The 57,671-nt window shown below is 73.0% G+C and carries 50 protein-coding genes (2 of these 50 only partly in view); 31 read left to right on the top strand and 19 right to left on the bottom strand.

Annotation, left to right across the window (positions count from 1 at the left end):
• The 4 genes in view from ACFQ46_RS15440 to ACFQ46_RS15425 are tightly spaced (at most 5 nt apart) and all read left to right on the top strand, a layout consistent with a single transcriptional unit that may run on beyond the window.
• A protein-coding gene (locus tag ACFQ46_RS15440; protein WP_380260265.1) for an ABC transporter permease crosses the window boundary here: on the top strand, positions 1-225 show its 3' end. The gene continues 669 nt to the left of window position 1, outside the view; the window shows 225 of its 894 coding nt (coding positions 670-894); its start codon lies beyond the left edge, outside the window; its stop codon occupies positions 223-225.
• 5 nt (positions 226-230) lie between these two features.
• Positions 231-1,889, top strand: coding sequence for a dipeptide ABC transporter ATP-binding protein (locus ACFQ46_RS15435; protein WP_380260264.1), 1,659 nt, complete (start codon positions 231-233; stop codon positions 1,887-1,889).
• A complete protein-coding gene (locus ACFQ46_RS15430) occupies positions 1,886-3,349 on the top strand; it encodes an amidohydrolase (RefSeq protein WP_380260263.1) in 1,464 nt (487 codons plus the stop codon). Before ACFQ46_RS15435 ends, ACFQ46_RS15430 begins: the two co-directional genes overlap by 4 nt.
• On the top strand, positions 3,349-3,984 hold the full coding sequence (locus tag ACFQ46_RS15425) for an FMN-binding negative transcriptional regulator (RefSeq protein WP_380260262.1): 636 nt from the start codon (positions 3,349-3,351) through the stop codon (positions 3,982-3,984). The genes ACFQ46_RS15430 and ACFQ46_RS15425 overlap by 1 nt, the downstream gene beginning before the upstream one ends.
• Here ACFQ46_RS15425 and ACFQ46_RS15420 read toward each other — a convergent pair whose 3' ends face one another.
• Together ACFQ46_RS15420 and ACFQ46_RS15415 are read right to left on the bottom strand one after the other, a co-directional pair.
• Positions 3,985-4,863 (bottom strand): NAD(P)-dependent oxidoreductase, encoded by an 879-nt coding sequence (locus tag ACFQ46_RS15420; RefSeq protein ID WP_380260261.1) that lies wholly within the window; start codon positions 4,861-4,863, stop codon positions 3,985-3,987.
• Complete coding sequence (locus tag ACFQ46_RS15415; RefSeq protein WP_380260260.1) at positions 4,860-6,452, bottom strand: LGFP repeat-containing protein; 1,593 nt, start codon at positions 6,450-6,452, stop codon at positions 4,860-4,862. The genes ACFQ46_RS15420 and ACFQ46_RS15415 overlap by 4 nt, the downstream gene beginning before the upstream one ends.
• 99 nt (positions 6,453-6,551) lie before the next feature.
• Here ACFQ46_RS15415 and holA point away from each other — a divergent pair, with 99 nt between their 5' ends.
• Positions 6,552-7,577 (top strand): DNA polymerase III subunit delta, encoded by a 1,026-nt coding sequence (gene holA / locus ACFQ46_RS15410; RefSeq protein ID WP_380260259.1) that lies wholly within the window; start codon positions 6,552-6,554, stop codon positions 7,575-7,577.
• 73 nt (positions 7,578-7,650) lie between these two features.
• Here holA and rpsT read toward each other — a convergent pair whose 3' ends face one another.
• Positions 7,651-7,911 (bottom strand): 30S ribosomal protein S20, encoded by a 261-nt coding sequence (gene rpsT, locus ACFQ46_RS15405; RefSeq protein WP_328295426.1) that lies wholly within the window; start codon positions 7,909-7,911, stop codon positions 7,651-7,653.
• A gap of 229 nt (positions 7,912-8,140) precedes the next feature.
• On the opposite strand from rpsT, the gene ACFQ46_RS15400 reads away from it, so the two are divergent.
• The 4 genes from ACFQ46_RS15400 to ACFQ46_RS15385 all read left to right on the top strand — a co-directional run bounded on the left by ACFQ46_RS15400 (position 8,141) and on the right by ACFQ46_RS15385 (position 13,171).
• Positions 8,141-9,769, top strand: a complete 1,629-nt coding sequence (locus ACFQ46_RS15400) for a circularly permuted type 2 ATP-grasp protein (protein WP_380260258.1) — start codon at positions 8,141-8,143, stop codon at positions 9,767-9,769.
• Positions 9,763-10,701, top strand: a complete 939-nt coding sequence (locus ACFQ46_RS15395; RefSeq protein ID WP_328295428.1) for an alpha-E domain-containing protein — start codon at positions 9,763-9,765, stop codon at positions 10,699-10,701. The genes ACFQ46_RS15400 and ACFQ46_RS15395 overlap by 7 nt, the downstream gene beginning before the upstream one ends.
• Complete coding sequence (locus tag ACFQ46_RS15390) at positions 10,701-11,543, top strand: transglutaminase domain-containing protein (protein WP_380260257.1); 843 nt, start codon at positions 10,701-10,703, stop codon at positions 11,541-11,543. The genes ACFQ46_RS15395 and ACFQ46_RS15390 overlap by 1 nt, the downstream gene beginning before the upstream one ends.
• Positions 11,544-11,635: 92 nt before the next feature.
• On the top strand, positions 11,636-13,171 hold the full coding sequence (locus ACFQ46_RS15385; RefSeq protein ID WP_380260256.1) for a diguanylate cyclase: 1,536 nt from the start codon (positions 11,636-11,638) through the stop codon (positions 13,169-13,171).
• A gap of 39 nt (positions 13,172-13,210) precedes the next feature.
• On the opposite strand, the gene ACFQ46_RS15380 is transcribed toward ACFQ46_RS15385, so the two are convergent.
• Positions 13,211-14,140 (bottom strand): DUF4349 domain-containing protein, encoded by a 930-nt coding sequence (locus ACFQ46_RS15380; RefSeq protein WP_380260255.1) that lies wholly within the window; start codon positions 14,138-14,140, stop codon positions 13,211-13,213.
• Positions 14,141-14,323: 183 nt separating this feature from the next.
• Between ACFQ46_RS15380 and lepA the strand changes: the two genes are divergently transcribed.
• Positions 14,324-16,171: a translation elongation factor 4 gene (gene lepA, locus ACFQ46_RS15375; protein WP_380260447.1), complete on the top strand. Its 1,848-nt coding sequence runs from the start codon at positions 14,324-14,326 to the stop codon at positions 16,169-16,171.
• Between the two features lie 49 nt (positions 16,172-16,220).
• Here lepA and ACFQ46_RS15370 read toward each other — a convergent pair whose 3' ends face one another.
• From ACFQ46_RS15370 to ACFQ46_RS15350, 5 genes are all read right to left on the bottom strand, one after another.
• A complete protein-coding gene (locus ACFQ46_RS15370; RefSeq protein ID WP_380260254.1) occupies positions 16,221-17,234 on the bottom strand; it encodes an LLM class flavin-dependent oxidoreductase in 1,014 nt (337 codons plus the stop codon).
• A gap of 1 nt (position 17,235) precedes the next feature.
• A complete protein-coding gene (locus ACFQ46_RS15365) occupies positions 17,236-17,901 on the bottom strand; it encodes a hypothetical protein (RefSeq protein WP_380260253.1) in 666 nt (221 codons plus the stop codon).
• Positions 17,898-18,899 carry an acetylxylan esterase gene (locus tag ACFQ46_RS15360; RefSeq protein WP_380260252.1) on the bottom strand — a complete coding sequence of 334 codons (1,002 nt, stop codon included), beginning with the start codon at positions 18,897-18,899 and terminating at the stop codon, positions 17,898-17,900. The genes ACFQ46_RS15365 and ACFQ46_RS15360 overlap by 4 nt, the downstream gene beginning before the upstream one ends.
• 16 nt (positions 18,900-18,915) lie before the next feature.
• The gene (locus tag ACFQ46_RS15355) at positions 18,916-19,791 is read right to left on the bottom strand and encodes a GTP-binding protein LepA (RefSeq protein WP_380260251.1); all 876 of its coding nucleotides are present in this window, start codon (positions 19,789-19,791) and stop codon (positions 18,916-18,918) included.
• 172 nt (positions 19,792-19,963) lie between these two features.
• Positions 19,964-20,773 carry a DUF1206 domain-containing protein gene (locus ACFQ46_RS15350; protein WP_380260250.1) on the bottom strand — a complete coding sequence of 270 codons (810 nt, stop codon included), beginning with the start codon at positions 20,771-20,773 and terminating at the stop codon, positions 19,964-19,966.
• Positions 20,774-20,919: 146 nt separating this feature from the next.
• On the opposite strand from ACFQ46_RS15350, the gene ACFQ46_RS15345 reads away from it, so the two are divergent.
• The 7 genes from ACFQ46_RS15345 to ACFQ46_RS15315 all read left to right on the top strand — a co-directional run bounded on the left by ACFQ46_RS15345 (position 20,920) and on the right by ACFQ46_RS15315 (position 30,467).
• Positions 20,920-22,068, top strand: coding sequence for a LacI family DNA-binding transcriptional regulator (locus tag ACFQ46_RS15345; protein ID WP_380260249.1), 1,149 nt, complete (start codon positions 20,920-20,922; stop codon positions 22,066-22,068).
• 182 nt (positions 22,069-22,250) lie between these two features.
• A complete protein-coding gene (locus tag ACFQ46_RS15340) occupies positions 22,251-23,828 on the top strand; it encodes an ABC transporter substrate-binding protein (RefSeq protein WP_380260248.1) in 1,578 nt (525 codons plus the stop codon).
• A complete protein-coding gene (locus ACFQ46_RS15335; RefSeq protein ID WP_328295443.1) occupies positions 23,825-24,868 on the top strand; it encodes an ABC transporter permease in 1,044 nt (347 codons plus the stop codon). The genes ACFQ46_RS15340 and ACFQ46_RS15335 overlap by 4 nt, the downstream gene beginning before the upstream one ends.
• A 5-nt stretch (positions 24,869-24,873) precedes the next feature.
• Positions 24,874-25,803: an ABC transporter permease gene (locus ACFQ46_RS15330; RefSeq protein ID WP_380260247.1), complete on the top strand. Its 930-nt coding sequence runs from the start codon at positions 24,874-24,876 to the stop codon at positions 25,801-25,803.
• The gene (locus ACFQ46_RS15325) at positions 25,803-27,503 is read left to right on the top strand and encodes an ABC transporter ATP-binding protein (RefSeq protein WP_380260246.1); all 1,701 of its coding nucleotides are present in this window, start codon (positions 25,803-25,805) and stop codon (positions 27,501-27,503) included. The genes ACFQ46_RS15330 and ACFQ46_RS15325 overlap by 1 nt, the downstream gene beginning before the upstream one ends.
• A 35-nt stretch (positions 27,504-27,538) precedes the next feature.
• Entirely contained in the window at positions 27,539-28,723 is a 1,185-nt protein-coding gene (locus tag ACFQ46_RS15320) for a glycoside hydrolase family 1 protein (RefSeq protein WP_380260245.1), read from the top strand.
• A 139-nt stretch (positions 28,724-28,862) separates the two neighbouring features.
• Complete coding sequence (locus tag ACFQ46_RS15315; protein ID WP_380260244.1) at positions 28,863-30,467, top strand: methyl-accepting chemotaxis protein; 1,605 nt, start codon at positions 28,863-28,865, stop codon at positions 30,465-30,467.
• A 4-nt stretch (positions 30,468-30,471) separates the two neighbouring features.
• Here the strand turns inward: ACFQ46_RS15315 and ACFQ46_RS15310 are convergent, their stop codons facing one another.
• The 3 genes from ACFQ46_RS15310 to ACFQ46_RS15300 are packed head-to-tail and all read right to left on the bottom strand — an operon-like array spanning position 30,472 to position 33,195.
• Positions 30,472-32,634, bottom strand: coding sequence for a heavy metal translocating P-type ATPase (locus ACFQ46_RS15310; RefSeq protein ID WP_380260446.1), 2,163 nt, complete (start codon positions 32,632-32,634; stop codon positions 30,472-30,474).
• Between the two features lie 37 nt (positions 32,635-32,671).
• Positions 32,672-32,881: a heavy-metal-associated domain-containing protein gene (locus ACFQ46_RS15305; protein ID WP_380260243.1), complete on the bottom strand. Its 210-nt coding sequence runs from the start codon at positions 32,879-32,881 to the stop codon at positions 32,672-32,674.
• Between the two features lie 23 nt (positions 32,882-32,904).
• Entirely contained in the window at positions 32,905-33,195 is a 291-nt protein-coding gene (locus ACFQ46_RS15300) for a metal-sensitive transcriptional regulator (RefSeq protein WP_380260242.1), read from the bottom strand.
• 89 nt (positions 33,196-33,284) lie between these two features.
• Here ACFQ46_RS15300 and hemW point away from each other — a divergent pair, with 89 nt between their 5' ends.
• Genes hemW through ACFQ46_RS15285 form a run of 3 tightly spaced genes read left to right on the top strand, consistent with a single transcriptional unit; the run spans position 33,285 to position 36,071 of the window.
• On the top strand, positions 33,285-34,490 hold the full coding sequence (hemW, locus tag ACFQ46_RS15295; RefSeq protein WP_380260241.1) for a radical SAM family heme chaperone HemW: 1,206 nt from the start codon (positions 33,285-33,287) through the stop codon (positions 34,488-34,490).
• Positions 34,491-34,532: 42 nt separating this feature from the next.
• Positions 34,533-34,982 (top strand): EVE domain-containing protein, encoded by a 450-nt coding sequence (locus ACFQ46_RS15290; protein WP_380260240.1) that lies wholly within the window; start codon positions 34,533-34,535, stop codon positions 34,980-34,982.
• 48 nt (positions 34,983-35,030) lie between these two features.
• Positions 35,031-36,071 (top strand): LLM class F420-dependent oxidoreductase, encoded by a 1,041-nt coding sequence (locus tag ACFQ46_RS15285; RefSeq protein ID WP_380260239.1) that lies wholly within the window; start codon positions 35,031-35,033, stop codon positions 36,069-36,071.
• A gap of 25 nt (positions 36,072-36,096) precedes the next feature.
• Here ACFQ46_RS15285 and ACFQ46_RS15280 read toward each other — a convergent pair whose 3' ends face one another.
• Both ACFQ46_RS15280 and ACFQ46_RS15275 read right to left on the bottom strand, forming a co-directional pair.
• Complete coding sequence (locus ACFQ46_RS15280) at positions 36,097-36,510, bottom strand: DUF4870 domain-containing protein (RefSeq protein ID WP_380260238.1); 414 nt, start codon at positions 36,508-36,510, stop codon at positions 36,097-36,099.
• 21 nt (positions 36,511-36,531) lie between these two features.
• Positions 36,532-37,398 (bottom strand): DUF3097 domain-containing protein, encoded by an 867-nt coding sequence (locus ACFQ46_RS15275; RefSeq protein ID WP_380260237.1) that lies wholly within the window; start codon positions 37,396-37,398, stop codon positions 36,532-36,534.
• 111 nt (positions 37,399-37,509) lie between these two features.
• Here ACFQ46_RS15275 and hrcA point away from each other — a divergent pair, with 111 nt between their 5' ends.
• On the top strand, positions 37,510-38,550 hold the full coding sequence (gene hrcA / locus ACFQ46_RS15270; RefSeq protein WP_380260236.1) for a heat-inducible transcriptional repressor HrcA: 1,041 nt from the start codon (positions 37,510-37,512) through the stop codon (positions 38,548-38,550).
• 43 nt (positions 38,551-38,593) lie between these two features.
• Entirely contained in the window at positions 38,594-39,715 is a 1,122-nt protein-coding gene (dnaJ, locus tag ACFQ46_RS15265; protein ID WP_380260235.1) for a molecular chaperone DnaJ, read from the top strand.
• A gap of 54 nt (positions 39,716-39,769) precedes the next feature.
• Here the strand turns inward: dnaJ and ACFQ46_RS15260 are convergent, their stop codons facing one another.
• Positions 39,770-40,924, bottom strand: coding sequence for a Gmad2 immunoglobulin-like domain-containing protein (locus ACFQ46_RS15260; protein WP_380260234.1), 1,155 nt, complete (start codon positions 40,922-40,924; stop codon positions 39,770-39,772).
• The gene (locus ACFQ46_RS15255) at positions 40,921-41,463 is read right to left on the bottom strand and encodes a SigE family RNA polymerase sigma factor (RefSeq protein ID WP_380260233.1); all 543 of its coding nucleotides are present in this window, start codon (positions 41,461-41,463) and stop codon (positions 40,921-40,923) included. Before ACFQ46_RS15255 ends, ACFQ46_RS15260 begins: the two co-directional genes overlap by 4 nt.
• 174 nt (positions 41,464-41,637) lie before the next feature.
• Between ACFQ46_RS15255 and ACFQ46_RS15250 the strand changes: the two genes are divergently transcribed.
• The 4 genes from ACFQ46_RS15250 (at position 41,638) to ACFQ46_RS15235 (ending at position 45,241) form a co-directional block, all read left to right on the top strand.
• Positions 41,638-42,003 carry a histidine triad nucleotide-binding protein gene (locus ACFQ46_RS15250; RefSeq protein WP_380260232.1) on the top strand — a complete coding sequence of 122 codons (366 nt, stop codon included), beginning with the start codon at positions 41,638-41,640 and terminating at the stop codon, positions 42,001-42,003.
• A 22-nt stretch (positions 42,004-42,025) separates the two neighbouring features.
• Positions 42,026-43,810 (top strand): N-acetylglutaminylglutamine amidotransferase, encoded by a 1,785-nt coding sequence (locus tag ACFQ46_RS15245; protein ID WP_380260231.1) that lies wholly within the window; start codon positions 42,026-42,028, stop codon positions 43,808-43,810.
• Positions 43,811-44,080: 270 nt separating this feature from the next.
• The gene (locus ACFQ46_RS15240; protein ID WP_380260230.1) at positions 44,081-44,335 is read left to right on the top strand and encodes a hypothetical protein; all 255 of its coding nucleotides are present in this window, start codon (positions 44,081-44,083) and stop codon (positions 44,333-44,335) included.
• A gap of 162 nt (positions 44,336-44,497) precedes the next feature.
• Positions 44,498-45,241 (top strand): formamidopyrimidine-DNA glycolase, encoded by a 744-nt coding sequence (locus tag ACFQ46_RS15235; RefSeq protein ID WP_380260229.1) that lies wholly within the window; start codon positions 44,498-44,500, stop codon positions 45,239-45,241.
• A gap of 42 nt (positions 45,242-45,283) precedes the next feature.
• On the opposite strand, the gene ACFQ46_RS15230 is transcribed toward ACFQ46_RS15235, so the two are convergent.
• Entirely contained in the window at positions 45,284-46,219 is a 936-nt protein-coding gene (locus ACFQ46_RS15230; RefSeq protein ID WP_380260228.1) for a hypothetical protein, read from the bottom strand.
• 146 nt (positions 46,220-46,365) lie between these two features.
• On the opposite strand from ACFQ46_RS15230, the gene ACFQ46_RS15225 reads away from it, so the two are divergent.
• The 4 genes from ACFQ46_RS15225 (at position 46,366) to ACFQ46_RS15210 (ending at position 54,747) form a co-directional block, all read left to right on the top strand.
• Positions 46,366-48,933: a glutamate--cysteine ligase gene (locus tag ACFQ46_RS15225; protein WP_380260227.1), complete on the top strand. Its 2,568-nt coding sequence runs from the start codon at positions 46,366-46,368 to the stop codon at positions 48,931-48,933.
• Positions 48,914-50,698, top strand: a complete 1,785-nt coding sequence (locus ACFQ46_RS15220; protein WP_380260226.1) for an N-acetylglutaminylglutamine amidotransferase — start codon at positions 48,914-48,916, stop codon at positions 50,696-50,698. Before ACFQ46_RS15225 ends, ACFQ46_RS15220 begins: the two co-directional genes overlap by 20 nt.
• Before the next feature lie 71 nt (positions 50,699-50,769).
• Positions 50,770-52,644 carry a prolyl oligopeptidase family serine peptidase gene (locus ACFQ46_RS15215; protein ID WP_380260225.1) on the top strand — a complete coding sequence of 625 codons (1,875 nt, stop codon included), beginning with the start codon at positions 50,770-50,772 and terminating at the stop codon, positions 52,642-52,644.
• A gap of 195 nt (positions 52,645-52,839) precedes the next feature.
• The gene (locus ACFQ46_RS15210; protein ID WP_380260224.1) at positions 52,840-54,747 is read left to right on the top strand and encodes a chorismate-binding protein; all 1,908 of its coding nucleotides are present in this window, start codon (positions 52,840-52,842) and stop codon (positions 54,745-54,747) included.
• A gap of 32 nt (positions 54,748-54,779) precedes the next feature.
• Here ACFQ46_RS15210 and ACFQ46_RS15205 read toward each other — a convergent pair whose 3' ends face one another.
• Both ACFQ46_RS15205 and ACFQ46_RS15200 read right to left on the bottom strand, forming a co-directional pair.
• Positions 54,780-56,351, bottom strand: a complete 1,572-nt coding sequence (locus ACFQ46_RS15205) for an alkaline phosphatase D family protein (protein ID WP_380260223.1) — start codon at positions 56,349-56,351, stop codon at positions 54,780-54,782.
• Positions 56,352-56,374: 23 nt separating this feature from the next.
• Positions 56,375-57,190 (bottom strand): aminotransferase class IV, encoded by an 816-nt coding sequence (locus ACFQ46_RS15200; protein WP_380260222.1) that lies wholly within the window; start codon positions 57,188-57,190, stop codon positions 56,375-56,377.
• 31 nt (positions 57,191-57,221) lie between these two features.
• On the opposite strand from ACFQ46_RS15200, the gene ACFQ46_RS15195 reads away from it, so the two are divergent.
• Positions 57,222-57,671, top strand: the start of a protein-coding gene (locus tag ACFQ46_RS15195; RefSeq protein WP_380260221.1) for a GMC oxidoreductase. It continues 1,566 nt past the right edge of the window; 450 of the gene's 2,016 nt are visible here — the first part of the coding sequence; the start codon lies at positions 57,222-57,224; its stop codon lies off the right edge, out of view.

Raw genomic sequence — 57,671 nt, 5'->3', positions numbered from 1 at the left:
GCCGTCGGACAGATCATCGTCGCGGAGTCGACCCTGACCTACCTCGGCGTCGGCCTGCAGGCGCCCGCGATCTCCTGGGGCCGCCAGCTCGCCGAGGCCCAGCAGCAGTTGTCCTCCGCACCGCACCTGCTGATCTGGCCCGGGTCGTTCCTGGCCGTCACGGTGCTCTCCCTCATCTGGCTCGGCGACGTGCTGCGCGACGCCCTCGACCCCCGGCAGCGGTGACCCACGTGTCCGACCAGACCAGAGAAACCGTGCTGAGCGTCCGCGACGTGAGCATCTCCTTCACCGTCGACGGCCGCGACGTCGTCGCCGTGCCCTCGGCGAGCTGGGAACTGCGCCGCGGGGAGGTTCTCGCCATCGTCGGCGAGTCCGGGTCCGGCAAGAGCGCGACGGCCCTGGCCGTCGTCGGGTTGCTACCGGCGGGGGCGAAGGCGAGCGGGACGGTCGAGTTCGACGGCCGGAACCTCCTCGACCTGCCCGAGTCGCAGCTGCGGGAACTGCGGGGCACGCGCATCGCGATGGTGTTCCAGGACCCGTTGAACTCCCTCGACCCGGTCTTCACGGTGGGTTTCCAGCTCACCGAACTGCTGCGCGTCCACGACCACCGGATGTCCGCGGCGCAGGCGAAGACCCGGGCGTTGGAACTCCTCCGCTCCGTCGACCTGCCCGACCCGGAGCTCAAGTTCGCCCAGTACCCGCACCAGCTCTCCGGCGGGCAGTGCCAGCGGGTGATGATCGCGATGGCCCTGGCCGGCGAACCGGACGTGCTGCTCGCCGACGAACCCACGACGGCGCTCGACGTCACCGTGCAGCAGGAGGTCCTCGACCTGCTGCGCGACGTCGCCGTCCGCACCAGCACCTCGATCGTCCTCATCACCCACGACATGGGGGTCGTCGCCGACCTGGCCGACCGCGTCGTCGTCATGCGGGCGGGACGCGTCGTCGAGAGCGCACCGGTCGCGGAACTCTTCGACGCTCCGCGCGAGCAGTACACGAAGGACCTGCTCGCCGCCGTCCCCGGCCGCGGGAACGCCCCGGAACTCCCCGCCGTCGACACCACCGCCCGGCCGTTCCTGCACGTCGAGGACCTGGTCGTCGAGTTCGGTGGGTCGGGTCTCCGGAAGCGTGTCGTCCGCGCCGTCGACGGGGTGTCGTTCTCGGTGCACAGCGGCGAGGTGCTCGGCCTGGTGGGGGAGTCCGGTTCCGGGAAGTCGACCATCGGCCGGGCCCTCGTCGGCCTGGCCCCGGTCGCGGCCGGGTCCGTCCACGTCGGTGACGTGCGGATCGGCCGCTCGACCCGACGTGCGCTGCAGCAGGCCCGTCGCCGGATCGGCGTGGTGTTCCAGAACCCCACGGCGTCGCTGGACCCCCGGCGCACGGTGGGCGACGCGCTGGCCGAACCGCTGACCGTCCTCGCCGGTCTGCGGGGCTCCGCGGTGCGGCAGCGCTCCAGCGAACTGCTCGAGTCGGTGGAACTCCCGGCCGACTGGGCCGGTCGCTACCCGCACGAACTCTCCGGCGGGCAACGTCAGCGGGTGGCGATCGCCCGGGCGCTGAGCTTGCGTCCCGACCTGCTCATCGCCGACGAACCCACCTCGGCGCTCGACGTGTCGGTGCAGGCCACCGTCCTGCGGGTGCTGCGCCAGCTGCAGGTAGAACTCGGGTTCGCCTGCGTGTTCATCTCCCACGACCTCGCCGTCGTCGAACAGCTGTGCCACCGGGTCGCAGTCCTGAAGTCCGGCAAGCTCGTCGAGGTGGGACCCCGTGACCAGGTCCTCACCGCACCGCGAGACCCTTTCACCGCACGGCTGCTGGCGGCGGCGCCGGTGCCCGACCCCGCCGAACAGGCCCGCCGCCGGGCCGCCCGACTCGAGGTCAGTCGATGAGTTCGTTCCTGCTGGAGGAGGTCCGCCGCGACGGGCGGATCTGCGACGTCCTGGTCCTCGACGGACGGGTCGCCGCCATCGGCGACGACCTCCGCGCGGCGAGCACCGGTCTCGACGCGCTCGGCGGCGTGCAGGTCGTCGGGGCCGGCGGCGCCGTCCTGCTGCCGGGTCTCGTCGACTCCCACGTCCACCTCACGCAGTGGGCCAGCGCCCGCCGGCGGATCGACGTGACGAGCGCGACGTCGCCCGCCGAGGTCGCCGACGTCCTGCTCGCGCAGGCGGGTGCGGGGTCCGACCTCGTGCTGGGGCACGGGTACCGGGACGGGTTGTGGGACGAACCCGCGCACCGCGACGTGCTGGACGCCCGGTTCCCGGACCGGCCGGTCCTCGTGGTCAGCATGGACCTGCACGCCACCTGGGTGAACTCCGCCGCCGCCCGCCGGTTCGGCGTCGACGAGCCGACCGGAGTGCTGCGCGAGGGCCCGGCCATGGCGTTGCTCGCCGCCGCCGGCACCGTCGGGGACGCGACGCTCGACCTGTGGGTGGCGGAGGCCACGGCCGCCGCAGCCGCCCGCGGGGTCACCGGGATCGTCGACCTCGAGTACGCGCCGATCGACGTCTGGGCCCGGCGGGAGAACCCCGCCGTCCGGGTGTCCGCGGGGATCTGGCCGGACTGGCTGGACGCCGCGATCGCTGCCGGCCTGCGGACCGGGGACGCCGTTCCCGGTGCCCCCGAACGGGTCACCGTCGGACCGGTGAAGCACGTCGTCGACGGGTCGCTCGGGACCCGGACGGCGTTCTGCCACGAGGAGTACCCCTCGGGTGGGCACGGGATGCTGCGCATCCCGCTCGCCGACCTCGGACCCGCGCTGCGCCGCGCGACCTCGCACGGGTTGACCGTGGCCGTGCACGCCATCGGCGACGACGCGGTCCGGGTCGCGCTGGACGGTTTCGAGGCCACCGGTTGCGTGGGAACGCTGGAGCACGCCCAGCAGGTCCACCCCGCCGACGTGCCGCGGTTCGCCGGGCTCGGGATCACCGCGAGCATCCAGCCGCGGCACGCCGTCGACGACCGCGACGCCGTGGACCTGCACTGGGCCAAGGGGTCTGAGCGCGCCTACCCCTACGCCTCGTTGCACGCCGCCGGGGCCCGACTGCTGCTCGGTTCCGACGCCCCGGTGGCACCGCTCGACCCGTGGGACGCGCTGGCGAGCGCCGTCCACCGCAGCATCGACGAGCGTGCACCGTGGCGCCCCGAACAGCAGCTGTCCCTCGACGTCGCGCTGGCCGCGAGCAGCGGCGGCCGCGACGGCGTCCACGTGGGCGACGTCGCCGACCTCACCCTCGTCGCGGTCGACCCCGCCCAGGCCTTCGCCGCCGGCGGGGCTGCGGCGCTGCGCGGAACCGAGGTCCTCGCCACGGTCCTGGGCGGCGAGTTCACCCACCGGGCGGGGATCTGATGCACGTCCCCGCGGAGTACCGCGCGCCGTCCGCGGCCGCCGTCGCGGACCTGCTGGACCGCAACCCCTTCGCCCTGCTCGTCGGGGTGTCGGGGGAGGGTCCTGACGCCGCGCCGGTGGCGACCCACGTCCCCGTGGTGCGACCCGCCGACGCCGGACCCGCCGTGCGGGTCGGTGACGTCCTGTGGGGACACCTGGCCACAGTGAACCCGCAGTGGCGGGAGTTCACCGGCCACCCGCGAGGGCTGCTGGTGTTCTCCGGGGCCTCCGGGTACGTCTCGCCGACGACGTACCGCGTCGAACCTGCGGCGCCGACGTGGAACTACGCCGCCGTCCACGTCACGGCCCGGATCGAGGTGCTGCCGGCCGGGGAGGAGACGTTGAGCGTGATCCTCGAGACGGTCCGCGCGCTGGAGCGGCGGCAGAACTCGCCGTGGGACGTGACCCCGTCGATGGACTACGTGCGCCGCATCCTGCCCGGGGTGATCGCCTTCGCCGCCCACGTCGAGGACGTGCGCGCCGAGTTCAAGATGAGCCAGGACAAACCCCCCGAGGTCCGGGAACGAGTCCGGGAACGGTTCGCCGCCGACGGCCGGGACGACCTCGTCGAGGCGATGGACCAGGCTGCACCCTGATCAGGACCCCTCGTGCAGGGGTCCCCCGCCGCGTTCCTCCAGCAACCTCGCGGCGAGGAGTTCACCGTCCACGGGACCGAACCGTTCCAGGGTCTCGTGGTGCAGGCGGGTCACCAGCCGGCCCACGTCGTAGGGGGTCCCCGCCTCCCGGGCGACCTCCGCGAGGACGTCGAGTTCCTCGACCACCCGGTCCACCCCGAAGTGGCGCAGGTAGTCACCGCGGAGCAGGTGGTCGACGTGGCGGCGCAGGAACTCGCTGTCGCCGGCGGAACCGGCCAGGGCCTCCCGCACCCCCCGCACGTCCAACCCGGCGGCGCGGGCCAGCAGCAGGGACTCGGTGACGGCCAGCGACTGGTTGAACCACAGGAGGTTCGCCAGCAGCTTCACCAGTTGTCCCGCCCCGGGTTGCGCCCCCACGTGACGCATCGAGCCGCCGTTCCCGCTCAGGTCCCGCAGCAGGGGGAGGACCTGCTGCACGTCCGGTTCCGGGCCGCCCACGAACAGGTCGAGGGAACCCTCGCGTGCGTCGGCGGGGCCGCCGCCCATCGCCGCCCCGACCACGCCCGCGTCCAACCGGCCGGCGATCGCGTTCGTGGTGCGCGGGTCCGCGCTGGTGAGGTCCAGCCAGACCGAACCCGGCCGGAGGTGCTCCAGCGTCGGCGTGACCGCGGGAACCTCGTCCGCACCGGGCAGCACGGTGACGAGGACGTCGACCTGCCCGGCGACGGCGTCCGGGGTGGAACGGCGCGCTCCGGCGGCGACGGCGAGCCCGACCCGGACCGGATCCGGGTCGACGGCCAGGACGTCCCGTCCGGCCGCGAGGAACCGCCGCGCGACCGGCAGCCCCATCCGCCCGACCCCGAGGACCCCGACGGTCATCGGGTGACGGTCACGGCGCCGGTGGCGGCGTTCGCGGTGAGGGCGCCGCCCTGGAACGTCTGGCGCACCCCGCCCACGACGGGGAACTCCTCCGACAGCGGGTACCCGAGCGCCGAGTTCTCCCAGCCCATCGCGCTCCACGTCTGCGCGATCGCCCCGCGGACGGTCGCGGTCACGTTCCCGGCCACCGTGGAGTCCTGGTGCGAGTACGCCGTCCCGCCGGTGAAGCGTTGCAGCGCACCGACGGATCCGAACGGGTTCTGCGACCCGAGGGTCTCGCGCTCCCCGGTGGGGTAGCCCAGGGGTGACGCCTCCCACCCGCGGGAGGCCCAGTAGCTGCGGAAGGGGTAGCCGACGTCGTCGACGGCGTGCGCGCCGGAGGTGGGGGACCAGTAGACGCTGGCCCCGCCCGCGAAGTGGGCGTAGCGGCCGACGCCGTCCGGGGTGGTGAGTTCGTCGGTGAGCGGGTAGCCCATGCTCACGACCCGGCCGAAGTCCGAGGGACCCCGGTTCCCCTCGTAGTAGGCGGCGATCGCGCCGTAGAGGACCCGGGCGGGAACGGTTCCGTTCAGCGGCGCGTAGATGGCCCCGTGCTCGAAGCGCTGACGCAGGCTGTCCCGGTCGTTCGGGGCGTGGAAGCCGTAGGCGAACGTTTCCGGGCTGCTGATCAGCCAGCCGAGTCGGCCGTTCTCGTACGCCGTCGCGGCGTAGACGTCCCGGATGGGACCGTCGAAGACGTACCCCGTGCCCAGCATCCACTGGTAGCCGACGCCGTGCTCGAAGTGCTGCCAGGAACCGACCAGGGAACCGTCGCCCCGGTGGACCGACCCGCCCTCGTCGGTGGGGTACCCGGGACGCGGGTCGTCGGTCGTGCCGTCGAGGCCGACGCCGTAGGGGTAGCCGACGGCCAGGGTGCGTGCACCGGTCGCCGGGCTCCAGAAGACGGTCCCACCCGTGAACGTCGTCGAGTACCCCGACCCGTCCTCGGTCCGGGCCTCGCTGCCGGTGGGGAGCCCGAGCCGGCCGGTGGGTCCGCCGTGGGCCCACCAGTAGTCGTCGATGGCACCGCGGACGACGTGGGCGGTGCCGTCGGCGGCCACGGCGAGGTGGCCGTCCCGGGCGGTCTCGACCACGGCGCCGCCGACGACCGTCGTCTCCCCGGTGAACGGGCCGATGGCCAGCGGTGCGTCGCCGGCGGCCTGACCGGACTGCTCGTACCCGGCCCGGCCCTGCCAGCCGTCGCACGCCAGGACGGTGACCGTCCGTCGGGCGACGACCTCCTCACCGGCCAGCAGGCTGACCGTGACGGGCCCGACGCCCGCGGCCGCCAGCCGGACGTGCTCGGCCTGCCAGCCTGGACCGTCGGCCTGCGGGGCCCAGGTGTTCACGAGGTCGGTCCGGACGCGGTGGTAGGCCGTCGGGTCGTCGGCGCGCCAGGCGATGTCGAGGCGCTGGTCGTTGCGCCCGCAGACGACCTGCACCCGCAGGGGTGACTCCTGCCGGCTTCCCGGAGCCGCCTCGGCGGTCGCCGCCGGGGCCAGCAGGAGTGCGGCGACCGCACCGCCGGCGACCTTCGAACTCACCTTCACGGCAACTCCCTCGTGTCTCAGGAGTCGCAAAAGTAACAGCGGAGCGTGCCCGTTCGCAGGCGGGGAGTCACTGTCGGGGTCGCGTGCGACAGTGGCCCCGTGCCCGCCAAGACCGCCAGCAAGAGCCCCGCGAAGAAGGCCTCCGCGGCGGCCACGACCGCCCCGCAGGACCTCGGCCCGGCTCCCGTCGTCCTGCTCGTCGGGTCCGAGGAACACCTCGCCGACCGGGCGTTCAGCACCCTGAACGCGCGGATGCGCGAGCTCGACCCCACCTTCGAGCGCACCGACGTCTCCGCGGCGGGCTACCAGAAGGGGCAGCTCTCGACGTGGACGTCACCGTCCCTCTTCGACGAGCGCTCCCTCGTCCTGGTCGACGGGGTGGACGCGGCCGGCGAAGCCTTCGTGGACGACGTCCTGGAGTACCTGACCGCCCCGGTCGAGACGGTCGTCCTCGTGCTGCGCCACCGCGGGGGCAACCGGGCGAAGAAGGTCCTCGACGCGGCCCGGGCCGTCGCCGGCGTCGCCGAGGTGTCCTGCCAGCCGCTGAAGCGCGACCAGGAGAAGGTCGACTTCGTCCTCGCCGACGTCCGACGCGCCCGGCGGCGCATCGACGTCGAGGCGGCCCGCGCCCTCGTCGCGGCCCTCGGCAGCGACCTGGGCGAGCTCGCCGCGGCGGTCGACCAGCTCCTGACCGACACCGACGGGACGGTCACCGAGGACGCCGTGCACCGCTACCACGGGGGTCGGCGCGAGGCGAGCGGCTTCGAGGTCGCCGACGCGGCCATCGAGGGCCGCACGGGACAGGCGTTGATGCTGGTCCGCCACGCCGCGGCCACCGGCGTCCCCGGGGTCGTGGTGGTCGCGGCGCTGGCCGCGCGGCTGCGCCAGCTCGCCAAGGTCGCGGCGGCCGGGCGCGGCCGGTCGGCTGACGTCGCCCACGACCTCGGGATGGCGCCGTGGCTCATCGACCGCGCCCGTCGAGACCTCCAGCACCTCTCACCGGAGGGCCTCTCCGACGCGATCCTCGCCGTCGCCGCTGCGGACCAAGCGGTCAAGGGCGGGGGAGGCGACGCCCAGCACGCGCTGGAGAAGGCCGTCCGCACCGTCGGCGAGGCGCGCACCTGAGCCCCCGGACGGGCCCGGACGCACGAAGGGCCGGCTCCCCGTGGGGAGCCGGCCCTTCGCAGGGATCCGGAGATCAGACCTTGGCCGCAGCCTTGGCGATGGCCGACTTGCGGTTGGCGGCCTGGTTCTTGTGGATGACGCCCTTGCTCACGGCCTTGTCGAGCTTCTTGCTCGCCAGGGCCAGAGCGGCCTGAGCCTTCTCGGCGTCACCGGAGGCGAGAGCCTCCTTGAAGCCACGCACGACGGTGCGCAGCTCCGACTTGACGGCCTTGTTGCGCAGGCGCGCCTTCTCGTTGGTGAGGATGCGCTTCTTCTGCGACTTGATGTTCGCCACGTGTTCCGTCTTCCTGTCGATCGCTGATCGTGTCAGAGGGCGGTCGCTCCACCGGGGACTTCCGGCGTGGGGACACCGGGAGGGACGGCGGGAGACCGTGACCTCCGCACTCAGGCGAAGGCGCGTTCAAGACTAGCAGCGGACGGAACCGGTCACCGACACGTCCACGACACGCGCCGCAACGTCCGCGTAACGCGCCGGAAACGTCATCTTCCCTAGGGTGCGCCCCATGGGTGACGTGTTCGAGGGCTACCGCGACGCACCGGCGGGAGCAGCGGCCGGTCGGGCCGTCGACGAGATGCTCGACGTCGACGGGAGACCACGACCGGAGTGGGCGGCGCTGTACGACACGCTGCAGGAGCTCCCGGTCACCGAGCTGCGGGCCCGGGCCGACCAGCTCGCCAGCACCTTCCTCGACCGGGGGGTGACGTTCGACTACGCGGGCGAGGAACGACCCTTCCCCCTCGACGTCGTCCCGCGCATCATCGAGGCCCGCCAGTGGGCCCGGGTCGAGCGCGGCGTCGCGCAGCGCGTGCGGGTCCTGGAGGCGTTCCTGGCCGACGTCTACGGCCCCATGCGGGCCGTCAAGGACGGGGTCATCCCGCGGAAGGTGATCACCTCCTCCAGCCACTTCCACCGCGCCGCCGTCGGGATCGAGCCGCCGGGTGGCGTCCGCATCCACGTGGCCGGCATCGACCTGGTGCGCGACGAGGCCGGCGACTTCCGCGTCCTGGAGGACAACGTCCGCGTCCCCTCCGGCGTCAGCTACGTGCTGGAGAACCGGCAGGCCATCACCCAGGTCCTGCCCGAAGCGCTGCAGGCCCACCGGGTGCAGCCCGTCGCGGACTACCCGCAGCACCTGCTGGCCGCGCTGCGCGCCTCGGCGCCGGCCGGGGTGGACGACCCGACCGTCGTCGTGCTGACCCCCGGGGTCTACAACTCCGCCTACTTCGAGCACTCGCTGCTGGCCCGGGCGATGGGCGTCGAGCTCGTCGAGGGCCGCGACCTCGTCTGCCGCGGGAACCGGCTCTTCATGCGGACCACCGCCGGCGACCGCCGCGTCGACGTCGTCTACCGCCGCGTCGACGACGAGTACCTCGACCCGTTGCACTTCCGCCGCAGCTCCGTGCTCGGCGCCGCGGGCATCCTCAACGCGGCCCGCGCCGGCGGGGTGAGCATCGCCAACGCCGTCGGCAACGGGGTGGCCGACGACAAGCTCGTCTACACCTACGTCCCCGAGCTGACCCGGTACTACCTGGGCGAGGACCTCGTCCTCGGCAACGTCCCGACCTACCGCCTCGAGATCCCCGCCGAGCGGGAGGAGGCGCTGGACCGCCTCGAGGAGCTCGTGGTGAAACCGGTCGACGGGTCCGGCGGCAAGGGCCTCGTGGTCTGCCCCGACGCCAGCCCCCAGGAGATCGAGGACCTGCGCGCCCGGGTGCTGGCCGACCCGCGGGGCTGGATCGCGCAGCCCGTCATCGCGCTCTCGACGGTCCCCACCCTCGCCCAGGCGCACCTGCGTCCCCGTCACGTCGACCTGCGTCCCTTCGCCGTCAACGACGGCCGGCAGGTGCGGGTCCTCAAGGGCGGCCTGACCCGCGTCGCCCTGCGCGAGGGGTCCCTCGTCGTGAACTCCAGCCAGGGCGGGGGGTCCAAGGACACCTGGGTCCTGGCCGGGGACGACGAGGCCGTCGCGGAGCTCCTCCCACCGGTCGCGGTCGAGGTCGCGGCCCCCGTCGAGGAACCCGTGCCGCCGACCGAGCAGCACCACCTGGCCGACCCGGGTCCCGGGTCGGGCAGTGACCAGGCCCAGCAGCAGCAACAGCAGAAACTCGGGGAAGAGGGTCGATCGTGCTGAGCCGCATCGCGGAGTCGCTGTTCTGGATCGGCCGCTACGTCGAACGCGCCGACTCCACCGCCCGCATCCTCGACGTCCACGTCGAACGCACCCTGGCCGACCCGTGGATCGACGAGGCCGCGGTCTCGCGCTCGCTGCTGAGCGTCATGGGTGCGCCCGTCGACCACGACGTCCGCACCGGTCGCCGGGAACTGCTGGAGACCCTGGCCTACGACACCGTCAGCCCCAGCTCGATCACGGGAGCGCTCGGCGCCGCGCGGGAGAACGCCCGGCGCGCGCGGGAGACGGTGTCCAGCGACATGTGGGAGTCGCTGAACACGACGTGGAACGCGCTCGCCTCCGGACGCTGGCGCGCCGCGAGCCCCCATCGGTTCTTCTCCTGGATCCGGGAACGGACCGCCGTCGTCTCCGGTCTCGTCGACGCGACGATGAGCCGCGACGACTCCTGGCAGTTCTTCGTGCTCGGCCGCTCCCTGGAACGGGCCGACATGACGGCCCGGCTCGTCGCGACGCGGGTCGTGTCCGGGGGGACCCAGTGGCCCCTGCTGCTGCGTTCCACCGGGGCCTACGAGGCGTTCCTGCGCACCTACCACGGCTCCAGCACGGGAGCCGCGGGTGAGGCCGACGCGGCCGAGTTCCTCCTCCTCGACCGGCTGTTCCCGCGCTCGGTCGTCGCGGCGCTCGAGGTCGCCGAGGGGTGCCTGCAGGCCATCGACCCGCAACTGCGCCGGGTCGGCTACGCCCAGGACGCCCGGCGGGTGATCGGACAGGCTCGCACGCAACTGGAGTTCCAGAGCCCGGAGGAACTCCTGGCCGACCTGCACGACCAGATGCGACAGGTGCAGCAAGCGTGTTCCGCGGCGTCCTCCGCGGTGGCGGAACGGTTCTTCCCGATGGCCGGGGCCGTGTCCTGGACGGCCGGGAGGTCCTGATGAGACTGCGCATCGAGCACACCAGCACCCACACCTACGGGGGTCCGGTCCGGGTCTCCTTCAACGAGGCGCGCCTGACCCCGTTGACGCTGCCCGACCAGACCGCCCTGGACACCCGGGTCCAGGTCAGCCCCACGGCGACGCTGACCCGCTACTGGGACTACTGGGGGACCCACGTCACGGCGTTCGACCTGCACACCCGCCACGACGTCCTCGTCACCCGCGGCATCAGCCTCGTCGAGACGGACCGCCGCGCGGAACTCGTCGTCCCCGACCCGCTGACGTGGGAGGAACTGGGCTCCGACGCCCTCCTCGACGACTTCGCGGAGTTCCTCACCCCCACCCCGCGCACCCTGCCGCCGCCGGAGGGCTTCCGCGAGGCGGTGCGGGACCTGGCGGGCGGTTCGGACCCGCGCGAGGCCGCGCACCGCATCTGCGGCTGGATCCACCACGAGGTCTCCTACGTCCCGGGGGCGACCGGCGTGCACGCCACGGCGCAGGAGTCCTGGGACCAGCGCAGCGGGGTCTGCCAGGACCTCGCCCACCTGGCGCTCGCGGGCCTGCGGGAACTCGGCATCCCGGCCCGCTACGTCTCGGGCTACCTGCACCCGCGTCGTGACCCCGAGCTGGGGGAGGAGGTCGCGGGCGAGAGCCACGCGTGGATCGAGTTCTTCGACGGCGCCTGGACCGGCTGGGACCCCACGAACGACATCGCCATCGGCGACCGCCACGTCGTCGTCGCCCGGGCCCGCGACTACTCCGACGTCTCACCGCTGCAGGGCGTCTACTCCGGCCCCAAGTCCACGGTCACGGCCCAGGTCCTCGTCGCCCGCGTCGCCTGACCGCTCCGGCGGGGCGCACCGGACGCCCGAGGACGTTCGTGAGGGTGCTCACACCGCTACAGGTGGGGGTGTGGACGCCCGACACCAGAGCCATGGCTCTTCCCACGCCCGTGCGCGACGTGCTGCTCACGCTCCTGCGCGCCCAGGAGGGGACGGCCGACCAACGCATCACCGGTGCCCTGACCGCCCTCGCGGAGGACCTGCAGCTCGAGGTCGCCTTCCTCGGGGAGTTCCGCGACGGCCAGCGCGTCATCACCCACGTCGGGTCCCGGGACGGGGTCGGCGAGGTCCTCCTCGGACTCTCGCACCCCGCGTCGGAGACGCTCTGCCACCTGATCGCGACGGGTGAGCTCGCCCCCCTGGTGCCCGACGCGGCCAGCTCCACCATCAGTGCCCACCCCCACCGCGTCCTGTACGACCTCGGCGCCCACGCCGGGGTCCCGCTGACCCGGGACGGGCGCGTCACGGGCACCGTGTGCGCTGCGTCCAGGACGGCGACCCCGAGCCTGAGCGAACGCGACCTCGTCACCCTGAACACCGTCGCCGCCTACGTCGAGGAGGTCTCCCGCGAGGAGGCCCAGGAGGTCCCCGGGCCGCTCGCGCCGCGCGGGAACCGTGGGGCGCTGCCCGCGGTGGCCGCCGCCGTCAGCGGGGGCCACGACCTCGAGCACCTGACCCGGCCCCTGCTCGAACTCCTGCACGACGTCGTGGGCCTGGAGTCGACGTACCTCACGATGATCGACTGGGCCGGCAACCAGCAGCGGATCGTGCACTCCTCCAACACGGGCGGTCTGGAGATCCCCGAGGGCCTGACGGTCGACTGGTCCGACACGCTGTGCCGCCGTTCCCTGGAGGAGGGACGTCAGGTCACCGACGACGTCCCCGCCGTCTGGGGGGACAGCGTGGCCGCCCGCCAGCTGGGCATCACCACCTACGTCAGCGTCCCCCTCCTCGGTGCGAGCCAGGAGGTCCTCGGGACGCTGTGCGCGGCGAGCCGCGAGAGCGTCGTGGTGGAGCCGCAGGACCTCGCGACCATGGACGTCTTCGCCCGTCTCATCTCCGACCAGCTCAGCCGGGAGGCCGGTCACGCCGCCGCCCGCGCCCGCGCCGTCGCCCTGGAGGACCTGACGACCCAGCTGCGTGACGCCGCGACCCGCGACCCGCTGACCGGACTGCTCAACCGCAGCGGCATCGACGCCTGGTTCGAGGCGGTCCTGCCCGTCCTGGACCCCGCCCACGAGCAGCTCGGCGTCGCCTACGTCGACGTCGACCGGTTCAAGGAGATCAACGACGTCCACGGGCACTCGGCCGGCGACCGCGTCCTGCAGGCCCTCGCCGCCTCCCTCACCGCAGTGGGACGCAGTGGCGACCTGCACGGTCGTCTCGGCGGCGACGAGTTCCTGGTCGCCGCGGTCCTGCCCGCGGGGGCGGCGACCTTCGGCGGCTGGGCGGTGCGCCTGCGCCGCGCCGCTCGGCTGGAGGGCCCGGTCCCCGCCACGGCCAGCGTCGGGGTCGCCACGGTGGACGCCGGTGCCACGCCCTGGCCCGACGTCCTCGCGGCCGCCGACCGCGACATGTACGCCGTCAAGCGCCGACGTCAGGACGCCGCCGCGCAGAGCCTGGTCTGAGCTCTCGGCCGCACGGGTCCGGAGGGCGGCGTCCCGGCCTCACTCCGCCGGTGCGGTCCCGCGCGTCCGACGTCGGCGCAGCACCAGGACCGGAACGGCCACGACCGCCACCGGCACCACGAACGGCAGCACCGCCCCGAGCACGAGGGACGCCACCCGCAGGAACTCACCGAGCGCGTGCCACCCCGCCCCCAGCCCGCCCCGGAACCCGGGGTCGCTCGCCGCGACGATCGACGTCGGAGCGCCCTGGGTCAGCGTCACGTCCAGCGTCGCCAGCGACACCTGGTCCGCCAGCACCCGTTGCCGGGCCTGCAGCGCCTCCAGGTCCGCCTGCCGGGTGGCGATCTCGCCCTCGATGGCCAGGACGTCCGGGATCGTCCTCGCCTGCGGCAACCGCTCGCGGAAGGTCACGAGGACGGCCTGCGCCGACGCGACCCGGCTGTCCACGTCGGCGACCTCCGCCGTCACGTCCGCGGACGTCGTCGAGCGGTCGGTCTGCTGACCGAGCTCCGCGACGCCCGCCTGCACGTCCTCGAAGGACGCCGACGGGACCCGCAGGGTGAGGTGGGCCTGCTGGTCCTCGCCCGCGGCGCCCACCTGGCTGGACGCGACCGACCCGCCCGCCCCGGTCGTCAACGCCTCGACGGCGGTGGTCGCGCTCGGGAGGTCCTCCACCCGGACCGCGATCGTCCCGGTCGAGACGACCGCGCGCTGGGCGTCCCCGACGGCCGCGACGGCTGCGGGTTCCGCACCCTCAGCCGGGGCTGCGACGCTGCCCCCGTCCGCCGTGCCGGCGGTGTCCCCGCCGCTGTCGGCCATGCCCTGGGAGGACCCGGAGCCGTCCGAGCCGGCGCCGGACCCGCTGCAGGCGGCGGCCCCCAGCACCAGGACCAGGGCCACGGCGGGCGCGGCCAGGAGCCGGCCCCGGGACGGGGTGGGACGGGTGGGCGGGGGAGTCGGCTCAGGCATCGGCTCGGGCATCGGGCACCTCCAGCGGGTTCGGTCGCCGTGACCGTGGAGCTGGGACGCCGCTGTGCACCCGCCGGTTCCCGCCCAGGGGGACGTGCAGACGGACGGGAGAGGGGGCGGACGTGCGACGATGGGGGTTCGTCTGCCCGCCCGATCGAGAGGTGCTCCCCGCCCGTGTCCCCGATGGCCGCCGCCTCACCGGCACCCGCCTCGACGCCGCCGGAGCTGCTGCGCAACTTCTGCATCATCGCCCACATCGACCACGGCAAGTCGACGCTGGCGGACCGCATGCTGCAGCTGACCGGCATCGTCGACTCGCGGGCCATGCGCGCGCAGTACCTCGACCGCATGGACATCGAGCGCGAGCGCGGCATCACGATCAAGTCGCAGGCGGTGCGCATGCCGTGGGGTCACGAGGGCACCGACTACGCGCTGAACATGATCGACACCCCGGGGCACGTCGACTTCACCTACGAGGTCTCCCGCTCGCTGGCCGCCTGCGAGGGCGCCGTGCTGCTCGTCGACGCGGCGCAGGGGATCGAGGCGCAGACGCTGGCGAACCTCTACCTCGCCATGGAGAACGAGCTCACGATCATCCCGGTGCTCAACAAGATCGACCTCCCCGCCGCGCAGCCCGAGAAGTTCGCCGAGGAACTGGCCAAGCTCATCGGCTGCGAACCCGAGGACTGCCTGCGGGTGTCGGGCAAGACCGGCGTCGGGGTCGAACCGCTGCTGGACCAGATCGTGCAGCAGATCCCGTCCCCGGTCGGCGACCCGGACGGTCCGGCCCGCGCGATGATCTTCGACTCCGTCTACGACACCTACCGCGGGGTCGTCACCTACGTCCGCGTCATCGACGGCAGCCTCTCCCCGCGGGAGAAGATCGTCATGATGTCGACGAGGGCGACGCACGAGCTCCTCGAGATCGGGGTCAGCTCGCCCGAGCCCACGCCGTCGAAGGGCCTCGGGGTCGGTGAGGTCGGGTACCTCATCACCGGGGTGAAGGACGTCCGCCAGTCCAAGGTCGGTGACACCGTCACCAACGCGGCGAAACCCTCGACGAAGGCGCTGGGCGGCTACCGCGACCCGAAGCCGATGGTGTTCTCCGGTCTGTACCCCATCGACGGGTCCGACTACCCGCTGCTGCGCGACGCCCTCGACAAGCTGAAGCTGAACGACGCGGCGCTGAGCTACGAACCGGAGACCTCGGTCGCCCTGGGGTTCGGGTTCCGCATCGGGTTCCTCGGGCTGCTGCACCTCGAGATCGTCCGCGAGCGCCTCGAGCGCGAGTTCAACCTCGACCTGATCTCCACCGCCCCCAGCGTTCCGTACCAGGTCACGCTGGAGGACAAGGGGGTCGTCGAGGTGACCAACCCCTCGGAGTTCCCCGAGGGCAAGATCGCCGAGGTCCGGGAACCGGTCGTGCGGGCCACCGTCCTGTGTCCCGCCGAGTTCATCGGCGCGGTCATGGAGCTGTGCCAGCAGCGTCGCGGGGACCTGCAGGGCATGGACTACCTCTCCGAGGACCGCGTCGAGATGCGCTACCGGCTGCCGCTGGCCGAGATCGTCTTCGACTTCTTCGACCAGCTGAAGTCGCGCACCCGCGGGTACGCCTCCCTCGACTACGACGTGGACGGCGAGCAGGCCGCGGACCTGGTGAAGGTCGACGTGCTGCTGCAGGGCGAGCAGGTCGACGCGTTCAGCCAGATCGTGCACCGGGACAAGGCCTACGGCTACGGGGTGATGATGGCCGGCAAGCTCAAGGACCTCATCCCCCGTCAGCAGTTCGAGGTGCCGATCCAGGCCGCCATCGGGGCCCGGGTCATCGCCCGGGAGAACGTCCGCGCCATCCGCAAGGACGTCCTCGCGAAGTGCTACGGCGGGGACATCACCCGCAAGCGGAAGCTGCTCGAGAAGCAGAAGGAGGGGAAGAAGCGCATGAAGATGGTCGGCCGGGTCGAGGTGCCCCAGGAGGCCTTCATCGCCGCGCTCTCCTCCGACGCGGCGGATCCCAAGAACGCCAAGAAGTAACCCCCCGATCCGTGGTCCCGCTGGGTCTCCCCGCGGGACCACGGTCGGTTCAGGGGGCGGGTGCCCAGCCGAGGAGGGGGCCCAGACGGGTCGCCATGTCGGTGAGGATCTGCACGTAGTCCTCGTGCTCGAAACCGAACGGCAGGGCGAAGGCGACCTCCTCGACGAGGCGGAACCCCGCGTGCGCCCACAACTGCGCGGCGATCTCCTCGCTGGACCCGATGACGTCGGGGGCGAACAGCAACCGGCCGGGGCCCTGCGGTTCCCGCGTGCGCGGGGTCCGGGCGTCGACGTAGGCCTGGTACCTGGCGCGCTGCGCGGCGGTGGCGGTGTCGGTGGGGATGACCACCAGTCCCTGCGAGGTGCGCCCCGCGGGGTGCGCCGCGCGGAACGCCTCGAGGTGCCCGGCCTGGATCGCGGCGAAGTCGCTGGACCCGTCCTCGGAGCGGACGACGCTGGAGGCCAGCAGGTTGATCCCCTGCTCACCGCTCCACCGCGCCGACGTCAGGCTCGCGCCGCCGTACCAGAGCCGGTCCGCCAGCCCGGGGGAGTGCGGTTCCACCCGGTCGGAGAACACCTCGATGCCCTCGGTCCCGGCGAAGTCGGTCACGGGGTCGCCACGCAGGAACCGCTGCAACCGCAGGACGCGTTCGTAGCCGAAGTCCTCGACGTCGGCGGTGTCGGGGTACAGCGCCGCCTTGACGCGGTCGTACTGCATGGGCGTGCTGACGCTCACGCCGGGTTCGAGACGACCACCGGTGAGGACGTCGACCGTCGCGAGGTCCTCGGCCAGGCGCAGCGGGTTCTCCCAGCCCAACGGGGTGACCGCGGTTCCCAGGTGGATCCTGCTGGTCCGCTGGGACAGGGCCGCGAGCACCGCGACGGGGGAGGAGATCCCCGGTTGCAGGTGCCGGTGACGCAGCCACGCCGAGTCGAAACCCAGCTGCTCACCGAGTTGCACGACCTCCAGCGTCGTCTCGTGGCCGGGTCCGGGATCGGCCGGGTCGAACGACCCGATCGTCAGGAACCCCATGCGCCGCAGCGCCACACCCTGTTCCGGCACGTCAGACCGTCCCTTCGAAACCTGCACTGGCGGTGACCGTTCCCGGCGCGACCTCAGTGAAACCGCCGTCGCGCACGTCGATCCGTCCCGCGGCCTCCAGGACCGGGGCCCCGGTCACGACGCGCACCGGGAAACCCGCTGCCCGCCACGGGTCCACCCGGGCCGCGGGCAGCCGCTCGAACGCGAGCTGGGCGGCGTGCCCGACCTGCGCGGCGGCCTTGCCCGTGGTCATCGTCACCCCGGGGCTGAGCCGGATCGTGAGCAGCCCGTCGGGACCGGGCGCCCGGAGCTCCTCCGGGTCGGTGAGGTCGAGGCCGCCGACCTGCAGGGGTTTCAGCGCAGGTGGCACCTCGTCGCGCGGGTGCGGGGCGAAGACCCGGACCACGGCGTCCCCGTGGGAGGCCTCGACGTGCGGAAGCCCTGCCGTGCGGTCCCACTTCGCGCCGCGGGCACGGCGGCAAATCTTGCGGATCCGCCGGTCGCGCCAGGCCTGGACCGCGTCGTGGAGCTCACCCTCGGGGTCGGTGGTCCGGGGGTCGTCGAGCAGCAGGACGACGGCCCGGGCCGCGGCGATCAGGACGCCGGTGTGGGTGGGGAGCGGTTCACGTTCGACGCGGGCCACCAGGGACAGGGCCCACGGGTCGACCTCCGGCTCGAACCCGCTCACCGGAGCCCGAGGCGCTCGAGGAAGCGCAGCTGGCGCTGCACCTGGAACCCGAGACCCCCGCCGTGGTCGGCGAACTCCCACACGTCGATGTCCTTGGCCACGTCCCGGCCGCTGCGCTCGCCGTAGCGGTTGTAGGTCGCGAACACCGTCGAGGGCGGGCAGACGGGGTCCATGAGGGCGACGCTGAAGAGGGCGGGAACGCTCGCCCGGGCCGCGAAGTTCGCCCCGTCGACGTAGGACAGCGTGGTGAACGTCTGTTCGACGGCTTCGGGGGAGTGCCGCCGGAGGTACTGGACGACCTCGGGGAACGGGCCGTCGGGGGCGGTGTCCACGGCTCGACGCACGTGGCAGAGGAACGGGACGTCGACGAGCGCGGCGGCGACCCGGTCCCCGGACAGGCCCGCCGCGGCGAGCGTGAACGCCCCGCCCTGGCTGCCGCCGCGCACGATGACCCGGCTGGTGTCGACGTCGACCCCGAGGGCGGGCAGGGCGTGCGCGACGTCCACGGCGCGGGCGCAGTCGACGTAGGCCCGGCGGTAGAAGTACGTCGCCGGGTCGGTGATCCCCTTGGTCATGAACCCGCCGAACCACTGTCCCGCGGGGGCGCTCGGGTCCGGGTCGGGGGTGTCCTGCCCCATCCCGCGGGTGTCGACGACGAGGTGGGCGAAGCCCGCGGCGGCCCAGGTCGTCCGGTCCACCGGCAGACCCCGTCCCCCGGAGTAGCCGATGAACTCCACGACGACCGGCAGCGGGCCGGGGAGGTGCGCGGGGCGGATCAGCCACGCCGCGATCGGATCACCGGCCCAGCCCGCGAAGCGCACGTCGTGGACCTGCAGCGCGGGCAGCGCCGGCCCCTCGTACGGCGACAGCGTCACCGCGAGGTCGTGGGCGCGGGCCAGGGCCAGGCTGTCGGCCCAGAAGGTGTCGAAGTCGGCGGGCTCGGCCACGTCACCGCGGTAGGTGCGGAGCTCGGCCAGCGGGAGATCGGTCAGCGGCACGGTGGAACGCTACTGCTCACACGACGCGGGGCAGCCCCTGGGTGCGGAACTGCTCGATCGTGTCCTTGAGCGCGGCCATGATGTAGTCGGGCACGCGCATGCCCTGGTCGCGCGCCCACAGCAGCTCACGCTCGACCAGGCCGATCTGGGCGCCGAAGTCCTCGAGCTTCTCGGCCAGGCCGAGGGTGTTGAGGATCCCCCCGAGCTGCGCCTTGTACTGCGGGTTGTGCGCGCCGACCAGGCCGAAGGACTTGCGGCGCAGGACCTTCGCCAGTCGCAACTGCCAGGGGGCGAGGACGTTCTGCTGGATCATCTCCGTCGCCGAGAGCCGGTAGAAGGCGAAGTGACCCGGTTCCTGGCGGCGGATGGGCTGCACGACCGTCTTCGAGATCGCGGTCTCGCCGATCCCGTCGAGGCCGTCCACGAGCAGGTTGTAGGCCACGACCGCGGACTTCTCCGTCGCGGCGCCGGTCAGGTAGTAGAGCAGCCGCGCGACCTCCTGGACGGGCCTGAGGTGGGCCAGGGACCCCAGCAGCCGGATCTTGGCGCTCACGTCGTCGGTGTTGGGGTCGGCGGGGGCGATGTCGATGTCCTGCTGCAACCGGTCCAGGATCAGCCCGTGCTGGATCTCCTGGGGCTGCCAGACGTCGGCGTAGAAGAGGCGGTCCGTCTCGGAGACGTCCGGCAGCAGCGTGAGCAGCTCGAGGACGTTGCGGTCCACCTCGAGCTCCACGCGCGCCAGGTAGTCGATGACGTGGCCGAAGGTGTCGCGCACCCGGCGGGGGTCGTGCACCGTGCGGTCGACGGAGTCCAGGCTGATCGGCGGGTACTTCTCCCCGAGGCGCAGGACGTGGTCGCGGATGTCCCCCGGGGTGATGATCTTGCGAGACACGTGACTCCTGCTTCCGTGAGATCCCAGTCTGGGGATGGACTGCCGCGGACCAGTGTGCCGGTTCGGCACCCGCGTTCGTAAGGCCACCCTCAGTTCGCAACCGATCCTCGACCGGATTGGTTCCCGGGCCGCTGTCCCGGTCAGATCACGTTCTCACGCTGGGCCGAGCGGATCAGGCCCGGCTGCGGCGCCGGGCCGTGATCAGCTGGAAGACGGCGTAGGCCGCGAGCCCGAGGGCGACCAGCAGGAGCGCGACGGTGCCGAAGGGCTGGGCGGCGATCTCGTGGAAGGCGGCGTCCAGGCCGCGGGACTTGCCCGTGTCGCCGGTCGCCGAGACGACGACCAGCACGCCCAGGACGGCGAAGGCGACCCCGCGGGCGACCCAGCCGGCGACCCCCAGTCCGGTCAGGGCGGGTGAGAGCGAACCCTCGACCTTGTCCTCGAACTTCTTCTGCAACCCGCGCACGACCGTCGCGACCCCGATCCCGACGATCACGAGACCCACGACCACGACCAGGACGGCCCCGCCGGGGGCCTCGAGGACGCGCTGGGTGACGGTCTGCTGCTGCTGACCGCTGGAGGAGCCGCCCCCGGCGACGAACTTCAGCGACGACACCGCGAGCGCGGCGGCGGCCACGGCCTTGGCCGCGGCGCTCACCCGGCGCGAGGTCTTGTCCGCGGTGATCGCCGCGACGACCTGCCAGGCGAGCAGGGCGACGAAGCCGAGGGCCAGGACGACCAGCAGGACCTCCCCGAAGGGCTTCGAGGCGATCTGGCCGAGCGCACCGCTGGAGTCGGCGGAACCGCTGCCGGAACCCAGCGCCACCTGCGCCGCGAGCCAGGCGATGAGCAGGTAGACCACCCCTTCGGCCGCCACACCCACGCGCCCGACGCGCTTCACCCCGGCCTCGTGGGCCCGGGCGAAGGCCTCACCCCGACGGGCACCCTCTTCGGCCCGGGACTGGACGTTCCTGCTGTTCATCCGGTCAGCGTTGGACCCGGCGGGGCCCACCGCAACCGGTGGCCGGATCCGGGGAGCGCCGTAGCATCGTCCGAGCCCACCGCGCTCTGCGGTGGTGACCGCGCTCGAGCGCGGGACGAGCACGAGCGAGCAGGAGGCGCGCAGCCATGGCGGCCACGTCGTCCCCGGGAACCTCCGGCGGCAAGGCACCCACGGTCTACGACGTCGCCGACCGCGCGAGCGTCTCCATCGCCACCGTCTCCCGCGTCCTGCGCACCCCCGACGCCGTCCGGGAGACGACGCGCGAACGGGTGATGACGGCCGTGCGCGACCTCGGCTACGTCCCCTCCGGCAACGCCCGTGCGCTCGCCGGACGGCGCACCGGGGTGATCGGGTTGTGCTTCCCCGGTCACGACGGACTGGACGGGGAGGATCCCCGCGACGAGACGACCCGCGACCCGCGACCCGCGATGACGCTGCGGGGCGGGGTCCGCATCGTCGACGACCGCCGCCCGGGACCGGCGCCGGCCATGCGCAACCTCTACTTCGACGAGGTCCTGCGCGGGGCCGAGGTGGAGGCCTGGCGGCGCGGGTTCGCCCTGATGGTCGCGGCCGGACGGGGACCGAGCCGGGAGGTCATCGTCAACGACATCGCCGGCCGCGTCGACGGTCTCGCCGTGCTGGCCCGCACGGTCTCCGACGACCTGCTGGCCCACGTGGCGCGGCGCATCCCCGTCGTGGTGCTGGCCGACGCGACCCGCACCGACGGGTTCGACCACGTGAGCGTCGACAACGCCGCGGGCATGCAGGCCCTCACCACCCACGTCGTCACCACCCTCGGGGTCCGCGACGTCGTCTACGTCGCCGGTCCGCAGGACTCCCCGGACGAGGCCGAGCGACGTCGGGGGTTCCTCGCCGCGCTGGCCGCGGCCGGGGTGGCGCCGGAGGCCGTCCCGGTGCTGCGCGGGGACTTCCGGGGGGATCGGGCCTTCGAGGCGGTGACCCGGCTGCTGCGGGAGCGGACCCCGCGCGCGCTGGTGTGCGCCAACGACCAGTCCGCGCTGGGGGCGCTCGACGCGGTCCGGGCCGGCGGGCTCTCGGTCCCCGGGGACGTCCTGGTGACCGGGTTCGACGGCATCGACGTCTCCCGGTTCACCGAGCCGCCCCTGACGACCGTCGCCCAGCCCATGGCGGAACTGGGGCGGGCCGCGGTGCGCGCGATCGTCGACCGCCTCGCGCAGCCGCAGGCGCCGCGGCTGGACACCCGGCTGCCCGTCGAGGTGCTGCTGCGGGAGAGCTGCCCGCCCACGCTCTGAGCCGTCCTGGCGGCACGGGCTTGCACCACGCGATGTAAGCGCATACGTTGGCGTGGACGACGACGTGGAGGTCGAGAGCGATGACGCTTCGGCAGGGCCCGGCCATGAGGCGCCGGGGAGTGCTCGCAGGGTTCGGTGCAGGTGCCGCGCTCGCGAGCGCCGCAGGACTCAGCGGATGCAGCGTGCAGGTGCGCAGTCAGGCCGATCCGACGATCGGCGCCGACACCATGCTGATCAACGCGGACAAGGGCAACCCGCTCTTCGACAGAAACTTCAACCCGTACCTGACGAACAAGCGGACCGCGTCCACGTGGATCTACGAACCCCTCGTCCTGGTGAACCCCCTCGACGGCGAGCAGATCCCCTGGCTCGCCGAGTCCTGGGAACTCCCCGACGCCCGCACGATCGACATGACGATCCGGCAGGCGCGGTGGAGCGACGGCGAGGAGTTCACCGCCGACGACGTGAAGTTCACCTTCGACCTGTTCCAGGCGAACCCCTCCCTCGACACCAAGGGCGCCTGGCAGCACCTGGACTCCCTCGAGGTGCAGGGCGACCACGTCGTCTTCCACCTGCAGACCGACGACGTCCCGGCGCTCGCGGTCCTCGGCGTCACCTGCATCGTGCCGCGGCACCTGTGGAGCGACGTCGCGGACCCGTCGACGTTCCGCAACGAGAACCCCGTCGGCACCGGCCCGTTCGTGCTGGGCAACTACAACCCGCAGCAGTACTCGATGGACCGCAACGAGGACTACTGGCAGGCCGAGAAGATCGAGATCGCCCACCTGATCCTGCCGGGCACCAGCAACCAGCTCGACACCGTCACCCGCGGCTACGACTGGAGCTACTCGTTCATCTCCGACGTCGAGGGGACGTGGGGCGCGGCCAGCGAGCACAACAAGTTCTGGTTCCCGCCGGGCGGCATCATCGCCCTCGTCCCGAACCACACCGTCGCCCCCTTCGACGACGTCGACGTGCGCCGCGGGATGTCGCTGGCCCTGGACCGGGCCCGCATCGCCCAGGTGGCCAGCGAGGGGTACATGCAACCCGCCGGCCAGACCGGGTTGATGCTGCCCAACCAGCAGGAGTGGCTGAACCCCGACATCCCGGACCAGGGGATGGTCGCCCAGGACCGCGACGGGGCGCTCGCCGCCTTCGCGCGGTCCGGCTGGACCCTGCAGGGGGACAAGCTGGTCGACGCGGGCGGGAAGCAGCTGGGTTTCGCCCTCACCTCCGCCAACGGCTACACCGACTGGACCCGCGCGGCCCAGGAGGTCCAGCGCCAGCTCGGTGAGATCGGCCTCGACGTCTCCCTCCAGCTCCCGCAGCCGGCGGGGTACCAGTCGGCACTGGGCAACGGCGAGTTCGAGGTCGCGATCGGCGGCATGGGCGGCGGCGACGTGTTCCGCGCCTTCAACGACCTGATGTCCAGCGACTTCGTCACCGAGGTGGGGAAGACGACGCAGGCGAACTACGAACGGTTCTCCGACGACGCGGTCGACGACCTGCTGACGGCGTTCAAGTCCTCCACCGACCCCGCCGCCCAGTTGCGCGCCGCGCAGGCGCTGCAGCAGGAGGTCTACGACCAGCTGCCCGTCATCGGGCTCTACTACGGCGGGCTCTGGGGTCTCTACAACGACGCCAAGTTCACCGGCTGGCCCACCGAGGCCGACCCGTACATGGCCCCGCAGAACTACGACTCCGCGCCGCTGGGCATCTTCACCCGCCTCCGGCTCGCCGGGAAGGGGAGTGCGGCATGACCGCCCTCGACACCGCCGCGCCACCCCGGGTCTCCCGGGTGCCCGGGGCCGGGTTCCCCGGTCGCTACCTGCTCGGGAAGCTCGGCCTGTTCGTGCTCACCCTCTGGGCCGCCGTCACCGTCAACTTCGCGTTGCCGCGGCTCATGCCGGGCACCCCGGCCGACGCCGCCGTCGCGAAGCTCTCGCAGAACGGACCCGTCAGCCCCGCCACCCGCGCCGCCATCGAGGCCCAGCTCGGGGTTCCGGACGGCAACCTGCTCTCCCAGTACGTCTCCTACCTGCACCAGGTGCTCACCCTGGACTTCGGGGTCTCCTACACGTTCTACCCGCAGACCGTCTCCTCGATGGTGTCGCAGGCCCTGCCCTACACCCTGGTGCTGGTCGGTGCGGTCACGGTGCTGGCGTTCGTCCTCGGGACCCTCATCGGCGTCGCCTCGGCGTGGAAGCGGGGTACCTGGCTGGACGCGCTGCCGACCCTGTCGGGCAGTTTCCTCTCGACGTTCCCGTACTTCTGGACCGCGCTGCTGCTGCTGTTCTTCCTCGGCTACGTCCTGCACTGGTTCCCCACGACGGGCGCCTACTCGGCGACGACGACGCCGGCGTTCGGGCTCGACTTCCTCGGCGACGCCCTGGCCCACGCCGCGCTGCCCGCCATCACGATCCTGCTGACCTCGCTGGGGGGCTGGATCCTCGGGATGCGCAACGCGATGATCAACACCCTCGGCGACGACTACGTCACCTTCGCCGAGGCGAACGGGCTGCGCGGGCGCACCGTCGCGATCCGCTACGCCGCCCGCAACGCGATCCTACCGAACCTCACCGGTTTCGGGCTGTCGCTGGGCGGGGTCGTCGGCGGGTCGGTGCTGGTCGAGCAGGTCTTCGGGTACCCGGGCATCGGCTACCTCCTCTTCAACGCCGTCATCGGGCAGGACTACCCGCTGATGCAGGCGTTGTTCCTCATGATCACCGTGAGCGTCCTCGTCGCGAACTTCCTCGTCGACGTGCTCTACGGCCTCCTCGACCCCCGCACCCGGAAGTGATCCCCGTGGCCACCTCGACCACCCCGAGCGATCTCAGCCTCGAACGCGGACCGAGCGCCTGGCGCACGCTCGCCCGCTCCGCCGCGACCGTCTGGTCCAACCGCAAGGCCCGGGTCGGCGTCGTCGTCCTGGTGTTCTTCCTCCTGGTCGCGGTGTTCGCGCCGCTGATCGCGCCCTACGACGGCAAGGACAACAGCTTCGAAGGCGGCCAGGACGTCTCCGCGGCGCACTGGCTGGGTACCACGGCCGCCGGTGAGGACGTCCTGAGCCAACTGGTCCACGGGGCCCGGATCAGCGTCCTCGTCGGGTTCACCGCCGGGTTGCTGGCGACGGTCGTGGCCGTGCTCGTCGGTCTGTCCTGGGGTTACACCCGCGGGTGGGTGGCCGAGGTCATCGGGTTCGTGGTGAACCTGTTCCTCGTCATCCCGGGCCTGCCCTTCATGATCGTCATCGCGGCCTACCTGCAGAACGGTGGCATCACCGTCATCATCGCGGTGATCGTCATCACCGGCTGGGCCTGGGGCGCCCGCGTCCTGCGGTCCCAGACGCAGTCGCTGCGCTCCCGCGACTTCGTCGAGGCGGCCCGGTTCTCCGGGGACTCCTCGGCCCGCATCGTCTTCCGCGAGATCCTGCCGAACATGACCTCGCTCATCGTCGGGAGCTTCTTCGGTGCGGCGACCGCGGCGATCCTCGCCGAGGCGGGGCTGGAGTTCCTGGGCCTCGGCGACACCTCCGTCGTCAGCTGGGGGACGATGATCTACTGGGCGCAGAACTCCAGCGCGCTGCTCACCGGGCAGTGGGCCCTGCTGTTCGCCCCCGGTCTCTGCATCGCCCTGCTGGCCATGAGCCTGACCCTCATCAACTTCGGCGTCGACGCCGTCAGCAACCCCAGGTTGCGCGAGGGCACCGTCAAGACCGCTCGGAAGGGGAAGTGATGACCAGCCCCGACACCCTGGGTACCGGATCGCGTTCCGGGGGCGAGCTCGGCGAGCCGCTGCTGGACGTGCGCGACCTGTCCGTCGTCTACGAGTCGGACGGCCAGGACCCCGTCCAGGCCGTCGACCACGTCTCGTTCACGCTGCGCCGCGGCGAGTTCGTCGGCCTGGTGGGGGAGTCGGGATCGGGCAAGTCGACCCTCGGCTACGCCATCACCCGGCTGCAGAAGCCCCCGGCCCGCACCAACGGCGGGCAGATCCTCTTCGGCGGGCACGACGTCCGCGAACTCGACGACGAACAGCTCCGCCGCCAGCGCCACGGCGGGTTCGCGATGGTCCTGCAGTCCGGGATGAACGCCCTGAACCCGGTGCGCCGGATCCGCGACCACTTCGTCGACGTCTTCCGGGCCCACGGCCACGTACCGCGGGCGCACTGGCGGGACCGGGCGGCGGAACTGCTCGGCAAGGTCGAACTGGAGACCAAGGTCCTCGACCGCTTCCCCGGGGAACTCTCCGGGGGGATGCGGCAGCGGGTCTCGATCGCGCTGGCGCTGTCGCTGGACCCGCAGCTGGTGGTCTTCGACGAGCCGACGACGGCGCTCGACGTGCTGGTGCAGCACGCGGTGATGGACACCATCACCGCGCTCCAGCGCACCGAGGGTTTCACCGCGGTCCTCATCAGCCACGACCTCGGCATCGTCCTGGAGACGGCCGACCGCGTGCTGGTCATGCACGAGGGACGGATCGTCGAGGACGGGACCTCGCAGCAGGTCCACGAGGACCCCCACGACGAGTACACCCGGATGCTGCTGAGCCACTACGCCGACCCGCGCGGGGAGGTCGTCTCGCTGCCCGGGTTCGAGGACCGCAGCCTGCGTCCCCGCCTCGACCACGGTCGCCCCGGCGGTTCCGCGATCGTCGTCGACGGGGTCTCGAAGACCTACCCGGCGCCGCGTCGGGGCGAAGCCCCCGTGCAGGCTGTGCGGGACGTCTCCTTCACCCTGGAACCCGGCGGTGCGCTGGCTCTGGTCGGGGCGAGCGGTTCCGGCAAGTCGACCCTCGCGAAGATGATCACCGGCGTCGAGGCCCCCACCGAGGGTTCGGTCTCCCACGGCGACCTGAACATCGGCAAGCTCAACGGCCGGGGTCTCAAGGCCCTGCACCGCAACGTGCAGATGGTCTTCCAGGACCCCTACGCGGCGCTGAACCCGCTGCACACGGTGGAGTACCAGCTGACGCGTCCGGTGCTGAACCACACCGACCTCAAGGGCGCCGACGCGCGCCGTCGGGTCCACGAGATCCTGGAGACCGTCGGCCTCGCGCCGACCGGCCAGTTCGCGCAGAAGCTTCCGCACCAGCTCTCGGGTGGGCAGCGTCAGCGGGTCGTCATCGCCCGCGCGCTGGCCTGCGAGCCGCAGGTGCTCATCGCCGACGAACCGGTGTCGATGCTCGACGTCTCGTTGCGCGCCGGCGTCCTGGCCCTCCTCGAGGAACTGCGTGAACGGCTCGGGTTGTCGCTGCTCTACATCACCCACGACCTGCTGAGCGCCCGGCTCATCACCGACGACATCCTCGTCCTGCACGAGGGTCGCGTCGTCGAACGCGGGTCGACGGCGCAGGTCCTGCAGCACCCCACCGACCCCTACACGGTGCAGCTGCTGGACGCCGTCCCGAACCCCGCCCGCGCGCACACGCGCTGACGCGACCGCTCTCCGAGACACCGGAAGGACGACCCATGCTCCGCTTCCCCGAGGGGTTCCTCTGGGGTGCCGCCACGGCCGCGCACCAGATCGAGGGCGGCAACGTCGCCAGCAACTGGTGGGCCCACGAGCACGGACCCGACGCCGCCACCACCCGCGGCATCGTGGAACCCTCGGGCGATGCGGCCGACAGCTACCACCGCTACCGCGAGGACATCCGCCTCCTGGCCGACCTCGGCCTGAACTCCTACCGGTTCAGCGTCGAGTGGGCCCGCATCGAGCCCGAACGCGGGTTCGTGTCCCGGGCTGCGCTCGACCACTACCGGCGGATGGTCGACACCTGCCGCGAGTTCGGCGTCGAGCCGGTCGTGACCCTCATGCACTTCACGGTGCCGCGCTGGTTCGAGCGCGACGGCTCCTGGCGCGCCCACGACGCGGTCGACCTCTTCGGCCGCTACGTCGAGACGACCCTGCCGCTCGTCCGCGACGTGGAGTGGGTCTGCACCATCAACGAACCCAACATCGCGGCGATGCTGGCCGGGGGAGAGGACGCCTCGAACCTCGTCGCGCACGGTCTGCCCGACCCGGACCTGCACGTCGCCGACCAGCTGCTGGCGTCGCACGAACGCGCCCGCGACGTGCTCTCGCAGCTGCCGGAGGTGAAGTCCGGGTGGACGATCGCCACCCAGGCGTTCAAGAGCACGGGCGAACCGGGGGCGGAGGAGATGGTGCACACCTACGGCCACCCGCGCGACGACTGGTACCTCGAGAACTCCCGGGGCAACGACTTCGTCGGCGTCCAGGCCTACACCCGCACCTTCGTCGGTCCGGACGGCCCGGTCCCCGTGGCCGACGACGTCGAGACGACGCTCACCGGGTGGGAGTTCTACCCCCGGGCCGCGGCCGACGGGCTGCGCTCGGCCTGGGAACTGACCGGCGGGGTCCCGTTGATGGTCACCGAGAACGGCATCGCGACCGCCGACGACTCCCGCCGGATCGCCTACACCCAGGGTGCGCTCGAAGGGGTCCACGCGTGCCTGGAGGACGGGATCGACGTCCGCGGGTACCTGCACTGGAGCCTGCTCGACAACTACGAGTGGGCCTCGGGGTTCCGCCCCACCTTCGGCCTGGTCGCCTGGGACCGCGAGACCTTCGAACGCCACCCGAAACCCAGCGCCGCCTGGCTCGGTGGGGTGGCCCGGGACAACGGCCTGTCCTGACGCCGATCCCCCTCGGGCGCAACGGGACCGAGCCCGGAAACCCGACGTCCTGGAGGCGGTCCGACACGGAACGGGTACCGAGAAACCCCGGGGCCCGCAACCGCTCAAGGGGGGTCGTCGGCGCGTCGATGAGCCAACCATGCCCACCCCCGGCCGCCACCCCCTCGCGCACTCGTGGCGCGACGCGGGTCTGCGCCGCAAGCTCGCCGCCCTCACCGGTGTCGCCCTGCTCGGCAGCGCGGGGCTGGGGGCGGTCACCCTGGTCACGCTGGACCAGACGTCGGCGGCCACCGCGCGCCTGGAGGGCGCCAGCGTGGTCGTCCGGGCCACGCTCGAGGCCGACATGTCGCACGACGCGTTGCGCGCCAACGTGCTCCAGGCGCTGGTCTTCCCCCGCGGCGCGCAGTACACCGAAGCCGTCGCCGGGGCCGGTGAGGCCGCCACGGCGATCCTCGACCACCTGCAGGCCGTGGACGACGCCGACCTCGGCCCTGACGTCGCCGCTGCCGTCGCCGCGGCGCGGCCCGCCGTCCAGGCCTACGCCCAGGCCGGTCCGGCCCTCGTCACCCAGGCGGGGACGGACCCCGCCGCCGCCCTGGCCGCCTACCCCGCCTTCCTCGCCCAGTTCTCGACCGTCGAGGAGCTGCTGCCCGCCGTCGCCGACGTCGCGGCGGAGCACCTCGAACTCGAGAGCCAGGCGGTCCGGGACGCGCGCCGCGACGGGATCACCCTCCTCGCGGCCGTCCTGGTCGCGACCGCTGCCCTCCTCCTGTTCGTCGCCCGACTCGTCTCGGGCAGCGTCGTCCGGCCCCTGGCCGCGGTGACGGACGTCGTCACCGCACTGCGCTCGGGCGACCTCACCGCACGGTCCGGGCTCGCCGCCCGCGATGAGGTCGGCCGCACGGGCCGGGCCCTCGACGAGGCCCTCGACAGCCTGCGCGACCTCGTCGGGGCGATCTCCGCCACGGCCGGAGACCTCGAGGGTTCCAGCGGCCGGCTGACGTCGTCCTCGGCCCAGATCGCCACGGCGACGGGCAGCTCCGAACGCCTGGCCGCTTCCGCCGCGCACGAGGCCGGCCAGGTCTCCGAGGCGACCGCCGGGATGGTCGGCGCCGGGGAGCAGATGGTGGCGGCGATCGCGGAGATCGCGCGCAGCGCCGGCGCCTCCCACGGGGTCGCCGCCGAGGCCGTCCGCATCGCCGACGCGACGAACGCGCTGATGTCGAGCCTGGGCGCCTCGAGCGAGGAGATCGGCAAGGTCGTCAACGTCATCGCCGGGATCGCCGCGCAGACCAACCTGCTGGCCCTGAACGCGACCATCGAGGCCGCGCGCGCCGGGGAGGCGGGACGGGGTTTCGCCGTCGTCGCCGGCGAGGTGAAGGCGCTCGCCCAGGAGACGGCCACCGCCACCGAGGAGATCGCGCGCACCGTCGCGGCCCTGCAGGCCGACAGTTCCGGGGCGTTCTCCTCCATCGCGGAGATCTCCGAGGTCATCGGTCGCATGTCGGAGCTGCAGTCCACGATCGCCGCCGCCACCGAGGAGCAGAGCGCCGCGAGCGACGAGAACAACCGCCAGGTCTCGACCGTCGCCCTCTCCGCCCGCAGTTCCGCGGCGGACCTGGCCACGTTGTCCGGCAGCGTCGCCGTCACCGCCGACCGTGGCCGCGACGCCGGCCTGGCCGCCCAGCAGGTCGCCGCCCTGACCGCCGACCTGCGTTCCGCCGTGGGGCGCTTCCGGATCTGACCGCCTAGCGGAAGCGGCGCAGCCGCAGGGAGTTGGTGACGACGAACACCGACGAGAACGCCATCGCCGCGGACGCGACGACGGGGTTCAGCAGCCCGGCCGCCGCCACCGGCAGGGCCGCGACGTTGTAGGCGAAGGCCCAGAACAGGTTCCCGCGGATCGTGGACAGCGTGCGCCGGGCCAACCGGACCGCGTCGACGGCGGCCTGCAGGTCGGCCCGCACCAGGGTGAGGTCGCTCGCCTCGATCGCCACGTCCGTGCCGCTGCCCATCGCGATGCCGAGGTCGGCGGTCGCGAGGGCCGCGGCGTCGTTGACGCCGTCCCCGACGACCGCGACGACGTGCCCCTCGGCCTGCAACCGGGCGACGTGGGCGACCTTGTCCTCGGGAGCGACACCCGCGGTGACGTCGTCGATGCCGACGGCGGTGGCGACGGCCCGCGCCGTCCGCTCGTTGTCGCCCGTGAGCAGCACCGGGTGCAGGCCCAGTGACCGCAGACCGGCGACGGCGTCGGCGCTGCTCTCGCGCACGGTGTCCGCGACCGACAGCACGCCCAGCGCCCGGCCGGCGGAGGCGACCAGGACGGCCGTGCGTCCGGCGGACTCGGCCCGATCCATGGCGCCGGCGAGTTCCGCGGGCACGGGAACCCCCACCCAGTCGGGACGACCGGCGCGGACGGGCGAACCGTCGACGACGCCGGCGATCCCGGCCCCCGCCGCGGCGACTACGTCCCGCACGGGGGAGAGCGCGACCCGCGCCCGGGCCCCGGCGGCCAGCGCCCGGCCCACGGGGTGCTCCGAGGCGTCCTCCAGCGAACCGGCCGCGCGCAGCAGGTCCTCGGGGGACACCCCGGCCGCGGGCACGACGTCGACGAGGGTCATCCGGCCGCTCGTCACGGTGCCGGTCTTGTCGAGCACGACGGTGTCGATGCGGCGGGTGGACTCCAGGACCTCCGGGCCCTTCACGAGGATCCCCAGCTGGGCGCCGCGCCCGGTGCCGACCAGCAGCGCGGTCGGGGTCGCGAGCCCGAGCGCGCACGGACAGGCGATGACGAGGACCGCGACGGCCGTCGTCAGGGCCGCACCGGGGGAGGCCCCGGCCAGCAGCCAGCCGACGAGGGTCGCCACCGCCCCGACGAGGACGACGGGCACGAAGATCCCCGACACCTGGTCCGCGAGCCGTTGCGCCGCAGCCTTTCCGGACTGGGCCGCCTCGACGAGGCGACCGATCCGGGCGAGCTGGGTGTCGGCCCCGACGCGCGTGGCCCGCACGACGAGGCGGCCGCCGGCGTTGACGGTGCCGCCGACGACGGCGTCGCCCGCGGTGACCTCGACGGGGACGGTCTCACCCGTGACGATGCTGAGGTCGATGGCCGAGGCGCCTTCGAGCACCGTCCCGTCGGTCGCGACCGTCTCACCCGGGCGGACGACGAACCGGTTCCCGACCCGCAGTTCCGCGATCGGGACGCGGCGTTCCCCGGTGTCGTCGAGGAGCCCGACGTCCTTGGCCCCCAACGCGAGCAGGGCCCGCAGCGCGGCACCGGAACTGCGCCGGGCCCGGGCCTCCAGGTAGCGCCCGACGAGCACGAACACGGTGACGACCGAGGCGACCTCGAGGTAGAGCTCGTCGCCGGTGGAGCCGAAGAGCGAGAACTCCATGTGCATCCCGGGCATCCCGGCGTCACCGAGGAACAGCGACACCAGCGACGTGGCGAACGCGGCGATCACGCCCAGGCTGACGAGGGTGTCCATGGTCGCCGCACCGTGGCGGGCGTTCACGAACGCGGCGCGGTGGAACGGCCACGCACCCCAGACCGCCACCGGGGCGGTCAGGGTGAGGGCCAGCCACTGCCAGTTCGTGAACTGCAGGGCGGGGACCATCGAGAGCAGCAGGACGGGCAGCCCCAGCGCGGCGGAGACCAGGACCCGGCGCCGCAGGACCTCCGTCGCCGGATCCCCCTGGGAGACCACGGGTTCGCTCTCGGGGCGGGGGGTGGGCACGGTGGCGGTGTAACCCGTCGCCTCGACGACCTCGATCGCCGCCTCGACGGCGGTGCCGACGGGCAGCAGGACGTGCGCCTTCTCCGTCGCGTAGTTGACGCTCGCCTCGACGCCCGGCATCCGGTTGAGCTTCTTCTCGACGCGGTTCGCGCAGGACGCGCACGTCATGCCACCGATGAGCAGTTCGACCCGATCGCTCACCGGGTCACTCCGCCAGCTCGTACCCCGCCTCGTCCACGGCGGCGGCGACCGCGGCCCGGTCGAGGGGGGAGGTGCTCGTCACGTGCACGGTGGAGTTCCCGCCGGGCGCGAGGGTGATGCGGACGTCGGTGACCCCGGGCAGGGCCGAGACCTCCTCGGTCACCGCCCGCACGCAGTGCTCGCACGTCATGCCGGACACGTCGAACTCGTTCATCGTTGCCTCACTCCCGACGTCACTCATGACTTCACCAACCGCGCGATGGCCGCGCTGGCTTCCTTGATCTTGGCGTCCGCGACCGGACCACCCTCGGCGGCGGCCTGCGCGACGCAGTGCCCGAGGTGGTCGTCGAGCAGCGACAGCGCGACGGCCTGCAGGGCCTTCGTCGCCGCCGAGACCTGCGTCAGGACGTCGATGCAGTAGACGTCCTCCTCGACCATGCGCTGCAGGCCACGGACCTGGCCCTCGATCCGGCGCAGGCGCTTCAGGACCTCGTCCTTCTCGCCGGCGTACCCGACTGCGTTCTCCATGACTCCTTGATACCCCCCTGGGGTTCCTCGTGCAACCCCTACCCCCTAGGGGTACGACACGGGGGCGGCGGCGGGGTGACACTGGAGACGTGCCGAGCACCCTCCCCGACGGCGAGCCCGTCCCGACCGACGGGTCGCTGCCCCCCGACGCCCTGAGCGGCGCGGCGGACCGCACCTTCGGCGTCTACCTGCACGTCCCGTTCTGCTCGGTGCGCTGCGGCTACTGCGACTTCAACACCTACACCGCCACCGAGCTCGGCGGTGGTGGGTCGCAGGCCGCGTACGCCGCGACCGCCGCGCAGGAGGTCCGCCTCGCCGCCCGCGTGCTCGGGGACGCCGTCCGCCCCGCCGAGACCGTCTTCTTCGGCGGCGGGACCCCGACGCTGCTCCCGGCCGCCGACCTCGAGCTGATGCTGCGCGCCGTCCGCGACGAGCTCGGCATCACGCCCGGCGCCGAGGTGACCACCGAGGCGAACCCGGACTCCGTCACCCCCGAGGGCCTGCAGCGCCTCGCCGCGGCGGGCTTCACCCGGGTGTCCTTCGGCATGCAGTCCGCCGTCCCGCACGTCCTCGCCGTGCTGGAACGGACCCACGACCCGGCCCGCGTGCCGCTCGCCGTGCGCTGGGCCCGTGAGGCGGGGCTGGAGGTCAGCCTCGACCTCATCTACGGCACGCCGGGGGAGTCGCTGGACGACCTGCGGGTCAGCCTCGACGCGGCGCTGTCCTGCGAACCTGACCACGTCTCGGCCTACGCCCTCATCGTCGAGCAGGGGACGAAGCTCGCCGGGCAGATGCGCCGCGGTGAGGTCCCGGAACCCTCCGACGACGACGAGGCCGACAAGTACGAGATCGTCGACGACACCCTCGCGGCCGCTGGGTTCGCCTGGTACGAGGTGAGCAACTGGGCGCGCGAGCCCCGGTCCGCCTGCCGGCACAACCTCGCCTACTGGCGCGGCGGTGACTGGTGGGGGATCGGCCCCGGAGCGCACAGCCACGTCGGGGGCGTGCGGTGGTGGAACGTCAAGCACCCCACGGCCTACGCCGGCCGCATCGGCGCCGGGGAGTCCCCGGCCCACGCCCGCGAGGTCCTGGCCGCCGAGGACCGCCGCGTCGAGGACGTGCTGCTGCGGTCCCGGCTGTCCGAGGGTTTCGACCCCGCCTGGTGGGGGGTGCGGACGGCGACCGCGCAGCTCCTCCTCGACGGCCTCCTCGAGCCGGCCCCCGGCGGCCGGGTCGCGCTGACCCGCCGCGGCCGGTTGCTGGCCGACGCGGTCGTGCGTCAGCTCCTGGCCTGAACCAGACAGGAGGTGTCACCTTCTCCGGTGAGACTGCCCGGCATGGAGAAGCTCCCAGAACGCGCCTGGCTCGGCGTCGTCAGCGCCGCCCACGTCCGGATCGGTGTCCGCCACGGTTTCGCGCAGGTCCAGCACGGCAAGCGTTCCGGGCTGGACCGGTTGCGGCGCGGTGACGGTTTCGTCCACTGCTCCCCGACCGAGGAGATGGGCGGCAGGGTCCCGCTCCGGGCGTTCACCGCGCTCGGCGTCGTCGTCGACGACGAGAGCTTCCAGGCGGAGCAGGTCATGGCGCCCGGCAGCTCGTTCCGGCCGTTCCGTCGTCTCGTCGACGACGAACCCGTGCAGCCGCTGGCGCTCGAGGAGGTCCGGGACCGACTGGCGCTGACCGCGTCCGCGAACTGGGGGTACCGGTTGCGTCGTGGCCTCGTGCCGCTGGACCCGCAGGACTTCGCCCTGCTCGCCGGACTCGTGCTCGGCGCGGTACCTGCGTGAGCTGACCGCGCCCGGCCCGGTGCTGCGTCGAGGTCTAGGGTCGGGCGGGTGGACCTCGGACTGAGCCTCGGCTACCTCACCGGTGAGATCGGCCCCGCCGCGGCGCAGGCGCTGTCGCTGGCGCGAGCGGCGGAGGAGGCCGGCTACGCCTCGGCCTGGGTCGCGGAGGCCTACGGCACCGACGCGGTCAGCGTCCTGGGCTGGTTGGCCGCGGGGACGTCGCGGATCGGGCTCGGCTCGGCCGTCCTGCAGATCCCGGCCCGCACCCCCGCGATGACCGCGATGAGCGCCTCGACCCTCGACGGGATCTCCGGGGGCCGGTTCCGCCTGGGGCTCGGCGTCTCGGGTCCGCAGGTGGCCGAGGGGTGGTACGGCCAGCCGTTCGCGAAACCCCTGGGGCGCACCCGCGAGTACGTCGACGTCGTGCGGCGGTTGCTCGCGCGTCAGACCTCCGAGTACGCCGGGGAACACCTCACGCTGCCGCTGCCCGGCGGCCCGGGGATCCCGCTGAAGCTCATGCAACCCCCGCCCCGACCCGACCTCCCGATCCACCTCGCCGCCGTCGGCCCGCGCAACGTCGCCCTCGCCGGCGAGATCGCCGACGGGTGGTTGCCGCTGTTCCTCGTGCCGGAGAGTTCCTCCACGCAGTTCGACCAGTTGCGCTCCGGGTTCGCCCTGCGTACCCGGCCCGCCGAGGGTTTCGAGGTCACGGCGAGCGTCGCGCTGCTGCTCACCGACGCGACGGGGGAGGAGCGGACCCGGGCCGAACTCCCCGTCCGTCGCTACGTCGCCCTGTACCTGGGGGGCATGGGGTCGCGCGAGAAGAACTTCTACGCCGACCTCGGTCGTCGCCTCGGTTTCTCCGACGCCGTCGACGAGGTCCAGGAGCACTTCCTGGCCGGACGGCACCGGGAGGCCGCGGCCGCCGTCCCTGCGGGGTTCCTGGACGCGACCTGCCTGGTGGGTTCCGCGCAGCACGTGCGGAACCGGCTGGCGGACTACGCCGCCGCCGGGGTCACCACCGTCTCGGTCATCCCCCTCGCCGGCGACCTCGAGGCCCGGACCGCGGACCTGCGCGCCATCGCCTGAACCCCGCCCGGCGCACCGGGAGGGGTCAGCGCACCAGGCGGAAGATCAGCGGGTAGCGGTAGACCCGGCCGCTGTTCGCCGCGACGGCCGCGAGGATCGCGCAGACCAGGAAGACGACGGCCGGGACGACCATCAGGGCGTAGGCCAGCCCGAAGGTGACCAGGGCCAGGACCGAGCAGACGACGCCGAGCACGAACTCGTAGACGACGAAGGAGATCGTCATGTTGAGGGCCTCGGCGCTGTGCCCGCGCACGAACCCGTTCCGGTCCTTGTGGACCAGGAAGATGATCAGCGGGCCGAGGAACGGCAACGAGACGAAGGTCGCCGCGATCGCGGAGAGGTGGCCGAACATCCCCCACATCCGTTCGTCCGCGGGCGTCATCGGCGCGGGGGAGTACATCGGCGGCTGCGGCGGCGGCGGGTGCTGGGGGTTGCTCACCCTCCGATCCTGGCGCGTCGTTCAGCGGTCGTCCAGGTCGGCCGTGACGAAGTCCACCAGTTCCTCCACCCGCCCGAGCAGCGCGGGCTCCAGGTCGGCGAAGCTGCGGACGGTGCCGAGGATCCGCTTCCAGCCGTGCGCGACGTCGGCCTGGGTGGCGTGCGGCCAGCCGAGCTCGGCGAGGATCCCGTGCTTCCAGTCCTGCCCGCGCGGGATCGTCGGCCACCGCTGCCACCCCAGGCGTTCCGGGCGCACCGACTGCCAGACGTCGATGAAGGGGTGACCCAGCACCAGCACGTGCGGGCTCTTCGACACCTGCGCCACGATCCGGGACTCCTTCGACCCCGGCACCAGGTGGTCGACCAGGACCCCGATCCGGCGACCGCGCTGCGGGGCGAAGGAGCGGATCGCGGCGTCCAGGTCGTCGACCCCGTCGAGCATCTCCACGACGACCCCCTCGACCCGCAGGTCGTCGCCCCACACCTTCTCGACCAGCTCGGCGTCGTGCCGGCCCTCGACGAGGATCCGCGAGGCGCGCGCCGTCCTCGCGCCCACCCCGGCCACGGCCACCGAACCGCTGGCCGTGCGGGTGGCCCGCACGGGGGCGGCGGCCTTCGGGGCGACGAGACGCACGGGCTGCCCCTCGACCCAGAACCCCGGGCCCAGCGGGAAGGTCCGGGTGCGCCCGCGGCCGTCCTCGAGGACGACGACGTGGACACCACCGCTCTTCTCCACCCGGACGACGGCCCCGACCCAGCCGGTCTCCACGTCCTCCACGACCAGGCCGTGCACGGCGGGTTCGTCGCGGTGCGTGGGCTTCGGGTTCGTGCGGGCGTGCGGGTCGGAGGACAGCACGTCGCCGCCGTACCGGTCTTCGTAACGGGTCACGCGCGGAACGCTAACCAGACCCGTGTGGTCGACGGGGGAGGCGCGGCCGTGCGGTGACGGCCTAGACTTGGCACTCGCACGACACGAGTGCCAGTGGGGAGAGGGGACGGGATGAGCGACGACCGCAGGCTCGCGGTGCTCCGCGCCATCGTCGAGGACTACGTGTCCAGCCACGAACCCGTCGGCTCCAAGATGCTCGTCGAGCGTCACCAGCTCGGCGTCTCCCCGGCCACCATCCGCAACGACATGGCCGTGCTGGAGGAGGAGGGGTACATCACCCAGCCCCACACCAGCGCCGGACGCATCCCCACGGACAAGGGCTACCGCCTCTTCGTCGACCGCCTCGCCAACGTCAAGCCCATGACGCCGGCCGAGAAGCGGGCGATCCAGACCTTCCTCGAAGGGGCCGACGACGTCGACGACATCGTCGACCGCACCGTCCGGCTGCTGGCGCAGATCACCCGCCAGGCCGCCGTCGTGCAGTACCCCTCGCTCTCGCGCGCCGCCGTCCGCCACGTCGAGCTCGTCCCCGTCGGCGGGCGCAGCGCGCTGCTGGTGCTCATCACCGACTCCGGTCGCGTCGAGCAGCGCGTCCTCGACGTCCGCTCCGCCGCCGACCCGGAGTCCCTCGGCGTCCAGCTCGCCGCCCTGCGCACCCGCGTCAACGCCGGGGTCGTCGGCAAACGGCTGCGCGACGCCCGCGACGACCTCACCGACCTCGTCCAGCAGACCCCGCCCGGCGACCTCGCCGTCGCCGCAGAGGTCGCCGTCGCCCTGGGCGACTGCCTCACCGCGGGGCTGGAGGAACGCGTCGTCATCGCCGGCACCGCGAACCTCGTGAAGTCCGGCGCCGACCTCAGCACCTCCCTCGGCAGCGTCCTGGAGGCCCTCGAGGAGCACGTCGTCCTCCTGCGCCTCGTCCAGGAGCTGACCGAGGACGCCGACCGCGGCGGTCTCACCGTGCGGATCGGCGCCGAGAACCTGCACCTCGGTCTCGACGGCACCTCCGTCGTGACCAGCGGCTACGGCACCGGCCCGGACACCGTCGTCGCCCGCCTCGGCGTGCTCGGGCCGACCCGCATGGACTACCCGACGACGATGGCAGCGGTGCGTGCGGTGTCACGCTACGTCTCGCGCATCCTGTCCCAGTGAAGCTCGGCCCCGTGATGAAGACCGACAGGAGAACCACGACCTCGTGAGCGACTACTACGACGTCCTCGGCGTCTCCCGCGACGCCTCGGCGGAGGAGATCAAGCGCGCCTACCGCAAGCTCGCGCGCAAGCTCCACCCGGACGTGAACCCCGACGCGGGAGAGCAGTTCAAGGAGGTCTCGCAGGCCTACGAGACGCTCTCCAACCCCGACAAGCGCGCCTCCTACGACCGCGGCGGGTCCATGCCCGGCGGCGGCGGAGCCGGCTTCGGCCAGGGGTTCGGCTTCTCCGACATCATGGACGCGTTCTTCGGCCAGGGCGGCGGGGGCGGTCGGGCGGGAGCTCCCGCCAGCCGCACCCAGCGCGGCCAGGACGCGCTCATCCGCGTCGACGTCGACCTCGCCGAGGCGGCGTTCGGCGGCGAACGCTCCATCCAGGTCGACACCGCCGTGCTGTGCACCACGTGCCAGGGCTCCTGCTGCCAGCCGGGGACCAGCCCCCAGACCTGCGACATCTGCCACGGCCAGGGCTCGGTGCAGCGCGTCGTCCGCTCGCTGCTCGGCCAGGTCATGACCAGCGCGCCCTGCCCCACCTGCCGCGGCTTCGGCACCGTGCTGCCCTCGCCGTGCCTGGAGTGCTCCGGTGAGGGCCGCATCCGCGCCCGCCGCCCGCTGACCATCCGCATCCCCGGTGGCGTCGACACGGGCACCCGCATCCAGCTCGCCTCGCAGGGCGAGGTCGGCACCGCCGGCGGTCCCCCCGGTGACCTCTACGTCGAGATCCACGAACGCCCGCACCCGGTCTTCACCCGCAACGGCGACGACCTCCTCTGCACCCTGCACGTGCCGATGACCGCGGCCGCGCTCGGCGCGAGCATCCCGCTGGAGACCCTCGACGGTGACGAGGAGGTCGAGGTCCGCCCCGGCACCCAGGCCGGCGAGGTCGTCACCCTCAAGCAGAAGGGCGCCGAGCACCTGCGGTCCCAGGGCCGCGGCGACCTGCTCGTCACCCTGGAGGTCACGACGCCCCGCGACCTCGACGACGAGCAGGAGGAGCTGATCCGCCGCCTGGCCGAACTGCGCGGCGAGGTCCGGCCGGCCGGCAAGCTCGGCCCCGCCCACCAGGGCGTCTTCTCCAAGCTGCGCGGCCGCTTCTCCGGTCGCTGACCCGCACCGTGATCTTGCTGGGAGACCCAGCAAGATCACGGAGCGGGAGGAGGGTCAGGGGATGGTGACGGTCTTCGTGTCGCCGACGGGGCCGGAGCCCTCGCCGTCGGACTCGTCGGGGGCGAACACCGCCAGGGTGTAGGTCCCCGCCGGCACCGCCGCCGTGAACGAGAACTCCGCGAAGGTGCCGTTCGCCCCGGCCTGCACCGAGTCGCGGGCCACCTCGGCGCCGGCGGAGTTCGTCAACGTGTAGAGCAGCGTCCCCTCGAAACCCGTCCCGACCCCCTTCACCGTGACCGAACCAGCGCTCGGGGACACCGAGGTGATCCACGCCGGGGCCTGCACGTCGGCCTGCGGCGCCCGCGACAGCGACGCCGGGACGCTCGTCCCGAACAGGGACTGCCCCACCTTGCCGTCGACCCGGAGCTCGACCGGCTGGTCGTCGCCCGCCGCCGCCGTCACCGTGTAGACGAGCTGCTGCAACGCCAGGGTCGCGTCACCGGCCGAGCCCGACGCCGCGGAGGCCGCCACGTCCACGACGAGCTTGCCGCCCGCCTCGCTCACCGTCGCGGTCGCGTCCTTCGACCACGGGCTCGAGTAGTCCGGGTCGGTGGGGGAGCCGGACAGCATGGCGCGCAACGCGTTGGTCGCGTCGTTCGCGCCCGACCCGGCCTTCACGTACTCGCGGTACAGCTTCGCCGGCTGCCCGCCCAGCCAGTACACCGGCACCGACGTCGCACCGGTGGGCAGCGTGCCCCCCGTCCCCGTCGCCGTCGGCGTCGAGCTGACCGGTCCGGACGTGACCGAGGAGGTCGAGCCGGTCGAGGAGGTGTTCCCGGCGCTCTCCAACGGCGTGGCCGCCGGGGTCGTGGAGGTAGGCGAGGTCGCCGGAGTCGTCGACGTCGTCGACGAGGACGAGGACGACGTGCTGGCCACCGTCGTCACGTTGTCGCTCCCGCGCTGGGCCAGCGCGTAGGCGCCGCCACCGACGACGACGACGGCCGCGACCCCCGCCGCCACCAGCCCGCCACGGGTGCGGGAACGACGACGGTTGGCTCGGCTGGTCATGCGGATCTCCTCGAGACGGTCGGTCGGCTGCACCCCGGCCGCACGGGCGGCGAGGGCGTCCTGCAGCTGCCTGGCGGTGGGACTGAGTTCGTCGTGGCCGGCGGGATCCGGCAGCGGACCCAGCGGGGTCTCCTCGTTCACTGCTGCTCCTCGCGCGACATGGCCGTGCGCAACGCGGACAACCCGCGGTGCGCGTGGGTCTTGACCGCACCCCGGCTGATGCCGAGCGCGGCCGCGATGTCCTCCTCGGACATCTCGCCCTGGTACCGCAGCACCAGGACCTCCCGTTGCCGGGTCGGCAACCCGTCCAGCGCGCCGAGCACCATCCGGTGCTCCGCGGCCCGCACGGCCTGCTCCTCCGGACCCGCCGGCTCCGGGTCCGGCAGGGGACGCTTGCGGTCGGTGACGACCCGGTGCCGCACGACGTCACGGGCCCCGTTCACGACGCTCGTGCGCAGGTAGGCGACCGCCGACCCCTTGTCCGCGAGCCGGTTCCAGCGCCCGTGCAGCGTCACGAACGCCTCCGCGACGACCTCCTCGGCGCTCGCCGTCTCGCCCATCAGGGACGCCGCGAGGCCGACGAAGCGCCGCCAGTGCGCCGCGTAGAGCGCACTGACCGCCTCGTCGGCCGTCCACGAGCGCGGGTCGTCAACCACGACCAGCCGCTCCTTCGTCACCATCACAGTGCACAGACGAGTCACGCAGGGTCACGGTTGACATCCAACCGGAGATCATTTCCCGACTCGTCGGGGGCACGCCGCGTCCGCCGGTGGGATCGTTGCCTCCCCGGTGACGTCTGGTGGGACCGGGGAGGCAACGATCCCCCACGGAGACGGCCCGGTAGCGTGCGGGGCATGCCCGAGGTCTCCCGCGTGCAGCGCGCCCCCGACGACCTGTTCCTCAAGATCGTGGCGGGGGAGGTCCCGGCGACGATCGTCCACTCCGACGACCTCGTCGTCGCCTTCGAGGACGTCGCCCCGCAGGCTCCCGTCCACGTCCTGGTCGTCCCGCGGGAGCGCTTCGAGAACGTCGCGGAGCTCGCTGCGGCGGCCCCGGAGACCCTCGCCCGCCTCGTGGCGGTGGCCCAGCAGATCGCCGACGAGCGCTGCGGCGGGGAGTACCGGCTGGTCTTCAACACGGGGACGGCGGTGGGCCAGTCGGTCTTCCACGTGCACGGCCACGTCCTCGGCGGACGCGACTTCACCTGGCCCCCCGGCTGACCCGAGGGTTGGATGGTCGGACGTGTGCGGTCTCTGCGGTGAAGTCAGGTTCGACGGTCGGGCGGCGGACGTGGCCGCCGTCCAGCGGATGTCGCAGGCCATGGCCGCCCGCGGCCCGGACGGCGAAGGCGTCTGGGCCCAGGGGCGGGTCGCCTTCGGGCACCGCCGGCTCTCGATCATCGACCTCTCCGCCTGCGGCGCCCAGCCGATGCAGGATCCCGCCCTCGGTCTCACCGTCGTCTTCAACGGCTGCGTCTACAACTACCCGCAGCTGCGCGAGGAACTCATCGGGTACGGCTACCGCTTCACCTCGACCTCGGACACCGAGGTCATCGTCAAGGGGTACCACCGCTGGGGCGTCGACGTCGTCGACCACCTCGTCGGGATGTTCGCCGTCGTCGTCCACGAACGTGATTCCGGCCGGGTCGTCCTCATGCGCGACCGCCTCGGCGTCAAACCTCTCTACCTGGCGCAGACCCCGGGTCGGTTGCGGTTCGCCTCCTCGTTGCCGGCGCTGCTCGCGGCGGGCGACGTGGACACCACGATCGACCCCGTCGCGCTGCACCACTACCTCTCCTGGCACGCCGTCGTCCCCGCGCCGCACACCGTCCTGCAGGGTGTGCGGAAGCTGCCACCGGCCACCGTCCGGGTGATCGAGGCCGACGGGCGGAGCCGGGAGCACCGGTACTGGGCCCCCGACCACGTGCGACGCGAGGAGTACGCCTCCTTCTCCGAGCAGGACTGGGAGGACGCGGTCCTCGCGTCGTTGCGCACCGCGGTGGCGCGGCGGACCGTCGCCGACGTCCCCGTCGGCGTCCTGCTCTCCGGCGGTCTCGACTCCAGCCTCATCACCGCGCTGCTCGCCGAACAGGGCCAGACCGACCTCGCCACCTACTCCATCGGCTTCGAGTCCATGGGTGGTCGCGACGGGGACGAGTTCGAGTACTCCGACGCGATCGCGCAGCGGTTCGCGACGAACCACCACCGCATCCGGGTGTCCGGCGCCGAACTCGTCGGGGCGCTCGAGCACGCGGTCGACGCCATGAGCGAACCCATGGTGAGCCACGACGTCGTCGCCTTCGACTTGCTCTCGCAGCAGGTCTCGCAGACCACCAAGGTCGTGCAGTCCGGTCAGGGGGCCGACGAGGTGTTCGGTGGCTACCACTGGTACCCACCGCTGTCCGGACTCACCCCGGCCCAGGGGGTCGACGCCTACGCGACGGCGTTCTTCGACCGCGACCACGCGGGGGTGGCGCGGGTCCTGAACCCGCAGTGGCTCACCTCCACCGACGTGTCGCGCGAGTTCCTGGAACAGCACTTCGCCCGACCCGGGGCGGACACGGCCGTCGACGCCGCGTTGCGCCTGGACACCGAGGTCATGCTGGTCGACGACCCGGTGAAGCGCGTCGACAACACCACGATGGCGTGGGGGCTGGAGGCGCGCGTCCCCTTCCTCGACCACGAACTCGTCGAACTCGCCGCCGCGATCCCGCCGGAGCTGCAACTCGCCGGCGGCGGCAAGGGGATCCTCAAGAGGGTCGGGTACCGGATGATCCCGCGCGAGGTCATCGACCGGCCGAAGGGGTACTTCCCCGTCCCGGCGATCACCCACCTCGAGGGCGAGGTGCTCGGGCTGGTGACGGACGCGCTCACCAGCCGGGCCGCCCGGGACCGGGCGCTGTTCCGCCCCGGCTACGTCGACGGGCTGCTGGGAGACCCGAACTCCGAACTCACCCCGCTGCGGGGGAACAAGCTCTGGCAGCTGGGGCTGCTCGAGATGTGGTTGCAGCAGCACGGCATCGCCTGACCGGGGACGAGCGGTGACCACGACGAGACGACGTTCCGCGGTGGCCGGGTCGCGGCACCGTTCCCTGGACGTGCCGGCGATCTCCAGCCGGAACCGGCAGCGGCCACCCACGTGGTTCACCGCCGAGATGGCTGCCGACGTCGTCCTGGACATGGGCTGGGGTCGGTTGGTGTTCGGGCAGACGTTCGCCGACCAGCGGGACGTGGTCGACGCCTGCGCGCCGAGGAGACCGGTGAACGCGACATCGCCGTGTACGTGCGGGACCCCCGGGTGCTGGTCGTTCTCGCGCCGCACGAACTGTTCCTGGTCCCCTCGATCACGTTCCGGCTGCCGCTGAACCGCTACCGCGCCCCGCGGGACCGGAACCCGGACGTGTTCGTCCGGGTGGTCCGCGACCGGACCCACGTCGTCATCGAGGCCGACGAACGTCCGGGGCTCGCCCACCACGCCCGACGGCCCAGAGGTCCCTGGACCTGCTGCGCCCCGAGACCCCGAGGGTTCACCGGATCCGCTCAGCGGCACTAGGGTCCGGCCATGGTGCGCAGAGTGGTCGGGGCGTTGCTCGGGGCCGGGCCGTGACCACCCCGCAGTTCGTCGCCCTCGCCGAGCAGGTCAGCGGGCAGGACCTCACCGCGTTCTTCGACGAGTGGTTGTCCACCCCGGCCAGGCCCGCGGCGCTGGGCTGACGTGCCCGAGGCCCACGTCCTGCACCGCCACGCCCGCGACCAGCGCGAGGCGCTGGCGGGTCAGGTGCTGTCCGTGACCAGCCCGCAGGGGAAGTTCGACGCGACCCCGTTCGACGGGCACCGCCTCCTCGACGTCCAGGCCTACGGCAAGCACCTGCTGCACTCCTTCGAGGAGGCACCCGACCTCCACGTGCACCTGGGGCTGCGGGGGTTCTTCCTGCGCACCGAGGACCTGGGCCTGCTCCCGCGGGGCGGGACGAGGATGCGGCTGGTGGGGGAGCGCGCGGCGTTCTCGCTGATCGCGCCCAGCAGGTGCGAGGCGCTGGATCGGGACGCGCGCGACGCACTGCTGGCGACCCTCGGTCCGGACCCGTTGCGGGCGGGCGCGACCGCCCGCGACGGGGCGGCGCAGCGGCTCGCCGCGGCCCGGGGGGTCGTGGGGGCGACGTTGCTGGACCAGTCGGTCTGGGCCGGGATCGGCAACGCCTGGCGGGCGGAACTGCTCTTCCTCGCGGGGATCGACCCGTCCCGCCGCATCGACGTCGAGGAGGCCGCTCTGCTCTGGGACCTCGCCGTCGAGCACCTCACCCTGGGGCTCGAGGCGGGCCAGGTGGTCTCCGACCCGAGCGCGCCGGACGAGCGCTGGGTCTACGAGCGCGAGACCTGCCGCCGGTGCGGGACGCCCGTCCGGAGCTGGACCCTGGCGGGCCGCACCGCCTGGGTCTGCCCCACCGACCAGTCCTGACCCACCCCCCTGCCCGTGATCCCGCCGGGAACCCCCGCAGGGTCAGGGGTCGGAGGGGAGCCGGGTCTCGAGGTGGGTGAGTTCGCGCTGGGCGCGGGTGACGCGCTCGTCGGCGCTGTGGGCACCGCGTTCGGCCGAACGCAGGGTGTCGGTGGCGGCGTCGAGCTGCTCGGTGACCGCGGCGAGCTTGGCCTGCAGGTCCTCCTGCCGACGGGCGAGGTCCTCGCTGCGACGCCGGGCCGAGCCGAGTTCGGCAGCGGCGGTGCCGGCGTCGTCGCGGGCCTCCGCCAGCTCCTCGCGGGCCGCGTCGACGGCCTCCTCGAGCTCGCGCCGCTCGCGTTCGCGGCGTTCGGCCTCGGCCCGTTCGCGTTCGGCCTCCTGGGCCGCCCTCTCCTCCCGCCGCGCCTTCAGCTCGTCCTGGGGCACCGGTCGGCGGGCGTGGGTCTTCTTCGCCGCGGGGGCGGGGCGGACGGGGGAGTCCGCGGCGCTCGCCCCGTCGAGGTCGACCTCGCCGAAACCCGTCGCCTCCAACGGGCGGACCAGCGTCCCGGAGCGGACGACGTCCGCGGCCGCGGGGTCGCTCATGCCGGCGCGGAGGGTGGCGACGACCTTCTCGCCCACGTCGAGGCTGAGACGCACGCCGGCGGCGAGGGTGAGCCGCCCGGCCTGGACGCGCATCGCGTCCAGGACCTGGTGCTGCTGCACCCCGAGCTCACGAAGTTCCGGCCCGGCGAGCGAGGCCGTCGCCTCCCGCATCGCGGCCCCGAGCTCCAGCAGCTGCTCGACCTCGTCGCGGCGTTCGCGGACGAGCAGGTTCACGGCCCACGCGGGGACGGGGGGCTTCTTCAGGCCGGCGATCCGACCGGCCAGTTCGCGGTCCCCGTCGTCGCGGGCCTCACGGGCCCAGCGGTCCCGGGTCGCGGTGAACTCGCCGGGCGGCACCGCGTAGAGCTCGTCGAGCAGGGTGGGGAAGTCCACGGTGACATCGTGGCACGACTGCCCGCAGCGATCGACTGACTACTGAGTGTCACAAATGACGGTCTCCACGTAAAGGTCTTGTTTCGCGGCCCGTCTCCGGCGGCACGACCGGCGATGAGGTCTAGCTTGTGGGAATGGGCGCGGAGATGACTCTCGGAGCGGAAGAGGAACTCCACCTGATCGACCTGGAGAGCTGGCAACTGTCGGCACGCGCTCCCCAGGTGCTGTCCCGGCTGGACAGCGCCTCCTACTCCGCCGAACTGCAACGCACCACGGTGGAGACCAACACCGACGTGGTGTCGACCTTGACGGAACTGCGCGAGGAACTCCTGCGGTTGCGCAAGGGACTGGTCGAGGCCGCCAGCCGCGACGGGCTCGGGGTCGCCGCCGTCGGCACGGCACCTCGTTCGACGTTCACCGACTTCGAGCTCACCGCGACCGGACGCTACGGGCGCATGCAGGAGCAGTACCGGCTCCTGGTGGACGAACAGCTCATCTGCGGCACCCAGATCCACGTCGGGATCGCCGACCGGGACCTGGCCGTCGAGATCATGCAGCGGATCGCCCCGACCCTCCCCGTCCTGCTGGCCCTCTCGGCCAGCTCGCCGTTCTGGAACGGTCAGAACACCGGCTACGCGAGCATCCGCACCACGATCTGGCAACGCTGGCCCAGCGCCGGGACCACTGGTGCCCTGGAGTCGGCCGCGGAGTACGACGAACTCCTCGACGACCTCATCGCCTCCGGGGTGATCGCCGACCGGAAGATGGCCTACTTCGACGTCCGGCCCAGCTCGCACGCGCCCACCCTGGAACTCCGCGTCTGCGACGCCTGCCCGCTCGTCGACGACGCCGTGCTCATCGCCGGGCTGTTCCGCGCCAGCGTACGCGCCGCCGAGCTGGACATCGAGGCCGGGCGCCCGCGGCCGCAGGCCCCCTCGCCGCTCTACCGGGCCGGGATCTGGCAGGCCGCCCGCGGTGGTCTCTCCGGCGACCTCCTCGACGGCAACGACCACCCGCGCCCGCTGCCGGCCCCGGAAGCCGTCCGCACGCTGCTGGGGCGGCTGCGTCCGCAGCTGGAGGAACTGGGCGACTGGGACGAGGTGGCGGAGCTCACCGAGGCGACGCTCGCCCGCGGGAACTCCGCCGACCGCCAGCGCGCGGCGTTCGTCGAACGGGGCGAACTGGACGACGTCGTGCGTCTCGTCGTGGAGGAGACCCACGGCTCGGCCGCCGGGGAGGCCCCGGCGACGGCCGCCCTGCGGCGCTACCGCACCCGCGCCGGGGACGAGGCCGTGGGCGTCAGCGCCCAGCCGCGCCCCGCCTACCGCGAGGTCATCGAGCACGTCCGCACCCTGGGCCCGGCCGGTGTCGCCGCGGCCGAGGCCGAACGGGACGCCTGGGCGCGTGAGCGCCACCTCGCCTACGTGGTGAGCGGCCCGGAGGGTCTCGTGGAGAAGCCCTTCCACGTCGACCTCGTGCCGCGCGTGATCCTGCCCCACGAGTGGCAGCAGGTGCGGCGCGGTCTCGTGCAGCGGGCCCGGGCGATCGAGTGCTTCCTGCGCGACGTCTACGGAGCCCAGCGGATCCTGCACGACGGGGTCCTGACCCGCGACGCCGTCGTCGGCGCCCCGGGGTGGGAGTCGCAGGCGACGCGGTTGCCCGACGACGTGGTGCGCGCGCCCGTCATGGGTTTCGACCTGATCCGCAACGAGTACGGCGGCTGGCGGGTCCTGGAGGACAACGTCCGCAACCCCAGCGGTGTCGCCTACGGGATCGCGGCCCGGGCGCTGGTGGACGCGGTCGTGCCCGACATGCCGCGGCCACCGGCGATGCTGGACCCGGCCACCGCCTTCGAGCGCCTGCGCTCGACGTTGCTGTCGCGCTCGCGTCCCGGGATGCGCCCGGTGCTGCTCTCGAGCGGCCCGGCCAGCGCCGCCTGGTTCGAGCACCGCAAGCTCGCCGACGGGGCCGGGTTGCTGCTGGTCGGCGCCGACGACCTCGACGTGCAGCGCGGCCGTGTCGTGCACCGGGGGACGGGGGACCCCGTCGGGGCCGTCTACCTCCGCCTCGACGGGGAACTGCTGGACCTCTGCGACCACGCCGGGCGCCGGATCGGCCAGGAGGTCTTCGACGTCGCCGTCGCGGGCGGGGTCGTGCTGGCCAACGCGCCGGGCAACGGCATCGCCGACGACAAGGCGATGTACCGCTCGGTGCCGGAGTTCATCAACTACTACCTCGAGGAACGCCCGCTGCTGGAGTCGGTGCCCACCTACCGCCTCAGCGACGAGGTCGAACGTCGGGCCGTGCTGGAACGCGTGGGGGAACTCGTGACGAAACCCGTCGACGGATACGGCGGTGAGGGCGTGCTGATCGGGCCCTACGCGAGCGCGGCGGAGGTCGCGGCCCGACGCCAGGAGATCGCCGCGGAACCGTCGAACTGGGTCGCGCAGGAGGTCGTGCAGTTGTCCTCCGTGCCGAGCTGGAACGCCGGGAGCGCGACGCTGCAACCGCGACGCGTGGACCTGCGGGCGTTCGTCTACGTCACGGGGACGGGCGAGGAGGAGTGCCACCTCGCGGACGTCGCCCTCACCCGGGTCGCGCCCGAGGGCAGCCTCGTCGTGAACTCCTCGCGCGGCGGCGGCGCCAAGGACACCTGGATCCTGCGCGGCGACGACGACCAGGAGGGGGAGACCCGTGTGCGGACTCGCCGGTGAGGTCAGGTTCGACGGGGCGAGCGCCGACGTCGCGGCGCTGGCCCGGATGACCGGTTGCCTGGTGCACCGGGGACCGGACGGGGACGGGATCTGGGCCCGCGGTCCCGTCGCGCTGGGCCACCGACGGCTCTCCATCATCGACCTCTCACCCGCGGGTGCGCAGCCGATGGTCGACAACACCGCGGGGATCACCGTGGTCTTCAACGGCTGCATCTACAACTACCGGGAACTGCGGGCCGAGCTGCAGGCCGCCGGGCACCGGTTCTTCTCCACCTCCGACACCGAGGTCGTCGAGAAGGCCTACGCGCAGTGGGGAACCCGCTTCGTCGAGCACCTGCTCGGGATGTTCGCGATCGCCCTGGTGGAACACGAGAGCGGCCGGTTGGTGCTGGCCCGCGATCGGCTCGGGATCAAACCCCTCTACGTCGACACCCGGGCCGACCGGGTGCGGTTCGCCTCCACCGTTCAGGCCCTGCTCGCCGGTGGCGGTGTCGACACCAGCATCGACCGCGAGGCGCTCGCCCAGTACCTGACCTTCCACTCCGTCGTCCCCGCCCCCCGCACGATCCTGGCGGGGGTGCGCAAGCTCCCACCCGCGACCGTCCGCGTGGTCGAGCGCGACGGGAGGTCCACCGACACGACCTACTGGGAACCGGAGTTCACCCGCTCGCAGGAGTTCGCCGGCTGGAGCGCACGGGACTGGGAACAGGGCCTGCTGGAGAAGCTGCGCGTCGCGGTGGAACGCCGGATGGTCGCCGACGTCCCCGTCGGGGTCCTCCTCTCGGGTGGTCTCGACTCCAGCCTCGTCGTGGCCCTGCTCGACGCGGCGGGTCAGCGCGACCTGGCGACGTTCAGCATCGGGTTCGACTCCGCCGGCGGGGAGTCGGGCGACGAGTACGAGTACTCCTCGCTGGTCGCGAAGGAGTTCGGGACCGACCACCACCGCATCCACGTCGACTCCTCCCGGCTGCTGCCGGGGATCGACGCGGCCGTGGACGCCATGAGCGAACCCATGGTCAGCCACGACTGCGTGGCCTTCCTGCTGCTGTCGCAGGAGGTCTCGAAGTCGGTCAAGGTCGTCCAGTCCGGCCAGGGCGCGGACGAGGTGCTCGGCGGGTACAGCTGGTACCCACCGCTGGCGGGGGTTCCCCGGGCCGACGCCGTCGAGGCCTACGCGCAGGTGTTCTTCGACCGTCGCTACGCCGGCCTCGCCGACGTGCTGGCCCCGGAGTGGCTGCCGGGCTCGGACACCCCGGGGAACTTCATCACCGAGGTGTTCGGCCGTCCGGGCGCGGAGACCTCGCTCGACGCGGCGCTGCGCAACGACACGACCGTCATGCTCGTCGACGACCCGGTGAAGCGCGTCGACAACATGACGATGGCGCACGGCCTCGAGGCGCGCGTCCCGTTCCTCGACCACGAACTCGTCGAGTTCGCCGGCCGGATCCCCCCGGAACTGAAACTCGCCGACGGCGGGAAGGGGGTCCTCAAGCGGGCGGCGCGCGGGTTGGTCCCCGACGCCGTCATCGACCGCACGAAGGGGTACTTCCCGGTCCCGGCGATCCGTCAGCTCGAGGGCCCGTACCTCCAGCGGGTCCGTGACGCCCTCACCGACCCCGCGGCGAAGCGGCGCGGGTTGTTCCGGCCCGAGGTCGTCGACCGGTTGCTCGCCGACCCCAACGTCGACCGCACCCCGCTGGGGTCCAACGTGCTGTGGCAGTTGGCGTTGCTGGAGATGTGGTTGCAGCACCACGACGTGGGGTGAGCGGGGCGGCTCGGGGTCCCGGTGCGCCTCCCGTTCCCCCGCGACGGGGGCCGTGGGTGCAGCATGGGGGTGTGGAGCACCGAACCGTCGAGCAGGATCCGCCGTCCGCCTCCCCGCTGGAGGACGCCCTCGCGCTGGGCGACGAACTCGTCGCCGCGTGGGGCAGCTGGCGACCCACGATGACCCCCGACGCCCGCCAGGTCGCGTTCGTCTCCGACCGCTCCGGGATCCCGCAGCTGTGGATCCAGGACGTCGTCCTGGACGGGGAGATGCCCGCGGCGCGTCACGTCCACCTCTCACCCGACCCCGTGGTGTCGGTGTCGTGGGCCGCCGACAGCCGCTGGCTCGCGTGCTCGGTGGCCGTCGGCGGGGGCGTGCGGACCGAGGTGTGGGTGGTGCGTCCCGACGGCAGCGACGCCCGCCGGATCGCGGGCGACGCCCACGAGCACGCCGAACTCGGCCCCTGGACCCGCAGCGGCCACCGGGTCGTGGTGACGTTCCCGCCCGTCGGGGGCAGACCCTCGCGCTGCTACCTCGGCGACCCGGCGACCGGTCGGCTGGACCCGCTGGCCGAGGGTGACCTCGTCCACGTCCTCGACGTCTCGCAGGAGGAACGCTTCCTGGTCGTCGTCGACGGTGAACGCGGCCAGCAGTTCTGCGTGGTCGTGGACCGGCTCATCGACGAGCACCAGCCGCTGCTGCCGCACGGGGCCACCGGCTCCACCGACGTGGCCCTGCTGCGTCCGGCCCCCGCCGGTGACACCGGTCCGGTCTACGTCTACCTCGCCTCCGACGTGGGGTTGCCGCGACGCCAGCTGATCGGTATGCCCTTCGGGCCCAACGGCTACCGCGGGGAGGCGCAGACGCTCGCCGCCCGCGACGACGCGGAACTCGAGTTCGTCGACGGCGACGACGCCGGGACGCTGCTGCTGCTGGTGTGGAACGTCGCCGGAGCCAGCGAGCTGGAACTCTTCGACACCACGACGCGGGAACGGACCCGGTTGCACGGTCTGCCGGGTCTGGTCGCGACCGATCCGGTCCTCTCCCGGGACGGGCGCAGCGTCGTCCTCGGCGTCGAGGGGCCCTCGCGCCCGCGCGAACTCTGGCACCTGGACACCGCGACGGGGGAGTGGACGAGGATCACGCACTCACCGGAACTCCCCGTCCGCGACCTCGTCGTCCCCACGCTGGAGACCTACGCGGCGCACGACGGGCTGACGCTCACCGGCTGGCTGTACGAGGCGCCGAACCCGTCCGGCGCGGCGGCCCTGAGCCTGCACGGTGGTCCGGAGGCGCAGGAACGTCCCACCTTCAACGCGATGGTCCAGACCCTCGTCGCCGCCGGCATCACGGTGTTCGCCCCCAACGTGCGGGGTTCCTCGGGTTTCGGGCGGGAGTTCGTGCACGCCGACGACGTCGAGAAGCGCCACGACGCCTTCGCCGACGTCCTCGCGACGGCCGAGCACCTGGTGGCCAGGGGGTCCGCCGACGCGGACCGGATCGCCGTCACCGGTCGTTCCTACGGCGGGTACCTCACCCTGGCCTCGCTGGCCTTCTCGCCGGGGGTGTTCGCCGCCGGCATCGACATCTGCGGCATGAGCGACCTCACGACGTTCTACCGCGACACCGAACCCTGGATCGGGGCGGCGGCGGTCAGCAAGTACGGCCACCCCGAACACGACCGGGTCCTGCTGGAGGAGCTCTCGCCGTTGCGTCGCGCCGACGCGATCGACGTCCCCCTCCTGGTCGTGCACGGGGAGCTGGACACCAACGTCCCGATCGGCGAGGCGCGCCAGATCGTGGCCGCGCTGCGCGGGCTGGATCGGCAGGTGGACTACCTCGAGCTGGCCGGCGAGGGGCACGACTACCGCCGCGCGGAGTCGCGGCGGACGCTGACCCGCAGTGCGGTCAGCTTCCTCGCCGCGCACCTGCGACCGGTCGCCTGAGGGCATCGCGGGGTGGGCGCGCGGGCGGACGAGACGCCCGGCGGCGCGACGGACCTGCCCGGCTCCCGCTCGCGGTGACCGCGCAGTTCCCGGTGCGCCGGGGTCGGCCGCACGGTCGTCCCGGACCGGACGACCGGGCTCCCGGGCGCGTCGCCGCGGGTCCCCGCGGGCGGGGTGGTGTGACACGCTTCGCCGGTGCGCTGGCTCGTCGTGGACAACCACGACTCCTACACCCACAACCTGGTCCAGCTGCTGGCGGTCGCCACCGGGACCGACCCGGTCGTGGTGAGCGACGACGACGTCGCGCCCGGCGAGCTGGACCTCGAGGGGTTCGCGGGGATCGTGGTCTCGCCCGGTCCGGGGCACCCGGGCAACGTACGGGACTTCGGGCTGGCGGCCGACGTGCTCGCCCGCGCGCAGGTCCCCGTCCTGGGGGTGTGCCTGGGGATGCAGGGGATCGCGCTGGCCGAGGGGGCCGTGGTCGACCTCGCTCCGCAGCCGCGGCACGGTTTCGTGGACCGGGTCCGGCACGACGGGACGGGGGTGCTCGCCGGGCTGCCCGACGGCTTCGCCGCGACCCGGTACCACTCCTTCCGGGTCGCGGAACCGCTGCCGGAGACCCTGGAGGCCCTGGCCTGGGGGTCCGACGGGGTCCTCATGGCGTTGCGGCACCGGACCCGCCCGCTGGTCGGGGTGCAGTTCCACCCCGAGTCGGTCGCGAGCACCACGGGGGCGCGGATCGTCGAGAACTTCGTGCGGTGGTGCGAACGCTGGACGGCGCGTCCGCGCTACCGGCTGCACGCCCGGCGGACCGGGCCCGCCGTGGACGCCGAACGGGCCTTCGCCCACCTCTTCGCCGGGTCCGACGCCGCGTTCTGGCTGGACTCCGCGGCACGCGGTGCGGGGTCGGGGCGGTTCTCCTTCCTGGGGGCCGGGGACGGGACCGTCGTGGACTCCCTCGCCGCCCTGGCGGAGGCGCTGCGCGAACGCACCGCGGTCGGTGCGGAGGCGGTGCCGTTCGAGTTCGCCGGGGGTTTCGTCGGGTGGGCGGGGTACGAGGCGCGCGACGAGTGCGGGTTCCCGACCGCGCGACGGGACACGACCCCGGCCTGCTCCTGGAGCTTCTGCGACCGCTTCGTCGCCGTCGACCACGACGAGGACGTGACCTGGGTGGTCGCGTTGTCGCTGGACGGTGCGGAACCACGGTGGATCGGGGAGACCGCCGAGGCGCTGGCCGACCTCCCCCCGCTACCGGAACCGGTTGCGGCGCAGTACCTCCCGGTGACCCTGGACACCGCGCCCGCGGACTACCGGCGGGACGTGCTCGCCGCGCAGCGGCAGTTGCGGGCGGGGGAGAGCTACGAGATCTGCCTGACCACGCAGGCCCGCGTCCCCGCGCAGGGCCGCCCGTTCGAGGTCTACCGCCGGTTGCGGCGCGCCAACCCGGCGCCCTACGCGGCGTACCTGCGCTGCGGTGACGTCGTGGTGGCGGGGAGTTCGCCGGAACGGTTCCTGCGCATCGGCAGTTCCGGTGCGGTCGAGACCAGGCCCATCAAGGGGACCGCGGCCCTCGACACCGATCCCGCTGCGCTGCAGGCCGACCCGAAGACCCGGGCGGAGAACCTCATGGTCGTCGACCTGCTCCGCAACGACCTCGGCCGGGTCTGCACCCCGGGCAGCGTCACGGTGCCCGACCTCATGACGGTCGAGACGCTGCCCACCGTGCACCAGCTCGTCACCACCGTGCGGGGGCGGTTGCGCCCGGAGGTGTCGGCGGTGGACTGCCTGCGCAGCTGCTTCCCGCCCGGCTCGATGACGGGGGCCCCGAAGCTCCGGACGACGGAGATCATCGACGCCCTGGAACAGCGGGCCCGGGGAATCTACTCCGGGACGATCGGCTGGTTCTCCACCACCGGGGCGGCCGACCTCGCCGTCGTCATCCGCACCGCCGTCCTCGTGGGCCAGGAGTGGCGGGTCGGGGCGGGCGGCGCGATCGTGCTCGACTCCGACCCGGACGCCGAGGTCGCCGAGGTGCTGCTGAAGCTGCGGGCCCCGCTGGGCGCCCTCACCACCGACACGGACTGGAGCGTTCCGCGGCCCTGAGGCCTGCGCGAGCCGCGGAACGCTCCACTCGCTCAACCCCGGGGCTGCAGCGTCCGGTTCCAGAGCGCCGCCCCCGCGATGTCGCGCAACGTCACCGTGAGCCCTTCGGTGTCTGGGTCGATCTCGACCTCACCGAAGAACTGCGAGCCCTCCAGCGGCGAGGTGTTCGCGTGCGGCGGAACGGACTGGAACACGACCTCCGGCCCGAACGTCGCGTCCAGCTCGCTGGGGCCGAAGGAACCCGCGTGCAGCGGCCCGGAGACGAACTCCCAGAAGTCGTCGAACTCCGTGAACGCCGCGCGCGAGGGGTCGTAGTGGTGGGCGGCGGTGTAGTGCACGTCCGCGGTGAGCCAGACGTGGTTGCGGACCCCGCGGTTCTTCAGCTCCCGCAGGATCCAGGCGATCTGCTGTTCCCGCCCGCGCGGCACCCCTGGGTCGCCCTGCGCGATCGCCTCGATCCCGTTCGACGCGGCGTCGGGGACGACGAGCCCGATCGGCATGTCGGCCTGGACGACCTTCCACCGCGCGGTCGAGGCGGACATCGCCTCCACCAGCCACTGCGCCTGCTCCGTCCCCAGGATCCCGCCGTCGGGACGGACCCCGCCACCGGCCCAACCCCACGGGTTCGCGTCGCGGTAGGTCCGCATGTCGAGGACGAACACGTCCAGCAGCGGGCCGAAGGAGAACTGGGAGTAGACCTTCCCGTCGCGGCGCGACGAGATCGGGACGTACTCGCGCCAGGCCTGCTCGCCGCGCATCCACAGCACGTCGACGCGCTTCTCCTGGTAGGCGTCGTCGTCGAGGATCTCGTGCGGGAACCAGTTGTTGTGCACCTCGTGGTCGTCCCACTGGTTCACCTGCGGGACCCTGGCGAAGAAGTCGCGGTACGCCTGGTCCTCCAGGTTGTACCGGAACGCCCCGCGGAAGTCGTCGAGGGTCTGCGCCACGTGCGACTTCGCCTCGGTGACGACGTTGCGGTAGACCCGGCCGTCCGGGAGGGTCACGTCGCCGGAGATGACGCCGTCGGCGTAGATGGTGTCCCCGGAGTGCAGGAAGAAGTCGGCGTCGCGTTCGGCCATCGACCGGTAGATGGGGAAACCCCCGAGGTCGGGGTTGCGGCCCCAGCCCTGACCGGCCTGGTCACCGCTCCAGAGGAACCGGATGCGCCGGTGGTCGCCCGTCGTGGGGGCGGTGCGCAGGAAACCCTCGAGCGAGTCGCCGTCCGGGCGGTGGGCGTCGGGTTCGCCGAGGACCACCCGGTAGGGGACGTCGGCGGCGGACGGCAGCCCGGTGACGTCGAGGCGCCCGGTGAAGTCGCTCGTCGCGGTGAGCAGCGGTCCGCGGTAGGTGCGGCAGTCGGCGCCGAAGGAACCCGTGGGGGAGACCTGGACGAACATCCGGGCGGTGCGGTCGGCGCGGGTCCAGATCGTCGCGGTGTTCGAGGTGACGTCACCGGACTGGACGCCGTGGGTGATGCTCGGCATCCCGGAACGCATCAGCCCGGGGACGAGCAGGCCGCTGCCACCGGCGGCGAGGAGCGAACGGCGCGAGAAGGGGGAGGAGGGGATCGACACCCGGCGAAGGCTGTCGGGTCCAGGTGACATCGCTGTGCAGGGCGGGAGAACTCTCAGTGAAGGGGTGGGCGTTCCAGTGCGACCTGCTGCAGGCGCCGGGTGAGGTCGGCGTCGCCCGGCAACGGGGTCCCGTCGACGCTGAGGACCGCCGCCGCGCCCCGCAGGCTCGAGAGCAGCCACACCCCGTCGGCGCGGAGGAGTTCCTCCGGGCGGCGCAGCACCTCGCGGGCGGGTCCGACCGCGGCCAGGGTGGTTCCCGGGAGGACCCCGCGCCCGGCCGGCACCGGGGTGTGCCACGCCCCGTCCAGGTGCCAGAGGAGGTTCGCCGTCGGCCCCTCCAGCAGGAACCCCTGCGCGTCCACGAACAGCGCGTCGTCGGCGCCGCGGCGGGCCGCCTCGCGCAGCGCGGCCCCGTTCACCGCGTAGGAGGAGGTCTTCACCGCGCCGAGCAACCACGGCGCGTCGGCCACCGCCACCGTCCCCCGGGCCAGGGTGGCGACGTGCACCCCGTCGCGTCCCGCCAGCACGGACGCGGGCAGGGGCCGGACCGTCGCCACCCCCGAGCCGCTGCGGGACAGGGAGAGACGCAGCACCGCCTCGACGCCGTCCGGTACCTCGTCCACGAGGGCCGCGCTCAGGGCGGTCCACCCGGCCCGGTCGAAGAACGTGTCGAGGGCGGCGGCCGACCGTTCGAAGCGGTCCAGGTGCTCCTCGAGCCGCACCACGTGCGCGGGCCGGCCGCCGTGGACCAGGATCGTCTCGAAGCACCCCTCGCCCCGCAGCGCCGCGTCGTCGGCCGGGACGACCGCGGCGTCCCACGCGACCTCCCCGGAGCCCAGGACCGCGGTGCGGGGGCGGACGGGGTTCACCGGGGCATCGTCGCACCCTAGGGTTCCCGGTGTGGTGGGCAGCGACGTGGCCGGACCGGGGTCCCCCGTGGACGGGGCGGTCCTGCGGGCCGTCCTGCGCGACGTCCTCGCGGTCGAGGACGAGGTGGCGGCGCGGGTCGCCGGCGACCTCTCGACCGTCCTGACCGTGGACCGCCCGGACTGGGCGGGCCGGGTCGGGGACGTGCTCGCCCGGGTCGGTGCGGGGTTCCCCGAAGCCGACGACGCGGAGTTCCGCTGGTTCGTCGACCTCGTCGCCGACGTCCACCTCGCGAACCCCTCGACCTGGCCGGACCTGCGGTGGCACCCCGGCCGGACCACGCCGATCGCCGGGGTCGACGACGTCGCCGCGGGTTTCCGCACCCCGGGCGAGGTCGGGGACCGCTACGACGTGGTGGTCGTCGGTTCCGGCGCCGGCGGTGGGGTCGCGGCGTGGAAGCTCGCGGAGTCCGGCCGTCGGGTG

Origin of the sequence: Kineococcus sp. GCM10028916, assembly GCF_042674865.1 — a bacterium.
Lineage (GTDB): Bacteria > Actinomycetota > Actinomycetes > Actinomycetales > Kineococcaceae > Kineococcus.
The sequence above is the reverse complement of the archived record's forward strand: the minus strand, read 5'-3'. Positions and strand labels throughout refer to the sequence as shown.

Bases quoted from the DNA above. Each gene is read 5' to 3' on its own strand.
- ACFQ46_RS15430 (WP_380260263.1), top strand. From the start codon at position 1,886: ATGAGTTCGTTCCTGCTGGAGGAGGTCCGCCGCGACGGGCGGATCTGC.
- ACFQ46_RS15425 (WP_380260262.1), top strand. From the start codon at position 3,349: ATGCACGTCCCCGCGGAGTACCGCGCGCCGTCCGCGGCCGCCGTCGCG.
- ACFQ46_RS15420 (WP_380260261.1), bottom strand. From the start codon at position 4,863: ATGACCGTCGGGGTCCTCGGGGTCGGGCGGATGGGGCTGCCGGTCGCG.
- ACFQ46_RS15400 (WP_380260258.1), top strand. From the start codon at position 8,141: ATGGGTGACGTGTTCGAGGGCTACCGCGACGCACCGGCGGGAGCAGCG.
- ACFQ46_RS15390 (WP_380260257.1), top strand. From the start codon at position 10,701: ATGAGACTGCGCATCGAGCACACCAGCACCCACACCTACGGGGGTCCG.
- ACFQ46_RS15385 (WP_380260256.1), top strand. From the start codon at position 11,636: ATGGCTCTTCCCACGCCCGTGCGCGACGTGCTGCTCACGCTCCTGCGC.
- ACFQ46_RS15380 (WP_380260255.1), bottom strand. From the start codon at position 14,140: ATGCCTGAGCCGACTCCCCCGCCCACCCGTCCCACCCCGTCCCGGGGC.
- lepA (WP_380260447.1), top strand. From the start codon at position 14,324: ATGGCCGCCGCCTCACCGGCACCCGCCTCGACGCCGCCGGAGCTGCTG.
- ACFQ46_RS15350 (WP_380260250.1), bottom strand. From the start codon at position 20,773: ATGAACAGCAGGAACGTCCAGTCCCGGGCCGAAGAGGGTGCCCGTCGG.
- ACFQ46_RS15345 (WP_380260249.1), top strand. From the start codon at position 20,920: ATGGCGGCCACGTCGTCCCCGGGAACCTCCGGCGGCAAGGCACCCACG.
- ACFQ46_RS15335 (WP_328295443.1), top strand. From the start codon at position 23,825: ATGACCGCCCTCGACACCGCCGCGCCACCCCGGGTCTCCCGGGTGCCC.
- ACFQ46_RS15325 (WP_380260246.1), top strand. From the start codon at position 25,803: ATGACCAGCCCCGACACCCTGGGTACCGGATCGCGTTCCGGGGGCGAG.
- ACFQ46_RS15320 (WP_380260245.1), top strand. From the start codon at position 27,539: ATGCTCCGCTTCCCCGAGGGGTTCCTCTGGGGTGCCGCCACGGCCGCG.
- ACFQ46_RS15315 (WP_380260244.1), top strand. From the start codon at position 28,863: ATGCCCACCCCCGGCCGCCACCCCCTCGCGCACTCGTGGCGCGACGCG.
- ACFQ46_RS15310 (WP_380260446.1), bottom strand. From the start codon at position 32,634: ATGACGTGCGCGTCCTGCGCGAACCGCGTCGAGAAGAAGCTCAACCGG.
- ACFQ46_RS15305 (WP_380260243.1), bottom strand. From the start codon at position 32,881: ATGAACGAGTTCGACGTGTCCGGCATGACGTGCGAGCACTGCGTGCGG.
- ACFQ46_RS15300 (WP_380260242.1), bottom strand. From the start codon at position 33,195: ATGGAGAACGCAGTCGGGTACGCCGGCGAGAAGGACGAGGTCCTGAAG.
- ACFQ46_RS15290 (WP_380260240.1), top strand. From the start codon at position 34,533: ATGGAGAAGCTCCCAGAACGCGCCTGGCTCGGCGTCGTCAGCGCCGCC.
- hrcA (WP_380260236.1), top strand. From the start codon at position 37,510: ATGAGCGACGACCGCAGGCTCGCGGTGCTCCGCGCCATCGTCGAGGAC.
- ACFQ46_RS15255 (WP_380260233.1), bottom strand. From the start codon at position 41,463: ATGGTGACGAAGGAGCGGCTGGTCGTGGTTGACGACCCGCGCTCGTGG.
- ACFQ46_RS15250 (WP_380260232.1), top strand. From the start codon at position 41,638: ATGCCCGAGGTCTCCCGCGTGCAGCGCGCCCCCGACGACCTGTTCCTC.
- ACFQ46_RS15225 (WP_380260227.1), top strand. From the start codon at position 46,366: ATGACTCTCGGAGCGGAAGAGGAACTCCACCTGATCGACCTGGAGAGC.
- ACFQ46_RS15205 (WP_380260223.1), bottom strand. From the start codon at position 56,351: ATGTCACCTGGACCCGACAGCCTTCGCCGGGTGTCGATCCCCTCCTCC.